This is a genomic window from Kitasatospora sp. NPDC059408 (assembly GCF_042751525.1).
Taxonomy (GTDB): Bacteria; Actinomycetota; Actinomycetes; order Streptomycetales; family Streptomycetaceae; genus Kitasatospora.
The window spans coordinates 1-57,671 of sequence record NZ_JBHYWI010000021.1; the positions used below are offsets into that span (position 1 = coordinate 1).

General features: G+C 72.3%; 44 protein-coding genes and 6 pseudogenes (1 of these 50 running past the window's edge). 27 read left to right on the forward strand and 23 right to left on the reverse strand.

The annotated features are described in order from the left end of the window. Window positions 1–368, reverse strand: a pseudogene (locus ACFXDE_RS16205) (sugar ABC transporter permease); the annotation flags it as partial. A 44-nt stretch (window positions 369–412) separates the two neighbouring features. Beyond that, a complete protein-coding gene (locus ACFXDE_RS16210; RefSeq protein WP_380494654.1) occupies window positions 413–1,672 on the reverse strand; it encodes an extracellular solute-binding protein in 1,260 nt (419 codons plus the stop codon). 317 nt (window positions 1,673–1,989) lie between these two features. Here ACFXDE_RS16210 and ACFXDE_RS16215 point away from each other — a divergent pair, with 317 nt between their 5' ends. The 6 genes from ACFXDE_RS16215 to ACFXDE_RS16240 all read left to right on the forward strand — a co-directional run bounded on the left by ACFXDE_RS16215 (window position 1,990) and on the right by ACFXDE_RS16240 (window position 9,371). Then, entirely contained in the window at window positions 1,990–3,981 is a 1,992-nt protein-coding gene (locus ACFXDE_RS16215; RefSeq protein WP_380494656.1) for a ricin-type beta-trefoil lectin domain protein, read from the forward strand. Window positions 3,982–4,186: 205 nt separating this feature from the next. Continuing rightward, the gene (locus ACFXDE_RS16220) at window positions 4,187–5,101 is read left to right on the forward strand and encodes an SIS domain-containing protein (RefSeq protein WP_380494658.1); all 915 of its coding nucleotides are present in this window, start codon (window positions 4,187–4,189) and stop codon (window positions 5,099–5,101) included. Next, a complete protein-coding gene (locus ACFXDE_RS16225) occupies window positions 5,098–6,027 on the forward strand; it encodes an ROK family protein (protein ID WP_380494661.1) in 930 nt (309 codons plus the stop codon). Before ACFXDE_RS16220 ends, ACFXDE_RS16225 begins: the two co-directional genes overlap by 4 nt. Beyond that, window positions 6,024–7,028 carry a 1-phosphofructokinase family hexose kinase gene (locus tag ACFXDE_RS16230; RefSeq protein WP_380494663.1) on the forward strand — a complete coding sequence of 335 codons (1,005 nt, stop codon included), beginning with the start codon at window positions 6,024–6,026 and terminating at the stop codon, window positions 7,026–7,028. The genes ACFXDE_RS16225 and ACFXDE_RS16230 overlap by 4 nt, the downstream gene beginning before the upstream one ends. Next, entirely contained in the window at window positions 7,019–7,879 is an 861-nt protein-coding gene (locus tag ACFXDE_RS16235; protein WP_380494666.1) for a ketose-bisphosphate aldolase, read from the forward strand. The genes ACFXDE_RS16230 and ACFXDE_RS16235 overlap by 10 nt, the downstream gene beginning before the upstream one ends. A gap of 232 nt (window positions 7,880–8,111) precedes the next feature. After that, entirely contained in the window at window positions 8,112–9,371 is a 1,260-nt protein-coding gene (locus ACFXDE_RS16240) for a family 1 glycosylhydrolase (RefSeq protein ID WP_380494668.1), read from the forward strand. Between the two features lie 52 nt (window positions 9,372–9,423). Here ACFXDE_RS16240 and ACFXDE_RS16245 read toward each other — a convergent pair whose 3' ends face one another. The 3 genes from ACFXDE_RS16245 to ACFXDE_RS16255 form a co-directional block, all read right to left on the reverse strand. Next, complete coding sequence (locus ACFXDE_RS16245) at window positions 9,424–11,532, reverse strand: SpoIIE family protein phosphatase (RefSeq protein WP_380494670.1); 2,109 nt, start codon at window positions 11,530–11,532, stop codon at window positions 9,424–9,426. Window positions 11,533–11,645: 113 nt separating this feature from the next. Continuing rightward, entirely contained in the window at window positions 11,646–12,254 is a 609-nt protein-coding gene (locus ACFXDE_RS16250) for a TetR family transcriptional regulator (RefSeq protein ID WP_380494672.1), read from the reverse strand. 154 nt (window positions 12,255–12,408) lie between these two features. Beyond that, window positions 12,409–13,206 carry an AraC family transcriptional regulator gene (locus ACFXDE_RS16255; RefSeq protein ID WP_380494675.1) on the reverse strand — a complete coding sequence of 266 codons (798 nt, stop codon included), beginning with the start codon at window positions 13,204–13,206 and terminating at the stop codon, window positions 12,409–12,411. Between the two features lie 73 nt (window positions 13,207–13,279). Between ACFXDE_RS16255 and ACFXDE_RS16260 the strand changes: the two genes are divergently transcribed. After that, window positions 13,280–14,497: an MFS transporter gene (locus ACFXDE_RS16260; RefSeq protein ID WP_380494677.1), complete on the forward strand. Its 1,218-nt coding sequence runs from the start codon at window positions 13,280–13,282 to the stop codon at window positions 14,495–14,497. Between the two features lie 66 nt (window positions 14,498–14,563). On the opposite strand, the gene ACFXDE_RS16265 is transcribed toward ACFXDE_RS16260, so the two are convergent. The 5 genes and pseudogenes from ACFXDE_RS16265 to ACFXDE_RS16285 all read right to left on the reverse strand — a co-directional run bounded on the left by ACFXDE_RS16265 (window position 14,564) and on the right by ACFXDE_RS16285 (window position 21,005). Beyond that, window positions 14,564–15,496 (reverse strand): hypothetical protein, encoded by a 933-nt coding sequence (locus ACFXDE_RS16265; RefSeq protein WP_380494679.1) that lies wholly within the window; start codon window positions 15,494–15,496, stop codon window positions 14,564–14,566. Between the two features lie 382 nt (window positions 15,497–15,878). Beyond that, window positions 15,879–16,835: an L-tyrosine/L-tryptophan isonitrile synthase family protein gene (locus tag ACFXDE_RS16270; RefSeq protein ID WP_380494681.1), complete on the reverse strand. Its 957-nt coding sequence runs from the start codon at window positions 16,833–16,835 to the stop codon at window positions 15,879–15,881. Between the two features lie 114 nt (window positions 16,836–16,949). Next, window positions 16,950–17,722: pseudogene (locus tag ACFXDE_RS16275) on the reverse strand (cytochrome P450). A gap of 34 nt (window positions 17,723–17,756) precedes the next feature. Beyond that, entirely contained in the window at window positions 17,757–19,589 is a 1,833-nt protein-coding gene (gene asnB, locus ACFXDE_RS16280) for an asparagine synthase (glutamine-hydrolyzing) (RefSeq protein WP_380494683.1), read from the reverse strand. A 45-nt stretch (window positions 19,590–19,634) separates the two neighbouring features. Then, the gene (locus tag ACFXDE_RS16285) at window positions 19,635–21,005 is read right to left on the reverse strand and encodes an MFS transporter (protein WP_380494685.1); all 1,371 of its coding nucleotides are present in this window, start codon (window positions 21,003–21,005) and stop codon (window positions 19,635–19,637) included. Between the two features lie 254 nt (window positions 21,006–21,259). Here ACFXDE_RS16285 and ACFXDE_RS16290 point away from each other — a divergent pair. Beyond that, a pseudogene (locus tag ACFXDE_RS16290) lies at window positions 21,260–21,379 on the forward strand (MHYT domain-containing protein); the annotation flags it as partial. A gap of 14 nt (window positions 21,380–21,393) precedes the next feature. On the opposite strand, the gene ACFXDE_RS16295 reads toward ACFXDE_RS16290, so the two are convergent. Then, window positions 21,394–21,771: a winged helix-turn-helix transcriptional regulator gene (locus ACFXDE_RS16295; protein WP_380440782.1), complete on the reverse strand. Its 378-nt coding sequence runs from the start codon at window positions 21,769–21,771 to the stop codon at window positions 21,394–21,396. Window positions 21,772–21,983: 212 nt separating this feature from the next. On the opposite strand from ACFXDE_RS16295, the gene ACFXDE_RS16300 reads away from it, so the two are divergent. Both ACFXDE_RS16300 and ACFXDE_RS16305 read left to right on the forward strand, forming a co-directional pair. Then, window positions 21,984–22,304 carry an NIPSNAP family protein gene (locus ACFXDE_RS16300; RefSeq protein WP_380494688.1) on the forward strand — a complete coding sequence of 107 codons (321 nt, stop codon included), beginning with the start codon at window positions 21,984–21,986 and terminating at the stop codon, window positions 22,302–22,304. Window positions 22,305–22,577: 273 nt separating this feature from the next. Then, window positions 22,578–26,687: an AAA family ATPase gene (locus tag ACFXDE_RS16305; RefSeq protein WP_380494690.1), complete on the forward strand. Its 4,110-nt coding sequence runs from the start codon at window positions 22,578–22,580 to the stop codon at window positions 26,685–26,687. Between the two features lie 390 nt (window positions 26,688–27,077). On the opposite strand, the gene ACFXDE_RS16310 is transcribed toward ACFXDE_RS16305, so the two are convergent. Next, on the reverse strand, window positions 27,078–27,251 hold the full coding sequence (locus tag ACFXDE_RS16310; protein WP_380494692.1) for a hypothetical protein: 174 nt from the start codon (window positions 27,249–27,251) through the stop codon (window positions 27,078–27,080). A 183-nt stretch (window positions 27,252–27,434) separates the two neighbouring features. Between ACFXDE_RS16310 and ACFXDE_RS16315 the strand changes: the two genes are divergently transcribed. Then, a complete protein-coding gene (locus ACFXDE_RS16315) occupies window positions 27,435–31,145 on the forward strand; it encodes a hypothetical protein (protein ID WP_380494694.1) in 3,711 nt (1,236 codons plus the stop codon). 359 nt (window positions 31,146–31,504) lie between these two features. Here ACFXDE_RS16315 and ACFXDE_RS16320 read toward each other — a convergent pair whose 3' ends face one another. Beyond that, window positions 31,505–31,864 carry a hypothetical protein gene (locus tag ACFXDE_RS16320; RefSeq protein ID WP_380494696.1) on the reverse strand — a complete coding sequence of 120 codons (360 nt, stop codon included), beginning with the start codon at window positions 31,862–31,864 and terminating at the stop codon, window positions 31,505–31,507. 241 nt (window positions 31,865–32,105) lie between these two features. Then, window positions 32,106–32,234: pseudogene (locus ACFXDE_RS16325) on the reverse strand (beta-L-arabinofuranosidase domain-containing protein); the annotation flags it as partial. Between the two features lie 553 nt (window positions 32,235–32,787). Here ACFXDE_RS16325 and ACFXDE_RS16330 point away from each other — a divergent pair. From ACFXDE_RS16330 to rbsD, 6 genes are all read left to right on the forward strand, one after another. After that, the gene (locus ACFXDE_RS16330; protein WP_380494698.1) at window positions 32,788–33,552 is read left to right on the forward strand and encodes a hypothetical protein; all 765 of its coding nucleotides are present in this window, start codon (window positions 32,788–32,790) and stop codon (window positions 33,550–33,552) included. A 354-nt stretch (window positions 33,553–33,906) separates the two neighbouring features. Beyond that, complete coding sequence (locus tag ACFXDE_RS16335) at window positions 33,907–34,992, forward strand: LacI family DNA-binding transcriptional regulator (RefSeq protein WP_380494700.1); 1,086 nt, start codon at window positions 33,907–33,909, stop codon at window positions 34,990–34,992. Beyond that, complete coding sequence (locus ACFXDE_RS16340) at window positions 34,989–36,509, forward strand: sugar ABC transporter ATP-binding protein (protein ID WP_380494702.1); 1,521 nt, start codon at window positions 34,989–34,991, stop codon at window positions 36,507–36,509. Before ACFXDE_RS16335 ends, ACFXDE_RS16340 begins: the two co-directional genes overlap by 4 nt. Next, a complete protein-coding gene (locus tag ACFXDE_RS16345; RefSeq protein WP_380494704.1) occupies window positions 36,499–38,445 on the forward strand; it encodes a substrate-binding domain-containing protein in 1,947 nt (648 codons plus the stop codon). Before ACFXDE_RS16340 ends, ACFXDE_RS16345 begins: the two co-directional genes overlap by 11 nt. 79 nt (window positions 38,446–38,524) lie before the next feature. Continuing rightward, window positions 38,525–39,430: a ribokinase gene (locus tag ACFXDE_RS16350; protein ID WP_380494706.1), complete on the forward strand. Its 906-nt coding sequence runs from the start codon at window positions 38,525–38,527 to the stop codon at window positions 39,428–39,430. Further along, window positions 39,427–39,816, forward strand: a complete 390-nt coding sequence (rbsD, locus tag ACFXDE_RS16355; protein ID WP_380448412.1) for a D-ribose pyranase — start codon at window positions 39,427–39,429, stop codon at window positions 39,814–39,816. The genes ACFXDE_RS16350 and rbsD overlap by 4 nt, the downstream gene beginning before the upstream one ends. A 21-nt stretch (window positions 39,817–39,837) precedes the next feature. Here rbsD and ACFXDE_RS16360 read toward each other — a convergent pair whose 3' ends face one another. The 3 genes from ACFXDE_RS16360 to ACFXDE_RS16370 all read right to left on the reverse strand — a co-directional run bounded on the left by ACFXDE_RS16360 (window position 39,838) and on the right by ACFXDE_RS16370 (window position 43,891). Then, complete coding sequence (locus tag ACFXDE_RS16360; RefSeq protein WP_380494708.1) at window positions 39,838–41,397, reverse strand: flavin-containing monooxygenase; 1,560 nt, start codon at window positions 41,395–41,397, stop codon at window positions 39,838–39,840. Window positions 41,398–41,486: 89 nt separating this feature from the next. Beyond that, window positions 41,487–42,161, reverse strand: a complete 675-nt coding sequence (locus tag ACFXDE_RS16365; RefSeq protein ID WP_380494710.1) for a class I SAM-dependent methyltransferase — start codon at window positions 42,159–42,161, stop codon at window positions 41,487–41,489. A gap of 176 nt (window positions 42,162–42,337) precedes the next feature. Then, complete coding sequence (locus tag ACFXDE_RS16370) at window positions 42,338–43,891, reverse strand: HD domain-containing phosphohydrolase (protein ID WP_380494712.1); 1,554 nt, start codon at window positions 43,889–43,891, stop codon at window positions 42,338–42,340. A 372-nt stretch (window positions 43,892–44,263) separates the two neighbouring features. Between ACFXDE_RS16370 and ACFXDE_RS16375 the strand changes: the two are divergent. Both ACFXDE_RS16375 and ACFXDE_RS16380 read left to right on the forward strand, forming a co-directional pair. After that, window positions 44,264–44,506 (forward strand): annotated as a pseudogene (locus ACFXDE_RS16375) (alpha/beta hydrolase); the annotation flags it as partial. 55 nt (window positions 44,507–44,561) lie between these two features. Beyond that, window positions 44,562–44,828, forward strand: a pseudogene (locus tag ACFXDE_RS16380) (nuclear transport factor 2 family protein); the annotation flags it as partial. Window positions 44,829–45,111: 283 nt separating this feature from the next. On the opposite strand, the gene ACFXDE_RS16385 reads toward ACFXDE_RS16380, so the two are convergent. After that, on the reverse strand, window positions 45,112–45,630 hold the full coding sequence (locus tag ACFXDE_RS16385) for a GNAT family N-acetyltransferase (protein WP_380494714.1): 519 nt from the start codon (window positions 45,628–45,630) through the stop codon (window positions 45,112–45,114). Then, window positions 45,627–46,889, reverse strand: a complete 1,263-nt coding sequence (locus tag ACFXDE_RS16390) for an XRE family transcriptional regulator (RefSeq protein ID WP_380494716.1) — start codon at window positions 46,887–46,889, stop codon at window positions 45,627–45,629. Before ACFXDE_RS16390 ends, ACFXDE_RS16385 begins: the two co-directional genes overlap by 4 nt. Window positions 46,890–47,128: 239 nt before the next feature. Here ACFXDE_RS16390 and ACFXDE_RS16395 point away from each other — a divergent pair, with 239 nt between their 5' ends. Genes ACFXDE_RS16395 through ACFXDE_RS16410 form a run of 4 tightly spaced genes read left to right on the forward strand, consistent with a single transcriptional unit; the run spans window position 47,129 to window position 49,171 of the window. Next, window positions 47,129–47,458: a hypothetical protein gene (locus ACFXDE_RS16395; RefSeq protein ID WP_380494719.1), complete on the forward strand. Its 330-nt coding sequence runs from the start codon at window positions 47,129–47,131 to the stop codon at window positions 47,456–47,458. After that, window positions 47,455–47,949 (forward strand): hypothetical protein, encoded by a 495-nt coding sequence (locus ACFXDE_RS16400; protein ID WP_380494830.1) that lies wholly within the window; start codon window positions 47,455–47,457, stop codon window positions 47,947–47,949. The genes ACFXDE_RS16395 and ACFXDE_RS16400 overlap by 4 nt, the downstream gene beginning before the upstream one ends. A 20-nt stretch (window positions 47,950–47,969) precedes the next feature. Continuing rightward, window positions 47,970–48,305, forward strand: a complete 336-nt coding sequence (locus ACFXDE_RS16405; protein ID WP_380494825.1) for a glycosyltransferase — start codon at window positions 47,970–47,972, stop codon at window positions 48,303–48,305. Beyond that, the gene (locus tag ACFXDE_RS16410) at window positions 48,305–49,171 is read left to right on the forward strand and encodes a 5'-3' exonuclease H3TH domain-containing protein (RefSeq protein ID WP_380494721.1); all 867 of its coding nucleotides are present in this window, start codon (window positions 48,305–48,307) and stop codon (window positions 49,169–49,171) included. The genes ACFXDE_RS16405 and ACFXDE_RS16410 overlap by 1 nt, the downstream gene beginning before the upstream one ends. Before the next feature lie 270 nt (window positions 49,172–49,441). Here the strand turns inward: ACFXDE_RS16410 and ACFXDE_RS16415 are convergent, their stop codons facing one another. Both ACFXDE_RS16415 and ACFXDE_RS16420 read right to left on the reverse strand, forming a co-directional pair. Further along, window positions 49,442–50,158 carry a flavodoxin family protein gene (locus ACFXDE_RS16415; RefSeq protein ID WP_380494723.1) on the reverse strand — a complete coding sequence of 239 codons (717 nt, stop codon included), beginning with the start codon at window positions 50,156–50,158 and terminating at the stop codon, window positions 49,442–49,444. Window positions 50,159–50,269: 111 nt separating this feature from the next. Then, entirely contained in the window at window positions 50,270–51,226 is a 957-nt protein-coding gene (locus ACFXDE_RS16420; protein ID WP_380494725.1) for a helix-turn-helix transcriptional regulator, read from the reverse strand. 232 nt (window positions 51,227–51,458) lie between these two features. Between ACFXDE_RS16420 and ACFXDE_RS16425 the strand changes: the two genes are divergently transcribed. Together ACFXDE_RS16425 and ACFXDE_RS16430 are read left to right on the forward strand one after the other, a co-directional pair. After that, window positions 51,459–51,986, forward strand: a complete 528-nt coding sequence (locus ACFXDE_RS16425; protein WP_380494727.1) for a hypothetical protein — start codon at window positions 51,459–51,461, stop codon at window positions 51,984–51,986. Between the two features lie 46 nt (window positions 51,987–52,032). After that, the gene (locus ACFXDE_RS16430) at window positions 52,033–52,434 is read left to right on the forward strand and encodes an SsgA family sporulation/cell division regulator (RefSeq protein WP_380494729.1); all 402 of its coding nucleotides are present in this window, start codon (window positions 52,033–52,035) and stop codon (window positions 52,432–52,434) included. A gap of 47 nt (window positions 52,435–52,481) precedes the next feature. Here ACFXDE_RS16430 and ACFXDE_RS16435 read toward each other — a convergent pair whose 3' ends face one another. Both ACFXDE_RS16435 and ACFXDE_RS16440 read right to left on the reverse strand, forming a co-directional pair. Then, window positions 52,482–52,790: a WhiB family transcriptional regulator gene (locus tag ACFXDE_RS16435; RefSeq protein WP_380494731.1), complete on the reverse strand. Its 309-nt coding sequence runs from the start codon at window positions 52,788–52,790 to the stop codon at window positions 52,482–52,484. 172 nt (window positions 52,791–52,962) lie between these two features. Continuing rightward, a complete protein-coding gene (locus tag ACFXDE_RS16440; RefSeq protein ID WP_380494733.1) occupies window positions 52,963–53,955 on the reverse strand; it encodes an Lrp/AsnC family transcriptional regulator in 993 nt (330 codons plus the stop codon). Between the two features lie 258 nt (window positions 53,956–54,213). Here ACFXDE_RS16440 and ACFXDE_RS16445 point away from each other — a divergent pair, with 258 nt between their 5' ends. Further along, window positions 54,214–55,785, forward strand: a complete 1,572-nt coding sequence (locus tag ACFXDE_RS16445; protein WP_380494827.1) for an MFS transporter — start codon at window positions 54,214–54,216, stop codon at window positions 55,783–55,785. Window positions 55,786–56,204: 419 nt separating this feature from the next. Next, on the forward strand, window positions 56,205–57,671 hold the 5' portion of the coding sequence (locus ACFXDE_RS16450) for a BTAD domain-containing putative transcriptional regulator (protein WP_380494735.1). It continues 1,554 nt past the right edge of the window; only the first 1,467 of its 3,021 coding nucleotides appear in the window; its start codon is at window positions 56,205–56,207; its stop codon lies off the right edge, out of view.

Here is a 57,671-nt window from a genome sequence, read left to right on the forward strand (position 1 = left end):
GTGATCCGTCGGCCGGGGAATTCCTGGTTGAAGAGCTGGGCGAGGGCGAGGGAGAGGAGCATGGTCAGGCCGACGACGGCGACCGTCCAGAGCACTGTCCAGCCGAGCACGTCGGGCAGGCGCGGGTCGGCGAACAGTTTGCGGTACTTGGCCAGGCCGGCCGCGCCGTGGTCGGTGCCGGTGGTGTCGATGCGCCGCAGCGAGGTGCGGACCATCTCCACCACCGGCCACACGACCACGGCGAGGATCAGCAGGACGGCGGGCGCGATCCACGGCAGCGGACCGAGGCGGTCCAGGAGGCGCAGGGGCCGGTGGGCCCGGCGGGCCGTGCGGCCCGCCGGGACGGCGGTGGTGGCGGGGCGGGACACGGGGGATTCCTGTCTGTGGCTCGGCCGACGACTCACTGACCGGCTCACTGACCGGCCTGCTGGGCGGCCTGCTGCAACGCGCCGAGCGTCTTCTTCGGGTCGCTGACGGCGGTGCCGATCTGGGTCTTGACCTGGGCGGAGACCGCGGGCCAGGTCGGGTCGCTCAGCGGGTAGAAGCTCGCGGTGGGCAGGGCCTGTAGGAACGGCAGCAGGTCCTTCTCGTCCGGGTCGCCCTGCAGGGCCGCCGACGCGGACCGGGTGACCGGCAGCAGGTTGTACTCCTTGGCGAACTTCACCACGTTGTCCTTGCCGTAGGCGAAGTCGAGGAACGCCTTGACCTGGTCCTTGTGGCCGCGCTTCTTGAAGGCCATCATCCAGTCGCCGACGCCGAGGGTGGCCTTGGTGGCGCCGTCCTTGCTCGGCATCGCCGTCCAGCCGACGTCCATGCCCTTCAGGTCCGCGAGCTGTCCCGGGAAGCCGTTGAGCATGCCGACCTTGCCGGAGGCGAAGTCCTTGGTGAGGTCGGTGCGGTTGACGGCCGCCGGGCTCTGCTCGGTCAGGCCCGCGTCGACCCAGGACTTCAGCTGCGCGAAGGTGTCGAGGTTGGCGGGCGAGTCGATGGCGTAGTGCCCGTCCTGCCCTTGGTAGCCGCCGTGGTTCTCCAGCATCCAGATGAACGACTCGCCCTGCGCCTCCTCCTTGCCGAGCGGCACGCCCAGCGGGATCTCGACGCCCGCCTTCTTGAGCGCGGTGGCGGCGGCGGTGACGTCCGCCCACGTCCTCGGGGGCTTGGCCGGGTCGAGGCCGGCCTTGCGGAAGAGCGCGTTGTTGACCAGGAACAGCCGCGTGCTGGCGACGAACGGGATGCCGTACTGGGTGCCGTCCTGCTCGCCCGCCCGGGCCATCGCGGGGACGAAGTCGATCGCGGTGTTCCCGGAGAGCACCTCCTGGGCGGGGTAGAGCAGGCCGTCCTTGGCGAAGTCCGCGTAGCCGCCGGTCTGCAGGAGGTCCGGCTGGTTGCCGTTCTGCACCATCGTCTTGACCTGGGCGTCCAGGTCGTTCCAGTTGATCACCTGCAGGTCGACCTGGATCTTCGGGTTCTGCTGCTCGAACGCCGAGATCACGCCCTGCCAGTACGCCTGGCTGGGGTTCTGTCCGTTGGAGCCGTAGTCCGCCGCGACGAACTTGATCGTCGTGGTGCCGTCGGCCGAGGGCCCGGAGCCGTCGGAGCCGGAGCCGCAGGCCGACAGCGTGAGCGCGGCGGCCAGACAGACGGCGGGGAGGACGAGGACGCGCGGGTTCATGGGGGACCGCCTTTGCGGGGAGGAGGGGGTCGCGAGCCGGCCATGCGCCGCCATGCTCATTGATGAGCGAAGCAGGCTGATATGCGCACGCTTGAACATTCTCGCGAGGAGAGTGTGCAACGCCGACACCCCCGCAGGCCAGTCGGCGTTACCGAAGTGTTGCCGGAAGATTCGGTCGGCAGGACTCCGCGCAGATGCCTTGACTCATGCGCACCGCAGCCTCGAAGCTGTCGCGCACACGCTCGAAAATGCCCACTCGACGTGGATTTAGAGCAACTTTGCTCATTCGACTCCAACCCGCCGTGGAAGGATTCCCCATGACCAGACGCCCCCTCCGGGCCGCGTCCGTCCTGCTGTGCACGACGCTGATCGTCACCGGCTCCGCCCTCACCGTGACCCCGGCCGCCGCCGACGACGGCGTGACCGCCCCGGTCGCCAACTACTCGGCCGCGGCCACCCCGCAAGGGCCGATCGCCGCCACCCCGCCGATGGGCTTCAACAACTGGGCCCGCGCCACCTGCACTCCCCAGGCGCCGCTCGACGGCTCGCCGCGGCTCGGCTACTCCTTCCAGCAGTACATGGAGGACAACGCCAAGGGCCTGTCCGACGCCGGCCTGATCGCCGCCGGGTACAAGACCGTCACGGTCGACGACTGCTGGATGTACCGCAACGGCTCCGGCTACCTGCACGGCGCGGCCAACTGGGGCTCGCGCACGGACGTTCGCGACACCACCCGGCAGCCCGGCTTCGACGACGAGCTGACCGCCTACGGCGACTACCTGCACGGCCTGGGAGCCAGGTTCGGCATCTACGAGACCTCCGGCACCCACACCTGCTCGACCGTCGCACCGACCTCGCCCAACCTGCCCAACGGCAGCGAGCACTACGAGCAGAACGACGCCGGCTCCTTCGTCTCCTGGGGAGTCGACACGCTCAAGTACGACAACTGCGGGCAGCAGGAGCCGATGCGGACGCTCGACAGCCGCATGGCGGGCGACCTCGCCGGCGCCGTCACCGCCGCCAACAACGCCGGCACCCCCACGCCGAACGTCACGTTCAACATCTCGGCCCCCGCCGCCTACGGCAACGGACCCACCAAGTCCGACGCCATGACCTGGGTGCGCGGCCTCGGCCAGCTCTGGCGGGTCGGCCCGGACATCTTCAACGACTACGACAACGGCGCCACCGACCCGTGGAACCAGCCGCTCGGCGTGCAGTCCTCGTACAACTTCGGCGCCTACCAGAGCTTCGACAACTCCCTGGAGCTCAGCCGCTACCAGGGACCCGGCGACTGGAACGACGCCGACATGCTGCTCATCGGCGACAACGGCATGACCACGGCCGAGGAGCGCAGCCAGATGTCGCTGTTCTCCGCGCTCGCCGCGCCGCTCGTCATCTCCACCGACGCCCGCAAGTTCTCCCCCTCGTACATCGCCGCGCACCCGGCGGAGGCGGCGCACCTCAACGCGTCGGTCGGCATCCTGGGCAACTCCGAGGTCATCGCCGTCGACCAGGACCCGCTGGGCGCCGGCGGCCAGCGGGTGGTCGGCGGCGGTGCCAACGCGGACGGCACCCCCGCCGCGAGCAGCGGCATCGACGTCGTGGTGAAGCCGCTCGCCGACGGCAGCCGCGCCGTGGTGGTGCTCAACAAGGGTGCTTCCGCCGCGAATTACACCCTCGACCTGCACGCGATCGGCTTCGACGCCACCGGCGGCTACACCGTCCGGGACCTGTGGGCGCACACCACCGCGACGTCGGCGGGCACCGTCGGCCTCACCGTGGCCCCGCACGACAGCGCCATGCTGAGGATCACCCCGCCGAGCGGCGGCGGCGCCACACCGCGCGGCCAGATCACCGCCTCCCGCGACAGCTGGGGCAAGTCCTCGCTCTGCCTGGACAACTACCAGTCCCGGACCGCCGACACCGCCGTCGACGTGTACCCGTGCTCCGGCACGTCCAACCAGCAGTGGCAGCGCGACACCGACGGCTCCGTCCGGCTGCTCCAGGCCGGCGGCGGCGACCTGTGCCTCACCGCGCAGAGTTCGACCGGTGCCGGGGTGGTCAACGGGCAGCAGGGCCAGTGGGTCGGCGTCGCCCCCTGCGGCTCCGCCCCGGGCTACCAGAGCTGGACGTACGACCGCGACGGGAACCTGAAGCTCGCCGGCACGAACCTGTGCCTGGACGTCTACCGCGGCACCACCACCACGGCGGGAACCCCGGTCGACGTCTACACCTGCGGCGCCGCACCCGGCGCGATCCAGACCAACCAGACCTGGGCCGCGCCCTTCGACACCCCGCCCGGCGCCTGACGTCGGGCTGAGCGGCCCGGGGCGGGTGGCGCGGCCTCGACATCGGCACCCCGTCCACCCCCGTGTCCATCCGCCCCGGGCCGCTTCCTCTGTTGCAATGTTCTGCGCACTGTTGCGCACTTCTGCTCATTCTCACTATCTTCAGAGCATCACCGCGCAGGCGTCGCCGCTCCGCCGCGCCTCTTCCCCTATGCAGGAGCCCTCCATGACCCACGTCTCCGACGAGATAGCCAGCCAGCCGAGCACCTGGCGCCGCGCCCTGGACCTCACCCCCGGCGGGCTGCCCGAGCCCGGCGAACGGGTCGCCGTCCTCGGCTGCGGCACCTCGCTGTACATCGCGCAGGCCTACGCCGCACTGCGCGAAGCCGCCGGACAGGGCGAGACCGACGCCTTCGCCGCCTCCGAGTTCCCGGCCGGCCGCCGCTACGACCGGGTGCTCGCCATCAGCCGCTCCGGCACCACGACCGAGGTGCTCGCCGCCCTGCGGCAGGCCGCCGGCACCGGCACGCCCACGGTCGCGATCACCGGCGACACCGCGACCGCGATCAGCGCGGCCGCCGGCACCGTGATCGACCTGGGCTTCGCCGACGAGAAGTCCGTCGTGCAGACCCGGTTCGCCACCACGGCCCTCGTCCTGCTGCGCGCCCACCTCGGCCTCGTCCCCAGCGACCTGCCCGAACAGGCCGAGCGCGCCCTCCTCACCCCGCTGCCCCAAGGGGCCGTGGCGGCGCGCCAGTTCACCTTCCTCGGCGCCGGCTGGACGGTCGGCCTGGCCAACGAGGCGGCGCTCAAGCTGCGCGAGGCCTCCGGGTCGTGGACGGAGTCCTACCCGGCGATGGAGTACCGGCACGGCCCGGTCAGTGTCACCGAACCCGGCAGCGTGGTGTGGTTCTTCGGCCCGCCGCCGGCCGGGCTGCTCGACGAGGTCCGGGCCATCGGCGCGCTCGCCTCCGTCTCCGACCTCGACCCGCTGGCCGACCTGATCCGCGCCCAGCGCCTCGCCGTCGAGCTGGCGCACGGCCGCGGCCTCGACCCCGACCAGCCGCGCAACCTCACCCGCTCCGTCGTCCTGACCGCCCCGGCCGGGCCGGGTGCCTCCGGGCCGGAGGGCACGGCATGACGGTCATCGCCCTCGACGTCGGCGGCACCCAGATCAAGGCCGGCGCCATGGCCGACGACGGCACCCTCGTCCACACCGAACGCCGTCCCACCCTCGCCGAACGCGGCCCGGACGCCGTCGTCGACAACGTCCTCGGGTTCGCCGCCGACCTCGCCCGCACGTTCGCGCCGTCCGCCGTCGGCATCGCGGTCCCGGGCATCGTCGACGAGACGACCGGCACGGCGGTGTTCGCGGGCAACCTCGGCTGGCAGCACGTCCCCGTCCGGAGCTGGCTCACGGAGGAACTCGGCCTCCCGGTGGCCTTCGGGCACGACGTCCGCGCCGGCGGGCTCGCCGAGGCCAGGCTCGGCGCCGGCCGGGGCTGCCGCTCCTTCCTGTTCGTCCCGGTCGGCACCGGCGTCGCCGCCGCCGTCATGCTCGACGGCCGGGCCCTGGCCGGCCGGCACAGCGGCGCCGGCGAACTCGGCCACCTGCGCGTGCGGCCCGACGGGGAGCCCTGTCCCTGCGGCGGCCGCGGCTGCCTGGAGACCGTCGCCTCGGCCGCCGCCATCGCCCGCCGCTACGGCCGGGCCACCGGGGAGACCGGCCTCGGCGCCAAGGAGGTCCAGCAACGGGCCGCCGACGGTGACGACGTCGCGGCCGGGATCTGGCAGGACGCCGTCGAGGCGCTCGCCGACGGCCTCGCCGCCGCCGTCACCCTGCTCGACCCCGAACGGATCGTCATCGGCGGTGGTCTGGCCCAGGCCGGAGCCTCGTACTTCGACCCGCTGCGCAGCGCGCTCGCCGACCGGCTGACCTTCCAGGGCATGCCGCGGATCGTCCCCGCGCGGCTCGGCCACCAGGCCGGGTGCCTGGGCGCCGCCCTGCTCGCCCGGGACCTCCCGGGCGTCCGGGTGCCGGCCCCGCTCCGGAGGGCCGACCGGTGATCCTGACCGTCACGCTCAACACCGCCCTCGACCTCACCTACCGCCTCGACCGGCTGCGGCCCCAGGCCGACAACCGGGTCCGCGAGGCGGCCGCCCGCGCCGGCGGCAAGGGCGTCAACGTCTCCCGCGTCCTGCACGCCCTCGGCCACGAGACGGTCGTCACCGGCCTGGCCGGCGGACCGGGCGGCGACGCCGTCCGCGCCGATCTCGCGGCGGCCGGGCTCACCGACGCACTCGTCCCGATCGCGGGCGAGACCCGCCGCACCGTCGCGGTCGTCGAGGACCACCTCGGCGACTCCACCATCCTGCTGGAGCCGGGCCCGGTGGTCACCGGCGCCGAGTGGAGCGCCTTCCTCGGCCGGTACGACCGCCTGCTCCCCCGCGCCCGTGCGGTCGTCCTCTCCGGCAGTCTCCCCGGCGGCCTGCCCGACGACGCCTACGCCGTGCTGATCCGCCTCGCCCACGGCCACGGCGTGCCCGCCGTCCTCGACGCGAGCGGCGACGCCCTGCACGCCGGCGTCGAGGCCGCACCCGCGATCGTCAAACCCAACGCCGCCGAACTCCGGGCCGCCAGCGGTACCGCCGACCCGCGCGCCGGTGCCGCGGCGCTACGGGCCGCCGGCGCCCGGGCGGTGGTGGCCTCGCTCGGCCCCGACGGCCTGATCGCCGTGACCCCACAAGGGAGTTGGCGGGCCAGGCCGCCGCGCGCACTCGCCGGCAACCCCACCGGTGCGGGCGACGCGGCCGTGGCCGCGCTGGCGCTCGGGCTGGTCTCGCACACGCCGTGGCCGCTGCGGCTGACCCGCGCGGTGGCCCTGTCCGCGGCCGCCGTCGCCGCGCCGCTGGCCGGGGACTTCGATCCCGCCGTCCACCGCCGCCTGCTGCAGGAGGTGACCGCCGAGCCGCTCACCGAAGCGGCAACTGCCGATCCTCCAGCGGCTGTTCAACCAGATTCCGCTCAAGCACCCACCACTCGCGAAGGAGAGTCCCGATGCCACTGACGGGTACCGGAGAGATCGTCACCGCCGCCGGCACCGGTCGCGGTGTCGGGGCGTTCAACGTCATCCAGCTCGAACACGCCCAGGCCATCGTCGCCGGCGCGGAGGCCGCCGGGTCGCCGGTGGTACTGCAGATCAGCGAGAACGCCGTCCGCTACCACGGCGGCCTGGCCCCGGTCGGCCGGGCCGTGCTGGCCGTCGCCGCGGCGGCCGCCGTGCCGACGGCGATCCACCTCGACCACGCGACCTCCGCCGAACTCGTCCGAGAGGCGGTCGAGTTGGGCTTCTCGTCGGTCATGTTCGACGCCTCCGCCCTGGACTACGCAAACAACGTGCGGGCCACCGCCGAGGTGGTCGCCCACTGCCACGCGGCGGGCGTCTGGGTCGAGGCGGAGCTCGGCGAGGTCGGCGGCAAGGACGGCGTGCACGCCCCCGGCGCGCGGACCGACCCCGCCGAGGCCGCCGCGTTCGTCACCGCGACCGGTGTGGACGCCCTGGCCGTCGCGGTCGGGACCTCGCACGCCATGCTCACCCGCGACGCGGCAGTGGACTTCGAGCTGATCTCCGCACTCCGGGAGGCCGTGCCCGTCCCCCTGGTCCTGCACGGTTCCTCCGGCGTGGCCGACGAGCACCTCGCCACCGCCGTGCGGCACGGCATGACCAAGATCAATATCGCCACCCACCTCAACCAGGTGTTCACCGCCGCCGTCCGCGAGGTGCTCGCCGCCGACGAGCGGCTGGTCGACACCCGGCGCTTCCTCGGAGCCGGCCGCTCCGCGATGGCCGAGGAGGTCACCCGCCTGCTGGGGGTCCTGAACGCGGCACCCCGGGGCCTGTCCGTGAGTTCGCTCTGAGGAGGTCCAGCCGAGCGAGGAGATCCACCCGAGCCCGCTCCGACCGTGACACGGCCCGGAGCGCGCTCCCCGGCCGGGCGATCGAAAACATTGCCTCGCTAGGTTTTTAGTTTTACCGTGGCAGGGACGCAGCGGCGCCCCCACCCGCTCGCCCCGCCGCCGACGCACCGTGTACGACTCCAGCCCGCCGCGCCGGCCGACGGACCCCTGCCCCCGTGAAGGACGTCCCGCCATGTTCGCCTGCGGCTCCGGTCTGCCCCTCCCGTCCGACTTCCTCTTCGGCGCCTCCACCTCGGCCCACCCGACCGAAGGCGGCAACACCGCCAGCGACTGGTGGCACCTGGAACACGGCGATGCCGCCCCGGTCCCCGAACCCAGCGGCGACGCCGCCGACAGCTACCACCGCTGGCCCGCCGACCTCGACCTGCTCGCCGAACTCGGCTTCACCGACTACCGGTTCGGCATCGAGTGGGCGCGCATCGAACCCGCCCCCGGCCACATCTCCCGCGCGGCCGTCGCCCACTACCGGCGCATCGTCGACGGAGCCCTCGACCGCGGCCTGCGCCCCATGGTCACGCTGCACCACTTCACCCTGCCGCGCTGGTTCGCCGACCGCGGCGGCTGGCGGGCCCCGGACGCCGTCGACCGCTTCGCCCGGTACGCCGCGGCCACCGCGCCGATCATCGGGGACGACGTCCGGCACGTCTGCACCCTGAGCGAACCGAACCTGGTCGCCGCGCTTCCGACCGCCGCCGCCGTTCCCTCCCCCCGCCCGCCGCTCCCCGATCAGGCGCCGACCGATCCGGCACTGACCGATCCGGCACTGGCCGATCCGGCGCTCACCGAGGTCCTTGTCCGGGCCCACGCGGCCGCGACAGCCGCCGTCAAGGAGGCCTCGCCCGCCGTCCGCACCGGGTGGTCCGTCGCCAGCCGGGCGTGCCAGGCCGTCCCCGGCGCCGAGGAGGCCATGGCCGCCTACCGCCACACCCGCGAGGACGTCTTCCTGGAGGCCGCCCGCGGCGACGACTGGATCGGCGTGCAGGCCGGCACCCGCACCCGGATCGGCCGCCAGGGCCCGCTTCCCGTGCCCGAAGGCGCCGAGGTCACCCTCGGGGGCTCGGAGTACTACCCCGCCGCACTGGGCGAGGCGCTGCGCCACACGGCGTCCGTGGTCGGCGACGTGCCCATCATCGTCACCGGGAACGGCATCGCCACCAACGACGACGGCCGCCGCATCACCTACACCCGCCGAGCCCTGGAAGACCTGGCCCTGGCCCTCTCCGACGGCCTCGACATCCGCGGCTACCTGCATGGGAGCGCCCTCGACGGCTACGAGTGGGGCTCCTACCGGCCGACGTCCGGCCTGATCGCCGTCGACCCGCACACCTTCCTGCGCGTCCCGAAGCCCTCCGCCCGCTGGCTCGGCCGGATCGCCCGCACCGGCATCCTGCCCTGGCCCGCCGGGTCCACGAGCGAGCGCTCCGCCGGGTGAACGGCCGGCCGCGCCGACGGACGAACGGCCGGCCGGCCGCGACGGGCCGGGGTCAGCCGGCCGCGCCCGCGATCGGCTGTTCGGCCCAGATCGTCTTGCCGCGCCGGCCGTAGCGGCAGCCCCAGCGGGTGCTGAGCTGGGCGATCAGGAACAGCCCCCGGCCGCCCTCGTCGGTGTTGCGGGCCCTGCGCAGCCTGGGCTGGGTGTTGCTCGGGTCGGTGACCTCGCAGAGCAGCACCCGGTCGCGGATCAGGCGCAGCCCGATCGGGGCGCCGCCGTACCGGACGGCGTTGGTGACCAGCTCGCTGACGATGAGTTCGGTGGTGAAGGCCAGGTCCTCCAGCCCCCAGGCCGCGAGTCGCCGGGCGACGGCCTCACGGGCGTCGCCGACCGCCGCCGGATCCGCCGGGAACTCCCAGTGCGCGGTGGCCCCCTCCGGGACGGCCCGGGTGCGGGCCAGCAGCAGCGCGATGTCGTCGCGGCGCGGGTGGGTGCCGAGTTCCGCGAGCAGGGCGTGCCCGGTCTCGGTGAGGCTCCGCCCCGGTCCGCAGAGTCCGGGGAGGAGGTCCGCCAGCCGCCGCAGTCCGGCGTCGGCGTCGTGGTCGTCGCCTTCGAGCAGGCCGTCCGTGCACAGGACGAGGACGCTCCCGGGCGCCAGGTCGATCGTGGTGGCCTCGTAGGGCGCGCCGCCCACCGCCAGCGGCGGGCCGGGAGCGACCGCCACCACGTGCGCGGTGCCGTCGGGGCGCACCACGACGGGCGGCGGGTGCCCCGCGCTGACGAACGTGCACCGGCAGGCGACCGGGTCGTAGACGGCGTACAGGCAGGTGGCGCCGACGGCGTCCTGGGTCCCGGGCGGCGCCTCCTCGGCGAGGCGCTGGACCAGGTCCTCGACGTGGGTGAAGAGGTCCTCGGGGTCCAGTTCCAGGTCGGCGAGGGTGCGGATCGCGGTGCGCAGCCGGCCCATGGTGGCGGCGGCGTGCAGGCCGTGGCCGATCACGTCGCCGACGACCAGGGCGACGCGGAGCGACGGCAGCGGGATCACGTCGTACCAGTCGCCGCCGATCTCGGCCCCGCCGCCGGCCGGGCGGTAGATCCCGGTGGTCTCGGTCGCCGCGGTGTCGGTGGTCTCCGGCGGGAGCAGCCGCCGCTGGAGCGCGACGGCCGCGCGGTGCTCGCGGGTGTAGCGGCGGGCGTTGTCGATGGCGAGCGCACCCCGTGAGGCGATCTCCCGCAGCACGCCGGCCTCCCGTGCGGTGAACGCCTCGGGGTTGTCCACCCGCCAGACGGACAGGCTGCCGAGCATCAGGCCGCGGGCGAGCAGCGGGGCCACGACCGTCGAGCTCCCGCCCTCGGGGAGGAGTAGTCCGGTCAGCCGCTCGTCGCCGCCGAGCAGGGCGGCGGCCTCGTCCCGGCCGAGGATCACCGCCCCGTCGCGGCGCACCCTGGTGACGACGTCGCGGTCGACGTACGGGAGGGCGGGGATCGCGTCGCCCAGCTGGACGTGCCCGGCCGGCCAGGTCCCGTCGGCCGAGGCGACGGCGACCTTGCGCATGTGGGGGTCGCCGCCGCCGATCCAGCGCGGTGGCTCGTCGCCGGCCAGTACGGCGTCGGCCAGGTCGACCGAGGCGAGCTGGCCGAGGGCGGGGACGACGACGTCGGCCAGTTCCTGCGCGGTGCGCTCCACGTCGAGCGATCCTCCGACGCGCAGGGCGGCCTGGTGGAGCACGTCGAGGTGCCGGAGGGTCCGCTGCTGTTCGACGGCGGCGTCGGCCCCCGTGGCGGCCGTGCGTGCGCCGGCTTCCGCGCGTTGGGCGCCCGGCCGCGCGCGGTGTGCCAGGACGAGGACGTCGGACGAGCCCTCCAGGGGCATCGTCCGGAAGGCGACGTCGACCGTGTGGCCGGAACGGTGCCGCAGGAGCGCCCGGCCGGCCGTCGGGACCGCGGCGGACTCGACGGACGCGGTACGGGACGGCATTTCCGGATCACGCGCGAGCAGGTCCCGGACGGGATGGCCGCAGACCTCGTCGGCCTCGCGCCCCACCAGTTCCGCCGCTGCCGCGGACCACCGCGTCACGGTGCCCCGGTCGTCGAGGACCGCGGCGGCGAGGGCGTCGAAGGGGAAGGACCGGTCGTCGGCGGAACCGCTGGGAACATCCATCTCGCTCCTCGTCGGTGGAAACACCCGTCCCAGGAGGACCATCCCATTATCGGCGCCCGGGCCCGGACCGGCCGTACGACGGCGGCGTCCCGCCGCCCGCCCGCCGCCCGCTGTCAGGCGTCGGGCTCGCCCGCTCCCAGCGAGTCGAGCAGGACGTCGCGCAGCCGGGCGATGTCGGCGGCCATGTCGATCGACGGATCCAGCAGCCACTGGATCTGGAGCCCGTCGGTCGCCGCCAGGAGGATCCGGGCCGCCCAGTCCGCGTCCGCCGTACCGGAAAGACTGGGTGGCGCGGTGGCCGGACGGCCCGCGCCGAGGGCGCGGACGATGCGCTCGTTGAGCACGCGGTAGCGCTCGGTGAAGAACTCGTGGGCGGGGTGCTCCGGTTCGGCGGCGGCCGCCGCCAGGTCGACGAACAGCTTGACCAGTCCGGGCGTCCGCGCCGCGTCCGCCACCATGTCGGCCCGCCAGAGCGCGTCCTCGTGCCCGAACTCCTCGGCCGCGGCGGCGTCGCGGGCTTCGAGCACGGCGGTGAGGAGGGCCTCCCGGCCGCCGAAGTGGTGCAGGACGCCCGCGTCCGTCAGGCCGACCCGCTCGGCGATGTCCCTGACCGACACCCCCCGGCTGCCGGCCTCGGCGTAGGCGGCCAGCGCGGCGTCGAGGATCATCTTCCGCTTGGCGGCGGTCTTGGCGTAGGGGCCGCGGGGTTTGCGCGTACTCACCGCAGCACTCTAGCCCCGGCCTGCGACGAAAACCTCGTGCTACTGACTTTTCACGCTTGTCGTGGCGCCAGGGCACGGGCCGTGGTCACGGCCGTGGTCGCCCTTGGCGCACTCCCGTGCGTCGCAAGTGCCGGACATCGGGGGCCTCGCCGCCTCACTCGCGAACACCCGATTCGCCCGCGCCACGGTAGAACGCACTCGGAGCCCGGCCGACGGCGCGGCGGAACATCGCGGTGAACGCACTCGGTGTCGCGTAGCCGAGCTCGGCGGAAACGCTCGTGACCGGAGCATCCCGCGCCAGCAGGGTCAGGGCGTGGACGAGCTTCGCCTGACGGACCCAGTGGGCGAGGGTCATTCCCGTCGCGGCGGAGAACCGGCGATGCAGGCTCCGCGTGCTGAGGTGGGCGCAGGCCGCCGCCGATTCGGCCGTCCAGCGGGCGCCCGGGCTCTCCCGGATCGCGGAGCACAGGCGGACGAGGGCGGGGTCGGCCGGGGCGGGGAGGTGCAGGGCCGGGACGGGTTCCGGTTCGAGTTCGAGCAGCAGCAGGTCCATCAGCTTGCCTTCGCGCCCGTCGAGCTCGTAGTCGATCGGCAGCCGGGTCGCCTCTTCGACGAGCTCGCGCAGGAGGGGGGACACCGAGACGACCAGCGGGCCGGTGAGCAGGCTCGGCGCCGCCGACGGCTCGACGTAGAGGGTCCGCATGCGCACGGCACCCGTGCAGGTCATCGCGTGGGTCACGCCGGCCGGGACCCAGACCGCACGCGTCGCGGGAACCACCCAGATCCCTTGGTCGGTGGTGACGGTGACGGCCCCGCTGGTGCCGTAGATCAGCTGTGCCCGGCGGTGGCTGTGCGGGGGGATGTGGTGCCCGTCCGGGAGGTCGCGGGCCATGGCCGCCACGGGCCTGGGGACGAGCTGGTAGTCGTCGCGGTCCTCGCTCTTGCCGTGCATTGGCACACTCTCGACAGTAGACGGCACATCGGCGACAGCTTGCCATGTCCTGCCCTCCCTAGCGTGTCCTCACGTGATCGAATCCGACAATCGACAGCACCGTGGCAAGCGTCCCGCTCAGCGGCGGCTGACCGCCTTGCTGGCCACCACCAGCGCGGTGACGGGCGCGAACGTCTACCTCTGCCAGCCCCTGCTGGGGGACGCGGCCGGATCGCTGCACGTCTCCGCCGGGGCGCTCGGCGCACTGCCCACCGTCACACAGGCGGGGTTCGCCGCGGGGATCGCGCTGATCGTCCCGGCCGGTGACGGTGTCGACCGGCGCCGGCTGATACTCGGTCTGTGCGCGGCCTCCTCGCTCGTTCTCGCCGCCTGTGCCGTCGCACCTACGGCCTTCTGGCTGGTGGCCTGCGGCCTGGTCCTCGGCGTGCTGTCCCCGGTCCCCCAACTCGTGGCGCCGGTGGCCGTCGCGCTGGCCGGCGGGGACCGGATCGGCCGGACGCTGGGAGTCGTCCAGGGCGGACTGCTCGTCGGAGTGCTGGCCTCCCGCGCCTATTCGGGCGTCCTCGCCTCGGCAGCCGGATGGCGCGCGGTCTTCTGGTGTTCGTGCGGGGCGACCGCGCTGCTGTCACTCGCCCTCCGGCGGGCCCTGCCCGCTCTGCCGCCCGCCGGACCCGTGGCCTACCGGAGCGCGCTGTCGTCCGTTCCGAAGGTGTTCGCCGCCGACCCGCTCATCCGCCGGGTCACGCTCTCAGGCGCGCTGGTCGGGATCTCCTTCGGCGCGTTCTGGACTCCGCTGACCTTCCTCCTGGAGGAGCGCTACCGCTACGGGTCCGCCGCGGTGGGCCTGTTCGGTCTGGTGGCCGCCGCGAGCGCCCTGGTGTCCCCCCTCGCCGGGCGTCTGGCCGACCGTCTGGGCCCGCGTCGCGCCCAGACGGTCGTGATCGGGACGGTCCTGGCCGGTTGGGCCGTCCTCCTGCCCGGCGGGACGAACCTCGGCCGGCTGATCGCCGGCTTGACGCTGCTCGACATCGGGACGTGGAGCAACCAAGTGGGCTGCCAGCGGATCCTGTTCGCACTGCGGCCCGCCATGCGCAGCCGGCTGAACGCGTGCTACTTCACCCTCCGGTTCCTCGGCATCGCCGTCGGCTCCTTCGCCGGCACCCTGGCATGGCGGTACGGCGGGTGGGGCGCGGTGGCCGCCGTCGGCGCCACCGCCTGCGCTTCGGCCCTGCTGCTGACCGCCGGCCGACCGCCCCGACCCCTCACGAACCACAGCCCAGCAGCTTCATGATCGAGGCCCTCGTGTCCTCCGTGCGAGCCCGGCCCGCACCGGGCCCACCACCCGCAGGCACCGTGGTCAGTGCTGTGGATGACCGGGGTTCAGGAGCGGTTCCACGTAGTTCGGCGTCACGCCGGGGTCGGTGTGGACGATGTCGGTATAGCGTCCACTCTCCTTCCCCCACTGATGGTGACCGCTCATCCAGTCCTCGTAGACGCCCAGGACGCGGCGGATGCGGTCCTGATGATCGACGGGGAGGCGGGAGGCTTCCAGGATGTGTTCCATCTGGCGGCGCCCCTGGACGTACCAGGCCGTGCGCGCGTCGGTCATGTCCCGCGCCCGGGCGGCGGCCTCGGGCAGGCTGCAGCCCACGCCGGCCTGGATCACCAGCACCACGTTGTGCACGTCGCGGCGGGCGAGCTCCTTGGGCAGCGAACGCAGATCGTTCTGCCAGCAGATGATGTCGCACGCCGCCAGCTCCAGGTCCTGGAACTCGCGCGAGTGGTAGAGGTCGGGTGGCACCTCGTGGTGGACGAGGGCTTCGGCGAGGTCGTAGACGATGTGCATCGCCCCGGAGTCACGGCGGTGGACCAGGTACTCGAAGATGGTCGGGACCTCGTGCCGGGCCCGGCGCTCGGCCTCCCCCTGGTAGGAGTCGAGGAAGTCACGGGTGTGCTTGTACAGGCGCTCCGTCCACGCCGCCGACATGCCGACGCAGGTCCGCTCCAACAGGTCCGCCAGGGCACGCGCGACAGGCGGCAGACGCCCGGGCTCGGCGACGTTTCCGCCGAGGACGTCGTCGAAGGGACGCATCGCCTCACGCCACCGACTCGGGAAACGACCGAGAGGGCCTTCGTCTCCCTGGTCGTCGATCATGAACATCCAGGTCTTCCAGTCGGCACCGAGCAGGAGCTCTTCCACACCGACCCGGGCGTAGACGTAGGCCGCGAGCCGCCCCGACCGAAGCCGGTCGAACCGCGCCGACGCCGCCTCCGAGGAGAGCAGTCCCATCCGCCTGGCCCACGCAAGGGTCGAAGCCTGTGCCTGATCGGCGTGCGGATGCACTCTCAGGGGGAACGGGACCGTCAGTTCCGGCACGGCGAAGTCGCCCGGGCCCGCTGACGCCATGAGATCACCTCGTCTCCCATCGGTGGGGAGGACCTCGTAGCCGGGGCGACCGTCAGTCATCTCCCGCATGGGCGGGCCTGTCCCCCACCCGGCCATGCCGGACTTCTACCCGGACGACGAGATCTCTACTGCACGATGTGGGGAACCGGGTGCCGGTGCGCCGGTCACAGGAGGAAGACGGCCACGCCCTCCGCCGCGCTCGTCCGCGCGCAGGATCGCCGAACCGCCCCCTCGCTCCCCATCGGGGCGAGGGGGCGGTCGTGTCTCAGTCGGAAAGCGGGCGGGACTCCTCGAAGTGGCTCGGCCTGCCGTCGCGCAGCACCAGGGTGCCGTGCTGCTCGGCGTCGGCGCGGCGCATCAACTGCCAGGTGCCGTCGGCGCGGTGCAGGACGGTGGAGTGCCAGGGGGTCGTCCAGGCGTCGGGGGCGTCGAGCAGGCGGATGCCGAACTTGGCGGCGCCGCGCGGCTGGGGGTGGATGGACAGGCGGACGGTGCGGGGGTGGTGCTCGGCGATGAGGTCCCCCCACGCGCGGCTGCGCTGGATGACGCCGTAGGCGCGCTGCCGGCACTCGCGCTGGAGGGCGGACCTGGTGCCGGTGAAGTCCACTGTGTCCTCGGTGAGGAAGCGGGTGATGCCCCGGTAGAGCGCGAGGGTGTGCTCGTCGCGCCGCACTTCGGCGCGCAGTTCCTCGACGGTGGGCGCGTACGCGGCGTGCACCCGGGCGCGCTTCTCGTCGTGCGGCAGGTCGCCGAGCACGTCGCGCAGGTCGACGACGGACAGCCGGGTCAGGCCCTCGCGGCGGATCAGGGCGGCGAGTTCGTCGGAGTAGGCGTCGATGTGCGGGTCCGGCACCCGGATCAGGTCGCCGAAGATGTGCCCGTCGGAGCAGATCTCCATCCGGGCGCCCGGCTCGTACACCTCGCCGACCGCCCGGCAGAGGTCGTCGAGGAAGGTGAGCGAGAGGCGTTCGCCCTCGTCGGGGAGGTGGCCGAGGACCTTCGCGGGGCTGGGCGACTTGCAGGGGAAACCCGGCAGGGTGAAGACGATCCGCTCCCCCGCCTCGACGAACTCGGCCAACTGCCGCAACTGTTCGGGGAAGTCGTCGACGGCGGCCGGGGTCGCGGTGTCGGTGGCGCGTCGATGTGGCAGCAGCAGTTCCAGGACGGCGGCGCAGGCCTGCCGAACGGGTCTGGACGTGCTCGTGATGGACTCGGTGGGCATTGCGGCTCCTCCATGAGGGCATGGCGGGATGACGGCCCGGCGCCGCTTGTCTCGGCAGGAGGCGGTGCCGGGCCGCCCTGGTCGGGCGGGATGGGTCAGGCGGGATGGGTCAGGTCAGGTGCGCTTGTCGTAGGCGACCGGGAGGTGGTTGACCCCACGGGCGAGCACGGCCGGGATCCAGGTGAGGTCGTCGAGGGAACCGGCGGGCCGCAGGCCGGGCAGGCGGGCGAGCAACGTGCCGATGGCCACCTGGAGTTCGGCGCGGGCGAGGGCGGCCCCGGGGCAGAAGTGGATGCCGTGGCCGAAGGCCAGGTGTGCGTTCGGGGTGCGTTCCAGGTCGAGCACGTCGGCGTCCGGGAACTGCGCCCCGTCCCGGTTGGCCGCGCACAGCGAGACGATGACGGAGTCGCCGGCCGGGACGCGGGTGCCGTGCAGGTCGCTGTCCTCGGCGAAGAAGCGCCAGGTGGTGAGCTCGAACGCACTGTCGTGGCGCAGGAGTTCCTCGATCGCCCGGGGCATCAGGGCGGGGTCGTCACGCAGCCGGTCCAGCTGGTCGGGGTGGCGCAGCAGGGTGATCAGCATGGTGGTGATCTGGTTGGTGACGGGCTCCTGATCGAGGCGAGGGCGCGCCAGTTGTCGTTGCCGAGGTCGTGGTTCTTGCCGAGGCGGGGGTCGTTGAGCGCCTGGTGGGCGGCGTCGTAGCCGGTGACCAGCCAGGCGGCGATGCCGGAGGGGAAGCGGACCCGGTGGACGGGCCCGGCGTCGCGCATCCGGCGGTAGAGGTCGTAGGGGTCGGTCTTGTAGGCGGAGCCGTGCAGCGGGATCGGTTCGCCGGCGGCGGCGCCGGTGACGGGGCAGCGGCCCTCGGGGCGGTCGGGGGTGGTCATGCCGGGTTCCTTCGGGGGTTGTGCGGAGGCGGGGTCACAGGGCCAGGGCGGGGCGGTGGTGGTCGAGCCACAGGGCGAGGTCGACGACGCGTTCCAGCCGGAGCCGGTGGCCCCACTGGAGCCCCTCGGCGGGGGTGTCGAGGGCGGTCTTGACGACCGTCTCGTCGGCGATGTCCCGTACGTGCGGCGCATCCAACGCCTCGCGGGCCAGGTGCTGGAGGCCGCGGTTGTACTCGGCGTGGTGGGTGGCCGGGTAGTGGTTCTTCGGACGCCAGAGGACCGAGTCGGGGGCGATGCCCCGGCCGACGTCGCGCAGCAGGCTCTTCTCGCGGCCGTCGTGGTTCTTCATCGCCCAGGGGGCGTTGAAGGCGTACTCGACGAGCCGGTGGTCGCAGTAGGGCACCCGGACCTCCAGGCCCTGGGCCATCGAGAGGCGGTCCTTGCGGTGCAGCAGCTGGCGCAGCCAGCGGGTCAGCGAGAGGTGCTGGAGTTCGCGCTGCCGGTGCTCCGCGGGCGTCTCGTCGTCGAGGTGCGGGACTGCGGCGAGCGCGCTGCGGTAGGTGTCGGCGCGGAACTCGGGGATGCGCAGCCGGGCAGCGAGCTCGGGGTTGAGCGGCATGGCGGCGGCGTCGCCGGTGACGAGCAGCCAGGGGAAAGCCTGCGCGGCGAGCGCCTCGGGGTTGTGGAACCAGGGGTAGCCGCCGAAGACCTCGTCGGCGGCCTCGCCGGACAGGGCGACCGTGGAGTGCCGGCGGATCTCGCCGAACAGCAGGTAGAGCGAGGTGTCCATGTCGCCGACGCCGATCGGCGAGTCGCGGGCGACGACGACGGCCCGGCGGTGGTCGGGGTCGAGCAGGGTGCGCGGGTCGAGGATCACGGTGGAGTGGTCGGTGCCGATGAAGGCGCCGGCCTCGGTGGCGAAGGGCGTGTCGTGCCCGGTGCGCAGGACGTCGCCGGTGAACTGCTCGGCCTGGTCGCTGTAGTCGACGGCGTAGGAGCGGAGCCTGGCCTGCGGGCCTTCCCTGAGCCGGAGTTCGTCGGCGACGAGGGCGGTGACGACGGTGGAGTCCAGGCCGCCGGAGAGCAGGCTGCACAGCGGCACGTCGGCCTCCAGCTGCGACCTGGCGGCGCGGTCGACGAGCTCGCGGACCCGCTCCTTGGTGGTCTCCGGGTCGTCGGTGTGCGGGTGTGCGGCCAGGTCCCAGTAGCGGCGCTCGCGGATGCCGTCGCGGTCGAGGACGAGCAGCCCGCCCGGGTGGACCTCGCGAACGCCGGCCCAGACGGTGGGGCCGGTGTTGAACAGCAGGCTGTAGGCCTCGCGCAGGCCGTCGGCGTCCACGGTGGGGGTGAGCTCGGGGTGGGCGAACAGGGCCTTGGGCTCGGAGCCGAAGGCCAGGCCGCCGTCGACCGCCGCCCAGAAGAGCGGCTTGACGCCGAGCCGGTCGCGGACGAGCAGCAGGCGCTCGCGCCGCTCGTCCCAGATGGCGAAGGCGTACATGCCCGCCAGGTGGTCGACCAGGGCGTCGCCCCACTCCAGGTAGGCGCGGAGCACCACTTCGGTGTCGCTGCGCGTCTCGAACCGGTGGCCGCTGCTTCTGAGCCGCTCGCGCAGCTCGTGGTGGTTGTAGACCTCGCCGCTGTAGGTGAGCACCACCTGCGGCTGCTCGGGGCGGTCGGCCATGGGCTGGGCGCCGCCCTCGATGTCGATCACGGCGAGCCGACGGTGACCGAGCGCGGCGTGGGCGCCGGTCCAGACGCCCCCGGCGTCTGGCCCGCGCAGGGCCATGGTCGCGGTCATCGCCTCGATGACGGGGGTGCTGCGCCGGAGGTCCTGGTGGAAGGACGCCCAGCCGGTGATTCCGCACATGCGTGTGCTCCAGGGGTGGAAACGTGACGGGGAGGTGACGAGGGCTCAGACCGCTCGCGCGGCGGTCGCGCGGCCGTGCCGTGCCAGCAGCGGGACGGCGAGGCACGCGCAGGCCGCGGCGAGACCGAGGCCGAGGTGCAGGCCGCCCGTCCCGGAGCCGCCGAGGCTCCACGTGGCGGTTGCGAGGGCCGGGCCGAGGGTGAAGCCGAGGCTGCGGGCGAGCTGGACGGTGGAGGCGGCGGTGGCCGTCGTCGCCGGGGTGGCCGAGGTCATGACCATCGCCTGGGTCGGGCCACCGTACAGGCCCATGCCGGCTCCGGCGAGGGCGAGGCGCCAGGCGATGTCCGGCAGGCTCCAGGTGTCGCCCAGCGGGACGAGGAGCAGGAAGCCGAGCGCGGTGAGCGTGGCCCCGCCGGTCGCGGTCGGCCGGGCGCCGAAGCGGTCCGCCAGCCGTCCGCCGAAGGGCCCGCCGATCCCCATGGCGAGCGGGAAGCACAGGATGGTCAGGCCGGTGGCGGTGGCGCTGGCGGCCTCGTCCCGTTGCAGGTGCAGGGCGAGCAGGTAGTGCATGACGGCGAAGGCCAGGGCGATGGCCAGCACCGCGGTGTTCAGGCCCGCCGTCCGGTTCGCCCGCAGTACGGATCTGACGGGCTGTCCGCCCGCGCGCCGCAGCCACAGCGCGGTCAGCGGTGCGGCCGGGGCCGCGAGCAGCAGCCAGGCCGGGGCGTCCGCCGTGAAGGTGAGCCCGAGGAGAACCACGCACACGGCGCCGCCGATGAGCGCCGCGTCGGTGAGCTCCGACCGGCCGGGCTTGACCAGGGCGCCGCTCCGGGGCAGGTGGCGGCGGGCGAGGAGCCAGGCCCCCAGGCAGACGGGCAGCTTGACGAGGAAGATCGCCCGCCAGCCCAGGTGGTCGAGCAGCATCCCGCCCAGGGCCGGGCCCGTGACCGCGCCGAGCGGCCCCAGCGTCGCCGGCACGCTCATCGCCCGGCCGCGCAGTTCGGGCCGCACCGACCGCATCGCCAGCACCGGCATCAGCACGAACAGCACCGCGCCGAAGGATCCTTGGACGACCCGGGCCGCGATCAGCGCCCCGGCCCAGGGCGCCGCGGCGGCAGCGGCGCTCCCCAGGGCGAACCCGGTGACGGCGGTGAGCAGCGCGGGGCGGGTGCCGACCGCGTCCAGCCAGCGTCCGGCCGGCAGGAGCAGTGCCACCAAGGGGAGTTGGTACCCCAGGACGGCCCACTGGGCGGTCGGCGCGGATATGTGGAAGCCCTTGCCGATGTCCGCGAGCGCGATGTTGACGATGTTCATGTCGAGCATCGCCACGAACGACAGCATCCCGGCGACCGCGACCAGGCTCCAGCGGTCCGTGCCGGCCGACGGCGCCGCCGCCTGGCCCGTCGTCGCGCTCACGCCGTACACCCTTTGCCGGCGGATCCCGGCCGATCCGACCAGCGCCTCATGGACCGCATGCTCCGTCCTCCTCCTGTGCCGGGCGCCGTCGGCGACGACACCCGGCCCATGAGTCGGACCGGAACCCCGAGAAGTTCCGAACACCTGCATGATTCTTCGCCGGACCGGCGAACCGCCCCTGAGCTGCCAGTCCTGCGTCCGGTCGGGCCGTACCACTACGGGAGCGGGGCGCGGGAACCAACTGATCGGACCACTGGGCCTTCTCGCACCCGGTGCGCAAGGTCTACTACAACCTCACCATCACCGGACTGTCCATCGCCGTCGCCTTCGTCGTCGGCGCCGTCGAGCTGGTCGGCGTCCTGCACGAGACGCTCGACCCGACACGGGCCTACGACGTGACCGGCTCGGCGCGGTAGGCGTGGTCGATGTTGTCCTCGACCCAGGAGCGCAGCGCGTTGAGCGGGATCGCGGCGCTGCGGCCGAGCGGGGTGAGGGAGTACTCGACGTGCAGCGGGACGGCGGGGTAGACGGTCCGGTCGAGGATGCCGAAGTCCTCCAGGCGGCGCAGTGTCTGGGTGAGGACCTTCGGGCTGACGCCCTGGAGCTTCCGCTGGAGTTCGCCGAAGCGCTGGGGGCCGTCTTCGAGGGCACCAATGGCGAGCGCCGACCACTTGTTGGCGAGCAGGTCGAGCAGGGCGCGGCAGGGGCACTGGGCGGCGTAGACGTCGTGGTGCACGTGCTGGCCGCTGGGGCAGGTGGTCGCCATGCTCACTCTTCCTCATCAGGTCACTTCCCAACGGGAAGTACTAGACCTTGATGGTAACCACCCCCACGGGGATAGCGTCGTCGACGTCGGAGGAGGGCCCGTCAACAGCCCTCCACGGAGCGCACTTGGGCCTCGCGCAGGCCGGCGCAGCCCACGTTCACCGACCGACCGTCACCGACTCTCCCTTCCAACAGCTACCTCGGAGGAACGCCGTGCATTACGAGATCCGCCGCTACCAGGCCCAGCCCGGACGACGCGACGAGTGGGTCCGTTACATGGAGGACGTGGTCATCCCGTTCCAGGCCGGACTGGGCATGGACGTGATCGCCTCCTTCGTCGACGACCGGGACGAGGACGGCTACGTCTGGATCCGCCGCTTCGAGGACGACGCGCAGAGCGAGGCCCTCCACGCGGCGGTCTACGGCCACGACCGCTGGAAGAACGAGATCGGCCCCGTGGTCTACGGCCTGCTGATCCCCGAGAAGTCCGTCGTCACCCGTGTGACCCCCACACCTGCCTCACCGCTGCGGTAACAACGCACTTCTCGGTGCCCACGCCGCGTACGGCGCGAAGCACAGGTGGTCGGCGGTGACCGTCCTGCAGAGCACGCCGACGTCCCGTCCAAGGCAACCCCCGCGAGCGGGGACTTCGAGGTTCCGGAGCCCCCGCGGCGCGCAGGCTCCGGAACCCTACGCTTCCACAACGAATGTGGCATTCCGCACCCGACGTGCGTGCACGCTCTGGTAGGCAAGTGGCGGCTGCAGGCGGGCGGCCGCGCAGTGCGACGCCCGCGGGAGGGGAAGCACATGAGCACGTCATCGAGGTCGGCCGTCATCGCCACCGAACAGCGGGCGGTCGACCGCGCGTACGCCTGTTACGAAGCCAAGCTCGCCGAACTGTCCGGCGACGCGACGGCCCGGGCGGCAGCCAGCGGGAAGGACGGCATCGCGGCCCGGGCGGAGTCCTCGGCCAGGGCGGAGGTGTTCCGTCTGGAGGGCGAGAACCTCGTCACGATGCGGGTGGACACCCGGTCGGACGAGTCGGGCGAGCCGGAGGTCTTCTACGTCGGGCGGCGGACGGTGCACGACGCCGAGACCCGCGACACCGTCGTCATCTCCTGGACCAACGCGCTCGCCACCGCGTGGCGCCTGGCCACGCCGGACGCTCCCGGAGAGGTCCGGTTGCGGCGGCGCCTGGACTGCGACCAGCGGACGGTCCGGGACTACCGCGACGAGATTGCTCCGCCGGTCCCGGCCTCCGTCGGCCCGGGCACGGATGTGCCGTCCCCCGGAGACGTCTTCGGCCCCGTCTCCGGGGGACGGCAACCGGTGGTGGACGATCTGCTCCTCCGGGACCTCGACCGCGCACGCCGCAGCCGCATGCGCGACATCGTCGAAACCATCCAGCCCGACCAGATGGCGCTGGTGGCCGGCCCGTCCACGGGTGTCCTGGTCGTCCAGGGCGGTCCGGGCACCGGGAAGTCGGCCGTCGGCCTCCACCGGGTCACCTGGCTCGTCGACAACAAGCGCTTCCAGGCGCAGGACATCCTGGTGGTCGGCCCGCACCGGAGGTTCCTGGAGTACGTCGGCCGGGTCCTGCCCACCCTGGGCACGCGCAACGTCACCGCCGTCGAGCTCTCCTTCCTCTGGACGGGGAGCGTGCGAGCCGAGGACACCCCGTCCGTGCGCCGCATCAAGTCGGACGAGCGCATGGCCGAAGTGCTGCGGCGCCGGGTCGAGGGCAACTGCCGGCCGGCCGCCGTCGACGCCGCCGTCACCCCCGCCGCGGACGAGCACGGCGAGCCGATGTTCACCATCGTCCTGGGCAGCGCACCCCTGAGGGTTCCGGCCTCCGAGGTCCGCCGCGTCTTCGAGGCCGCCCGCACCGGACCGGGCCACTACCGGGCCCGTCGGGACCGCTTCCGCGACGTGCTCGTCGACCTCCTGCTGGCCGCACTGCGGCAGGGTTTCCCCCAGCGTGCTCGTGACCGGACCGTTCGGCAGAGCATCGAGCGCCATCGCCAGGTGGCCGCGCTCGTCGAACGCGCGTGGCCTCCCCTCAGCCCGGAGGAGGCCCTGCGGAGCCTGCTGAACTCGCCCGGCAGACTCGCCGAGTACGCCGCCGAGGTGTTCGACGCGGCGGAGCAGGCACTGCTGTCGCGCCCGGCCGCCGAACGTGCCGAGGACGAGCCGTGGACCCTGGACGACCTGGTGTGCCTCGAAGAGCTACGGACCCTCATCTCGGGTGAGACGCCGCAGCGTTACCCGCACATCGTCGTGGACGAGGCCCAGGACCTGACTCCCATGCAGGCCAGGTCGCTGCGCCGCCGCAATCCGAAGGGGTCGATGACGGTCCTCGGCGACCTCGCGCAGGCCACCGGACCGCACGACTACCCGAGTTGGGAGCGGATCGGCCGGGTCCTGGCGGGTGAGGGCGGCTGGCACCTAGAAGAGCTCACCACCAGCTACCGGGTGCCTGCCCAGATCATGGAGTTCGTCGCCCCGCTCGCCCGAGCGGTGGCCCCGTCCGTTCCCTTCCCGGCCGCGGTGAAGGAGGCGGACGGCGAGCCGGTGCGGATCGTCGAGACGACGCCTTGGCAGCTCCTCGCCGAGGCGGTCGGGCACGCGGCACGGCTGGCCGGATCGGACGGTCACACCCAGCGCTCGATCGCCCTGGTCGTCCCCGACGACTCGGACTGGCTCCAGCAGGTCCGGCTCCTGGTCGACTCCACGGAGGCGATGACCGACGAGGTCCGGGAGGCGGTGACCGTCCTGACCGCCGGCGAGGCGAAGGGCATGGAGTTCGACCACGTCCTCGTCCTGGAGCCCGCGACCATCACCGCCCGCGGGGCCGAGGGCCCGCGGCAGCTGTACGTGGCCCTGACCCGGAGCACACAGACGCTGACGGTGCTGCACACCTCGCCCTTGCCTGCGGTCATGCTGCCCGCCGTCGGCCCGTCGCCCTCCGCCGGACCGGACGATCCCGAACCGGACGGCCCCGCACCGGACGATCCCGCACCGGAGCCGCCGTCCGGCTCGGCGCAGGATCGCGTCTGCTCACGCTTCCACCTGGACGGCGAGCGCTGCGAGCTGCCCGCGCAGAACGCCGACGGCTGGTGCCGTGACAGCTCGTGCGGCGGCTTCCGGACGAGCTCGGTGCCGGAGCGCCCGACACCTCGCAACCTGCCCAGGGTGCCTGCCGACGCCGACCTCGGGACCGGGCTGGAGGCGTCGGAGGCCTTCCTCGGCAGGCTCCGGGTGACCAGGGCCGCCGTCCGCGCCTTCGTGACCGCGCACGGCGGCAGTGACCAGGAGGCCGAGGCCGAGATCCGTGACGTGATCGCCACGTTCCTGACCGACGGGCGCCAGGCCCAGCAGACGGACGGCTACCGCCTCGTCGACCTCCATGGCTACCGGTTCGTCCTGAGCCACGACGGGACGGCCCTGACCGGCTACCGGAGCGTGCACGGCGAGCGGAGCCCCGCGCAGTACCTGGCCGGGGTCCCGTCCCGGTACCGGGTCTCCTGGCCCGCCGTCGCCGACCGTGGCCCGGCGCTCCAGGACGCGGCCGCGGTGCGCGCCCTGACGGTCGAGCAGATCCAGGTGAGCGCCGAGGCCCGGGCCGCGTACGCCGACCTCGCCTCGGACCGGTCGGATCAGTCGGACGCCTTCCTGGGCCGGCTCCGCAGCGCGCTGGCAGCGGACCTGTCCGGCGGCCACGTCGAGACCCAGCCGCGGGGCAATCACCTCGTCCTCGGTGCGTCGCGCACCTGGAACCTCTCGCCGGACGGCGGTTCGGTGCTCTTCGTCCGCAGGCCCACCCCGTTGGACGCGGAGATCCTGGCGGCCACCGGCCTGGACGCGGCGGACGAACTCACACCCGGTACCGAACTGCGGGTACGCGCCCTCGCCCACGGTGACCAGCTCCACTGGAGGGTCACCCCCGTGCCGGAGGACCGGAAGCGGCGGTACGTCCTGAAGCTGAGGCCCACCGAGCGGGCGCCCGGGGCCGGGCAGGAGCTGGACGTCTGGGTCGTGCAACGCCGCTCCGGCGTGTACGTCGTGTCGGCGAACGACTTCGGGCGCCACGAGATCTCCGGGCGCGCGACCGAGCGGTACAGGAGCGCGCTGGCGGTCCTCACCACCGTCGGTGAGGACGACGTCCCGGTCGAACTCCCCCAGACCGGCCTCCTCGGGCTCGACGCTCTGGTCGGCGGCTGCCTCCGCCGCGACCAGGCCGACTGGCTCTCCGTCTGGCGACTCCTGGGATCGCCGTCCTCCGCCGACCTGACGGTGCTGCGGGACCTCTCGCGCGGCCTTCCGGAAGCCGTGCGGTCGGCGGACACAGCCGAGTTGGCGCGGCTCGGCGAGGTCCTGCGGAGCAGCGGCTGGCGGGACCGGGCGGTCGCGGCCCTGGCGAAGCTCGCAGGCGAGAAGTCTGCTGAGGAGTCCGGCAAGGTGGCCGCAGAGGTGTCCGCCGTGGCCGCGCCGGCCGACGTCCTGACGGCCGAGCTCGCGGCCGCGGCCCAGGCCGACCGGACGTGCCTCCAGCACGAGGCGGTGCGCCACCGGCTCATGGCCGACCTCTTCGCGGCGGGCCACAAGCCGCGGGACTCGTCGATCGTCGACGTCGTCCGGCCCGGAGAGCGGGGTCCGATCGTCTGCGAGGTCCTTCCCGCCGGCCACACCTCGTACCACGCCGTGCGGGCCGGCGCCGTCCGGGTCCGGGAGATCGGGCAGGTGACCGACGAGACCCCCGAGCGACTGCACGTCGTCCTCACGTCGCCGCCCGACGAGCCGTGGATCCCCGACCTCGTGGAGCGGGTCCTCGACGTCTCCGTCCTCTGGCCCTCGGCCACCGGCTGGCAGGGCCCGGGCAGCTCCTCCGCGACCGGCACCGAGCAACCGGGCAGCTGACCGTCCGACACGTGTGCCCGACGGCGGAGTTCCACCGTCGGGCACACGTCGACCCGGATGACCCGTTGGCGACCTCCACCGGCGGCGGAGTGGTCCGGGCGCCCGGCGCCGGCATCCGTGACATCAGCCAACCGCATACCGCCCAGTCGGAGCGGACCCTGCCGACAGCCCTTCTGCGCGGCCCACCCCGCCGGCCTCGGAGGAGGCGCCGACGCTCGGGTGCCGTCGGCGAACGTGTCACGAGTCGCAGATGCCAGTGATCGTTATTGCTTTTCGGCGCTGTTGACCCGAGATTTCCGGCAGTATGCGCGTCTGTGGGGCCAACCATTGGCAGGGACGGATGAGCCGGTCGAACGCTGCTCGTTACGCGGTGGCGAAGCCGACGAGCCATCACCTGCGGCTGCCGCGCACGGCACGAATCACCTCCGCGACAGCCTTCAGCACGGTGGCGCGGTCCTTCGAGGCGGTGCCCTTCACCGCGACGATGACGATCAGAACGGCTGCGGAAGCAGCCATGAACGCGACGGAGATGGGCACCAGGGGGGCCCAGGCAGCGATGTTCACGGCGTTCCCTCTCTTCCTGCGACCATCGGGCGGGCCGCACGAAGGACATCACAGCCGACCGTCCCGCAGTACTGAAGCTTTGTCGGATCCGATGGACAGCATCTTTGAAAGCCCAGGTCACAGGGGTGTCGAGCCAGCCGTCGGATGGATCCGACGGATCCGATGGATCCGGGAAGGCGTGCGGTGAGCAAGAGGAAGGCGGACCTCGGCGACGGACGGGAGATCCTGGGCAAGGCGCTGCGCGAGTTGGCGGACTACGCGCTCCGGGGCCGGGACCGCAAGGAGGCCATCCGCTTAGCCGCAGCCGAGCTCCCTGGGGACCTCCTGCCCACCACCGTCCACGAGTGGTTCGCAAACGGCACTCCGGCCAAGGACTTCGAAACCCTGTGGGCCCTGGTCAGGCAGCTGCTGAAATGGGCCGATGAAGCTCGACCCGGCACCCCCGACGAAGCGAACGGCGACAGACCGAACAGGTGGTGGGACGACAGGAGGAACCTGTGGCGGACACGGTGGGAAGCGGCCAGGGCGTCCCGCCCCGTCACCCCGGGAACGCGCGCCACACCGCCACGTGACCGTGACGCCCCGGAGCCGGGCTGGTGGCGTTCCGGGTCGTCCTACCTGTACGGAATGGTGCGCGGGCTCGCACCCGCCGAGCTGATCGGCCGGGAGGACGAGCTCGCCCTGCTGCACCGCTTCTGCGTCGGGGACGGCCGGTTCATGCAGTGGCGCGGCGACTTGTGGTCCGGCAAGACGGCCCTGCTCGCGACGCTCGTGATGCATCCACCACCCGGGACCGAGATCGTCGGGTTCTTCGTCAACTCGCGGATGCCGGGGCATCACGACATCCGGGCGTTCTCCCGCTGGACGCTCGAACAGCTCTGGGCACTGCTCGGGCGCCCGGGAAGCCCGCCGGTCGGCGAACACGCAGACCCCTTGGTACTCCCCCGCATCCTCAGCGAGGCGAACGCACTCGTCACCGGGCACGGCCGCCGACTGGTCCTGGTCGTGGACGGTCTCGACGAGGACCTCGGCCCCGTCGTCGGCTGGCCGAGGCAGCGGAGCATCGCGAGCCTGCTGACCGACCTCGCCGATGAAGGAACGGCGGTGATCTGCGCCGTGCGGAGCACCGTGGAGCTGCCCCCCGACATCGCCGATCGCGGACACGCCTTCTGGCGGGCCGGGTCCACCGAGCTGCAAGCATCGCCGCACGTGCGGGACTTGCAAGCCCGGGCCCAGGCCGAGATCGAACAGATCGTGCCGATCGACGAGGACGCGCCCGAGCAGATTCGCCGGAGCCGTGAAGTGCTCGGGTACCTCACCGCGGCGGGCGGGGGCCTGACCACGCACGACCTCGAATACCTGACGGGGAAGGCGAACGCCGTCCTCCGCACCGCGCTCCGCGGTCTGGCCGGCAGGGTCCTGACCTCGTCCGACCTGGACGGCAGGACGACCCACTTCTTCCGCCACGAACTGCTGCGCCGCAGTGCCCTCACGAGCTTCGGCCTGGCACTCGGCCCGTACCGCGACTCGATCCACACCTGGGCGAGCCTGCTGGCCCGCAGCACCCCGCCGTGGCCGGAGGAGACGCCGACCTACCTCCGCTTCGGCTATTCCGAACTGCTGATTTCCGATCAGGACCGTGACCGGCTCACCCGGTTGGCGGCCGACCCGGCCCGCCAACGGCTCCTGCTGGGCACCCTTGGCGGCGACGCGGCCAGCCGCGCGGAGGTGACCGCCGCCCTGGAGATGCACACGTCGACGTGCGACCCGGAGTCGGCGGCCGAACCCGACCTCGCAGTGCTGTTCCGCCTGGCCCAACGACGCGACTTCCTCGACGGGCAAACCGCCGAGTTGCCCCTGTCACTGCCGGCGGCGTGGGCGGCGCTCGCCGAGCGGGCACGGGGCGAGGCTCTGGCCGCCAGCTTCGAGGACGGCTGGCGCCGTGCCGAGGCACAACGTGAACTCGAGGAGGGCTTCCGCCTGCCGCCACCGCGTCTGCGGACGTCGCAGGACCCGGTCCGTCAGGCAGTTGTCGACAGCGGGCTGCTGCCCCGGCGCCACCCGCTGCCCGGCGGTCGGTCCGCCGCCCTGCGCATCACCGATCCGCGGCGTCGGCTGGGGGCGCTCGCCGCACTGAGCCTGGCAGCGGCGGATCAGGGCCGGGCCGCCGAAGCCCTCGACCTCGCCCGCTCGGCGGAGGACCTGATCACCTGGATCACCCGGTACGAACTGGTCGACGCGCTGGTCGACGTCCTCGACGCCCTGGCTCAAGCCGGTGAACGAGAACGGGCCGTGGCGCTGGGACGGCGCTGGACCGCTCGTGTCACGCACGCGGAGGACATCGACCGCTTCCTGCCGGTACTCCTGCGCACCGAACCCGCAGAAGAGGTGCTCCGGCGCACGCACCGGGCCGAGGACTCCGCGGAGGACGACGGGGACGCGCGCCGGTACCGGCGTCGTGCGTTGTGGGGCATCGTGCGGTGGTCGTTGTTCACCGGCCAGTTCGCCGCGGCCTGGGACGCCGCGTCGGCGATCCGGTACGAGTTCTCCACCTGGCGGGCCCTCGACGCCGTCGCCCACGCGGTCGTGCGGGCCGGGCCGACGGCAGGCGACATCGAACACCTCGTCGCCGGAGCGAGATCACCGGACTGGGAGCGGATCGCCGTCTCCCTCCTCGCGGCGGGGCGGCTCGGCGACGCCGAAAACACGATCCGAGCACGTCTCACGTGGACCGAGACGCGCGCCCGGGCACTGACCGGCCTCGCCGTAGCCGTGGGCGCCACCGATCCGGAGCGGGGTAAGGACCTGCTGAACGAGGTGCACAAGCTCTGCCGGCCTGGAAACCCTCTCGCGGACGTCACAGCGTGCCGGGTCCGAACCCTGATCGCCGTGGGGGAACGTCACCGGGCCGAGGCCGTCGCCGCAGGAACCGTCGATCCGGATCAGGCCTCCCTCCTGCTTGCCGAGGTGGCGGAGTCCTGGGCGGAGACGGGGAACCCGGAGGAAGCCGAACGGATCGCCCGCACGATCGGTCCACTGGAGGTACGGGCCCGCACATTCGCCGCCATGGCCGTCCGGTCGCCGAAGCACGCGAGCCGGTGGCACACTGCCGCCTTCCACACGGCCGACGAACTCTCGACGCCGCCTCCGTTCGCCGTTCGGGCACAGCTTGCACGGGCGGCGATCGCGGCCCGCGACTTCGACGCCGTCGCCGGCATGCTTCGTGCGGTCGAGAAGGGCGACGTGTCCGACTTCACGACCCTCCTCCAGCTCCTGGCGGAGCCGTTGGCGGCTGCCGGGGCCGAGCACGTCCTGCGGCCGTGGTTCGAATCGGAATGGCTCGTCCTGCACGGCCCCGTCCGGTGCCTGGCAGCGGCAGCCAAGGGCGCCGCGAGCCGAGGTGATCTCGCGGCGGCCGCCGCATACGTCACGAGAGCAGCCGATGTCTGGAGCGAGCAACTCATTGCCGACGCCCTGGTCCGTGCGGAGTTCGATCCCGAGGACACCTTCTCCTCGGTACTGTTCGACCGCGACGGGGACCTGTGCGCCCTCGCCGAGGCGTTGACGGCCGCGGGCGACTTGGCCGACGCGGAGGAACTCCTCGACGACCGGATCGACCCGATCCACGCGTACGCAGCCCTGACCGGCCTGGCCTGTGCCTACCTGGCAGCCGACCGGACCGAACGGGCCATGGCCGTCGTGGAGAAGGCCCATGCACCGCAACGCCCGGCGATGCTGGCCGCGCTGGCCCGTCGGGCAGCCGCCCTCGACCGGATCGGACTGGCTCGACGGATGGTGGGTCGGGCGCTGCTGAGCGGCAAGGCGATCGTCCTGCTGGAGGAGATCGCCAGGATCGCACCGGACGTGGCCCGCGACCTGACCGACGAGCTCTGATCGACACGACCGCCGATGAATGCGACATGCGACATCCCGCGGGGCCCTTCGAGGACCGGACACTCCACGGGCACTTCCGGCGCTGGTCTGCGTGCCAGGGACGCGAACACCTCGGCCACGAACGGGCCGAGGTGTTCGCGTGGCTTCTCCACCTCACCGAGATCCACCGGCCGCAGCAGGCGCCTCCTCGGCACCCGAGATCAAGTCAACCTGGCGAAGGGCTGCCGGCCAAGCGGCACAACCATCCCTCGAACACGTCGAGTTATCGGGCAGCGATCGCCCGCCGCCGGCAGCCCTTCCTGCCGATGCTGCCACCGTCCGGCATCGCCGGCAACGGTGGCCCGAACGACGGCTGCCCGTCAGTACGAAGCGCTGGTGGCGCACCGGCCGAGGTCGGTGTTGCACACGATGACGCACGAGGTGATTCCGGAGTCCTGGAGTTGGTAGGTGTAGTGCTCATCGCCCCGGACGTTGCTGTAGGCGCTGGACCAGTTGCCGTTCGACTGCTGCAGGTTCACCGTGCAGTAGTTGCCCATGGTGGAGATCACGTAGCCCTGCACCCAGTCGTGCCCGTTGTAGTACTGATCGATCATGCCCCCGGCACAGCCGGGGACGTTGGCGGTGAAGGTGGCGTCGGCCGACGCCACCCCAGTGCTCAGGCCCAGGCTGCCTGCTGCGACGGCAGTCACGGCGGCGAGGCGGACAGCAGCGGTGCGCAACCCAATCATCTTTTCCCCCTGTGGAGTTGACGGCTGGTTACTGCGACGACCCATGCTGCCATCGAACCCCCCTGAAGGCACGTCTCCCGTACAAATCCGCACACCCCTCGGAGTCGCCGATCAGGGCGGTGCAGCGGCTCCGGCGCTTTGTCCTAGGTGTGGGAGTGGTCGTGGTCCTGCTGGAGCTCGTATTCGTCCCACACCGGGAACGGGTCATCGAACGACGTCCAGACGTGCTGTACGAGGCCCGGTCCGGGCTCAGCTGCCACAGCTCCCGGGTCAGCTTGAGCATGTTGTAGGAGTTGCAGAGCTCGCAGGTGTCGTCGGTGAGGTAGCCGGAGATCGCGTTCGCGGCCCGGAAGTGCTCCGCTCACAAATAGCGTGTCAATGCTTTCGACGGGCAGTACCGGCAACGTCGCTGCGGCCCAACTGTCCTGCATCCCCGCCGTCCGAGCTTTCCCGCCCCCACCAACCTCGGGAATCTCTTCACCCGTCACGTCGGCACCTGCCCCGGCACCTTCCGCCGCATCCGCCAGGGCCAGCAGCGGTTCCGTGAACGCCAATTGACGGGTGCGGCGATGCTGTCGAAAGCGATTCGACAGTCCTTCGAGGGTGATTCGACACTCGGCAGGTAAAAGAAGTGTGTCCTCCTGCACAGAGCCTTGCTGTACTGAGTCCCCGTCATTATTACTGTCCACAGACGCAAGCGCTTCGACGCTTCGCACTTGCGCCTGTCGAGCCCGGTGCTTGCGAGCAAGGGGACCGAGCACCGTTCCCGCAGTTCTTGAGCGCGCCACCTCGGACGGGGCTGAGCCGCGCCCGTCCCGAGCCCGGACCCGCCGGCGAGCGACACCTCGCCGCGCCGGACCCCGCCACCAGACCGGGAAGTCCGGAACAACCCATCGCCGTCCTTGGAGGGACACATGAGATGGCACACACGTAAATCCGTCAGCAGCAAGTCGGCCGGGTCCGGTCGGCTGGTCCTTGTCGTCGCCGTGATCGCCGGGTTCCTGAGCTTCGCGTCTCCGGCTCAGGCCCAGGTGTACTCCACCTGCGACAAGGGGGGTCAGTACACCCAGGGAAGCTGGACGATCTACAACAACATCTGGGGCCAGAACGCCGGTTGGCAGTGCCAGACCGTCAACAGCATCAAGTCCTGGTACGTCGACGCCGGCCACTCCGGCGGCGGGATCAAGTCCTACCCGAACACCTCGGTCCGACCCCGGACGCCGCTGTCGCAGTTGAACTCGGCGGGGTTCTGGTTCAACACGTCGTCGGCCCCCGTCTCCGGCAGTGACTGGTGGAACTGGACGAGCGACTTCTGGTCGACCGGCAACCAGGACGAGATCATGGTCTTCACCAGCTGGTCCGGGACGGCAGGCGGCTGGGGACGGCAGATCGCGTCCAACGTGACCATCGGCGGCATCCAGTACGCGTCGGTCTGGCAGGCCGATCCCGGCTGGAACGTCCTGCAGCTCATCCCCGCCCAGCAGACCAACACCGGCACCATCGACGCCTCGGCGGTCTGGCGATGGGCCGCGTCGCAGAACCTCCTGCGCAACACCGACTTCGACACGATGCAGTTCGGCATCGAGATCACCTCGACCAGCGGCGCGCAGAAGCGGTACTCGCTGAACGCCTACAGCGCCTGGTGGAACAACACCTCCGGCGGCGGATCGAACATCTAGCCGCACGACGCGCGACGGGCGGCTAGATACGCCGCACGTCCGCGTGGCAGAGGCTGACGGCCTTGGCCACGTGGGCGCCAGATCATGAGCAAAGCCCCAGGCCAGAGGCCTGGGGCTGGCCTTTTGCATGCCCGGTTCCCACTGCGGGTGGCCGATCGGCGGGTCCGGCTCCCCCGCACACGCCGGAACGGGACCGGCCGGACCGTCACGCACGGTGACGGCGGCGACATCGGCGCGTCGTTCATCACGATCAGGTTTCAGCCACCGGCTCAAGGCTTGCCCTGCGGGCGTGTAATCGATTCCAATCGTGGGAACGCGTTGATGTAATCGATTCCACGAGGAGGTGGGACGGCTGTGACGAGCATCAAGGACGTCGCCGCCGAGGCTGGCGTGTCCGTCGCCACTGTCTCGCGTGTCCTGAATGAGCACCCTTCGGTGAGCGAGGACGCGAGGGCGCGGGTGCTGGCCGCCGTCGCGTCGCTCGGGTACCGGCCCAACGCCGTGGCGCGGTCGCTGCGCACCGATCAGACCCGCACCCTGGGCCTCGTGATCAGCGACGTGCTGAATCCGTACTTCACCGAGCTCGCACGGTCCGTCGAGGAAGAGGCGCGGGCGCTGGGGTACAGCGTGATCATCGGGAACGCCGACGAGCGGCCGGAACTGCAGGACCACCACGTACGGACGCTCCTGGACCGCCGTATCGACGGGCTGTTGGTCTCGCCCACCGACGGCGGGTCGCCGCTCATGCTCGACGCCGCCCGGGCCGGGACACCGATGGTGTTCGTGGACCGGTGGATCCCCGGCGTCGACGTGCCGGTGGTGCGGGCGGACGGGCGGGGTGCCGTACGGGATCTCGTCCTGCACCTGCACCGGCTGGGGCACCGGCGGCTGGCGATCATCGCCGGGCCGGCGGCCACCACGACCGGGCGGGAGCGTGTGGAGGCGTTCCGCGAGGCGATGGAGGAGTGCGGCCTCGACCTGCCGGACCGGTACATCGGCCACGGTGACTTCCAGGCCGACAGCGGCCGGCGGGCGACCGAGCGGTTCCTCGACCTCGCCGAGCCCCCGCAGGTCGTGTTCGCGGCGGACAACCTGATGGCGCTGGGCGCCCTGGACGCCGTACGCGCCCGTGGTCTGCGGGTGCCGGACGACATCGCGCTCGCCGCGTTCGACGACATCCGCTGGTTCGTGCACACGGACCCGCCGATCACCGCGATCGCCCAGCCCACGGGCGAACTGGGCCGGGCCGCCGTGCGCGCGCTCGTGGACCGCATCGAGGGGCGGGAGCCGCGATCCGTGACGCTCCCCGCCCGTCTCGTCGTTCGCCGCTCGTGCGGCGAGAACCCCGCAGCGAACGAGAACCCCGCAACGAACGAGAACCCCGCAACAAACAAAAACGCAACGAACGAGAGCCCCGCAACGAACAGGAGCCAGTCGTGAGCAACGCGGACGAGTTGCTGCGCATCGAGGGCATACGGAAGACCTTCCCCGGGGTGGTCGCACTGGACCGCGTCGACTTCGACCTGCGGCGGGGCGAGGTCCACGTGCTGCTCGGTGAGAACGGCGCGGGAAAGAGCACCCTCATCAAGATGCTCTCCGGTGCCCACGCACCCGACGAGGGCCGCATCCTGGTCGGTGGTGAGGAGGTCCGCATCCATGGGGCGCAGGACTCCGAGCGACTCGGGATCGCGACCATCTACCAGGAGTTCAACCTCGTCCCCGATCTGACGGTCGCCGAGAACATCTTCCTGGGGCGCCAGCCGCGCCGGTTCGGGATGATCGACCGGAAGCAGATGGAGGCGGACGCCTCGGAGCTTCTGGAGCGCGTCGGCGTCAGCGTGTCGCCCCGTGCGCGGGTGCGCGAACTCGGCATCGCACGCCTGCAGATGGTCGAGATCGCGAAGGCGCTGAGCCTGGACGCGCGGGTTCTGATCATGGACGAGCCGACGGCCGTGCTGACCTCCGAGGAGGTCGAGAAGCTGTTCGTGATCGTGCGCACGCTGCGCGAGGACGGCGTCGGGATCGTCTTCATCACGCACCACCTGGAGGAGATCGCCGCCCTCGGGGACCGGGTCACGGTCATCCGGGACGGCAAGTCGGTCGGACAGGTGCCCGCCTCCACGCCGGAGGAGGAGCTCGTCCGGCTGATGGTGGGCCGGTCCATCGAGCAGCAGTACCCGCGCGAGCGGGCCGTGCCGGGCACCGCGCTGCTGTCCGTGGAGGGGCTGTCCCGGGACGGTGTCTTCCACGACGTCAGCTTCGAGGTGCGGGCCGGCGAGGTCGTCGGCGTCGCGGGGCTGGTCGGGGCGGGTCGTACCGAGGTGGTCCGGGCCGTCTTCGGGGCCGACCCGTACGACCGCGGTACGGTCCGCGTCTGCGGGGCTTCCCTGAAGCGGCACGACATCGGCGCCGCCATGACCGCGGGGATCGGGCTGGTGCCCGAGGACCGCAAGGGTCAGGGGCTCGTGCTCGACCAGTCGGTCGAGGAGAACCTCGGACTCGTCACTCTCAAGTCCGCGACCAGAGCAGGAATCGTCGACCTCAAGGGTCAGCACGACTCCGCCGCGCGGATCGCCGGGCAACTCCGCGTACGGATGGCCGGGCTCGGTCAGCAGGTGCGCACGCTGTCCGGCGGCAACCAGCAGAAGGTCGTCATCGGCAAGTGGCTCCTGGCCGACACCAAGGTGCTGATCCTCGACGAGCCCACGCGCGGCATCGACGTCGGTGCCAAGGTCGAGATCTACCAGCTCGTCAACGAACTGACGGCGGCCGGGGCCGCCGTACTCATGATCTCCAGCGATCTGCCCGAGGTGCTCGGGATGAGCGACCGGGTGCTGGTGATGGCCCAGGGCCGGATCGCGGGCGAGCTGTCCGCCGACGAGGCCACGCAGGACGCGGTCATGTCGCTGGCCGTGAGCAACCCCACTACCGAACTGGAGGCCTCCCGTGGCCGCTGAAACGCTCACGAGCGGTACGGGCGCCGGTGGCGCCGCGGCGTTGCGCCGTCTGCTGCTCGACAACGGCGCGCTGACCGCGCTGATCGTCCTCGTCATCGCCATGTCGGCGCTGTCGGGCGACTTCCTCACCACCGACAACCTGCTCAACGTCGGCGTCCAGGCGGCCGTGACCGCCGTCCTCGCCTTCGGCGTCACCTTCGTGATCGTTTCGGCGGGAATCGACCTGTCGGTCGGTTCGGTGGCCGCGCTGTCGGCGACCGTGCTGGCGTGGAGCGCCACGGCGCACGGAGTGCCGGTGGTCGTCGCGGTGCTGCTGGCGCTGGCCACGGGTGTGGCCGCCGGCCTGGTGAACGGCTTCCTGATCTCGTACGGCAAGCTGCCGCCGTTCATCGCGACGCTCGCGATGCTGTCGGTGGGGCGTGGTCTGGCGCTGGTGATCTCGGACGGATCGCCGATCGCGTTCCCGGGCTCGGTCTCCCACCTGGGTGACACGCTCGGCGGGTGGTTGCCGGTGCCGGTGCTCGTCATGGTGGTCATGGGGCTCATCGCGGCGTTCGTCCTCGGCCGTACGTACATCGGCCGCTCGATGTACGCCATCGGCGGCAACGAGGAAGCCGCCCGGCTCTCGGGTCTGCGGGTGCCCAGGCAGAAGCTCGCGATCTACGCGCTGTCCGGTGTGTTCGCCGCGGTCGCCGGTGTCGTCCTGGCCTCCCGGCTCTCCTCCGCGCAGCCGCAGGCCGCCACCGGGTACGAGCTGGACGCCATCGCCTCCGTCGTCATCGGCGGCGCCTCCCTCGCCGGGGGCACGGGCAAGGCCTCGGGGACGCTGATCGGCGCGCTCATCCTCGCGGTGCTGCGCAACGGGCTGAACCTGCTGAACGTCTCCGCGTTCTGGCAGCAGGTCGTCATCGGCGTCGTCATCGCCCTGGCGGTGCTGCTCGACACGGTGCGGCGCAAGGCCGGGGCCGCTCCCACGGCGATCGGGGCGCCCGGCGGCGGAAGGGGCAAGCAGGTCGCCACCTACGGGCTCGCGGCCGTCGTGGCGGTGGCGATCGTGGGTGCGACGTCGTTCCTGCACAACGGTCCGAAGTCCGGCACTCGGAAGATCGGCCTCTCGCTCTCCACGCTCAACAACCCGTTCTTCGTGCAGATCCGGTCGGGTGCGCAGGCCGAGGCGAAGAAGCTGGGGGTGGACCTGACGGTCACCGACGCGCAGAACGACGCCTCGCAGCAGGCCAACCAGCTGCAGAACTTCACCGGTTCGAAGCTCGGGGCGATCGTCGTCAACCCGGTGGACTCCGACGCCGCGAGCAACCCCGTGGCGGCCGCGGGCAAGGCGAAGATCCCGGTCATCGCCGTCGACCGCGGCGTCAACAACGCCGACGTGAACGCGCTGGTCGCCTCCGACAACGTCGCCGGCGGTGAGCAGGCGGCGAAGAGCATCGCCGAGAAGCTCGGTGGCAGCGGGAAGATCGTGATCCTCCAGGGGCTGGCCGGTACCTCCGCCGCGCGCGAACGGGCCGAGGGCTTCGCCAAGGGACTCCAGGCGTACCCGGGGATCGAGGTCGTCGCGCAGCAGCCGGCCGACTTCGACCGGACCAAGGGACTCGACGTCATGTCGAACCTGCTCCAGGCGCACCCGGACGTCCAGGGCGTCATCGCCGCGAACGACGAGATGGCGCTCGGCGCGGTGAAGGCGCTCGGGTCCAAGGCCGGCGATTCCGTGCAGGTCGTCGGCTTCGACGGAACCCCCGACGGGCTGAAGGCGGTGGAGCAGGGGACGCTGTACGCGTCCGTGGCCCAGCAGCCGTCGCAGCTCGGGAAGATCGCCGTGGACAACGCGGTCAAGGCGATCAAGGGTGAGAAGGTCGAGGAGACCATCAAGGTGCCGGTGAAGGTGGTCACGAAGGAGACCGTGGCCGGGTTCACCGGCTGAGACGGGGAAGGGGTGGCCGGAGTGCCCGCGGAAGCGGGGCTCCGGCTGCCCTGTTTCGGATTTCTGATTGGGGAGTTACATGTACGACTACGACGTGTTGGTCGTCGGGTCGGCCAACGTCGACCTCGTGATCGGTGTCGAGCGCAGGCCCGGGGCCGGGGAGACGGTGCTCGGCTCGGACCTCGCCGTCCATCCCGGCGGCAAGGGGGCCAACCAGGCGGTCGCCGCCGCGCGGCTCGGGGCGCGCACGGCGCTGCTCGCGCGCGTCGGGGATGACGCGAACGGGCGGCTGCTGCTGGAGTCGCAGCGGAACGCGGGGGTCGACACCGAGGGCGTCCTGGTGGGCGGGGCCCCGACCGGCGTCGCGCTGATCACCGTCGACCCGTCGGGCGACAACAGCATCGTGGTGTCACCCGGTGCGAACGGGCGGCTCACGCCGGAGGACGTCCGGGCCGCCGCGCCCCTGTTCCACGCCTCGCGGGTGGTCTCGGCGCAGTTGGAGATCCCGTTGGAGTCGGTCGTGGAGGTCGTGCGGCAACTGCCGTCCGGCACCAGGTTCGTGCTGAACCCCTCTCCGCCGCGGGCGCTGCCGGCCGAGGTCCTGGCGGCCTGCGACCCGCTGATCGTCAACGAGCACGAGGCCCGGGTGATCCTGGGCGGCGAGGCCACCGGCGACGATCCCGCCGCATGGGTACGGGAGTTGCTCGCGAGCGGGCCCACGTCGGTTGTAGTGACGCTTGGTTCGGACGGTGCGTTGGTCGCGTCCTCCGACGAGAAGGTCGTACGGGTGGCGTCGGTGAAGGTCGACGCCGTCGACACGACGGGCGCCGGTGATTCCTTCACGGCCGCGCTGGCCTGGAAGTTGGGTGCGGGGGCCTCGCTCGCGGAGGCAGCCGCGTACGCCGCCCGGGTGGGCGCCGTCGCCGTGACCCGGCGGGGGGCCCAGGAGTCGTTCCCCACCGCCGCGGAGGTCGAGGCGCTGTGAAGAAGGGCGGGATTCTGAATCGCCATCTCGCCGGAGCCATCGCCGAATTGGGGCACGGTGACCGGGTGCTCGTGTGTGACGCGGGGATGCCGATTCCGGACGGGCCCCGGGTGGTCGACCTCGCCTTCCGGGCGGGGATCCCGTCGTTCGAGGACGTACTGGCCGGGCTCCTCGACGAGTTGGTGATCGAGGGGGCGCACGCGGCGCAGGAGGTCCGGGAGGCGAACCCCGCCGCGGACGGGTTGCTGACCGGCTCCTTCGCCGGGCTGGAGTACGTGCCGCACGACAAGCTGAAGGAGCTGAGTGCGGGGGCGCGCCTGGTGGTGCGGACCGGGGAAGCCCGGCCGTACGCGAACGTGCTGCTGCGGTGCGGAGTGTTCTTCTGACCGACGCCGGGGCGCGGCTCGTCACCCAGGCCGTCCAGTCTGCGCTGCCGTAGCAGGCGACGGTACGGGCCCGGGTACGTCGCAGGTGTAGGCGGCCGGGTCGAAGCGGCTCAGCTGTCGGATGAGCCGCCCGGTGGACCAGGGCCAGGCGAAGGTGTTTCGCCCGCTCGGGCTGAAGTAGTAGCTGGTGCAGCCACCGGAGTTGTACACGGTGGTCCGTAACGCCTCCTGCACCGCCGCATTGTGTGCGGCCTGCGTGGCGGCCCGGACCTCCAGGACCCGCCGGCCGTCGCGGTCGAGGTGGGCCAGGGCGTCGGTGAGGTAGGTCAGTTGGGCTTCCAGGACGGTGATCGCGGAGGTGGAGCCCCCGAGCAGGTTGGGGCCCAGCAGCAGGAAGAGGTTGGGGAAGCCGCTGACGGTGGTCCCCAGGTACGCCTGCGGTTCGCCGTCCCAGGCCTCGTGCAGCGTCCGGCCGCCGCTGCCGTACAGGCTCCGGGCGAGCGGCGGCTCGCCCATGCGGAAGCCGGTGGCCGTGACGAGGACGTCCGACCGGGCGGTCGTGCCGTCGGCACCGACGACCTCGTTGCCGCGCACGGCTGCCACGGCCGTAGGGTGCAGGTGGACGTGTGGCTGGGCGAGGGCCCGGTAGAAGGTGCTGGAGGTCAGCAGACGCTTGCAGCCCAGTCGGTAGGTGGGCGTGAGCGCCTCGCGCAGCAACCGGTCACGGACCGCGAGCCGCAGGTGTGCACGCGCGCCGATCTCCAGCAGGCGGGCGAGGCGCGGGTGGCGGAAGGCGTAGCCGAAGCCCTCCTGCAGCACGTACTGCCCGGCGCGCAGTGCGTTGCGGGATCGGGGCAGGTGGTCCAGCAGCCGGTTGGCCGCTGCGGGCACCGGTAGGTCGGGCTTGGGAAGCACCCACTGGGCGGTTCGCTGGAAGAGGTGCACGGCGGCCGCTCGGGAGGCGATGGCCGGGACGAGCTGCACGGCGGAGGCGCCGGTGCCCACCACGCTCACCCGACGCCCCGTCAGGTCGATGCTCTGGTCCCACTGGGCGGTATGGAGCACCGGCCCGCCGAACTCCTCGACCCCGGGGACGTCGAGGTGGCGCGGGATGTGCCACGGTCCGGTGGCCAGGACCAGCACCTCGGCACTATGCGGCCCCTTGCTGGTCTCCAGCAGCCAGCGCCCGGCCACCGGATCCCACCGGGCTCCGCGCACCTGGACGCCGAAGCGCAGCACCTCGCCGAGCCCGTGCCGCTCGGCCGTCGCCCGCAGATAGGCGTGGATCTCCTGTTGCCCGGCGAACAGCCGGCTCCAGGCGGTGTCCGGAGTGAACGAGTAGCTGTAGAGCGTCGAGGGCACATCGCAGGCGCAGCCCGGGTAGGTGTTCTCCCGCCAGGTGCCCCCGAGTTGCGCCGCCTTCTCCAGCACGAGGAGATCGCGCAGCCCCGCCTGGCGCAGCCGGATGGCGGCGCCGATGCCCGAGAACCCCGCGCCGACCACGAGGACGCGCACATCTCTCCTGGGCCGGGTGTCCTGAGTCGGGATGACGGCACTGGTTCGCAGGCCGGTCACGTTCATGGGTGCCTTCCGACTTCCGCAGCAACAGGACGAACCGGCGTGGAAAACACCGGAGTTGTTCCTGGAGAACGGAAGAGTAGGCCGGGAGGTCACGCGGCCTTCCCCGGCACGGCCGTGGCGGTGTCGCGTCCGGACGGGGTCGCCGCCGGGAGCCTGGCGCTGCCCAGCACGGCCGGACCGACGAAGGACGGACTCGCGGGGAAGACCTGGCGCTCGACGTGGTCGACGACGAATCCGGCTGCCCGGATCGAGTCGAGCGTCGGACGGTTGCACTCACAGCAGACCACCAGCCGGTTCAGCCAGTTCATCCGGTCCTGGTGGCGGGCCACCTTCGGGTCCTCCGAGCGCATGTGCTCCAGGAAGAGCAGCCGCCCGCCGGGGCGCAGCACCCGGCCGAGCTGGCGCAGTGCCCGCTGCTGGTCGCTCACCCCGCAGAGCACCAGCGTCGACACGACGACGTCGAAGCTGTCGTCCTCGAACGGAAGGTCTTCGGCCGGCGCCCGCAGGACCGTGGTGCGCGGAGCCCGCTCCGCGACGTGCCGCTCCAGCCGGCGGACCATCGCCGGCTCGGGCTCGGTGACTGTGAGCGACTCGACTCCCTCGCCGTAGAGGGCGAGGTTGGCCCCGGTGCCGCCGCCGATCTCGAGCACCCGGCCGCCGGCCTCGGCGATCAACCGGCGACGCAGGTCGCTCAGGCCCTGCCGCTCGGCCTTGGCCATCATCCGGTCGTAGGTCACCGCGAACAGTGTGCTTCTGACACCCATGACTGCCTCGATTCACGGTCCGACGTTCTGCCTCGACGCTAGGCCCGTGCCGTACCCGACACATGGGGCGGATGCCTCATCTTCGGCATCTTCGGCGCCGTCGTCCCGTGTCGTCGTCCCGTGTCGTCGTCCCGTGTCGTCGTCCCGTGTCGTCCTCCCCGGAGCCGGCCCCGCTCTCAGATCAGACCGTTCTGCACCGCGAAGAGGCAGGCCGAGGCCCGGGTCGAGGTCCCGATCTTGGCGTAGATGTGCTCGATGTGGTTGCGCGCGGTCTTGGGCGAGATCACCAGCCGTGCGGCGATCTCCCTGCTGGAGCAGCCGCGGGCCAGCAGCCGCAGCACGTCGATCTCGCGGGCGGTCAGGCCCGCGGGCCCGGTGCCGCGCCGCGGCGTGCGGTGCCCGGCGGCCGCGAGGACCGCGGCGACCGCCTCACCGTCCAGGCGTCCGGCGGCGACCTCGCCGTGCAGCTGCGCGGCGGCCTCCACCGCTTGGAGTGCCGCCCGGTGCGGGCGCGGCTCGATCATCGACTGGTACGCGTCCGCGACGCCCAGGATCCGGCTCGGCCGGGAGATCGCGCCGCCCGCGAGCCCGCGCGGGTAGCCGGAGCCGTCCAGCCGTTCGCGGTACTGCACGGCGACCTCGCCCAGGGGGGCGAGCGCCGGGGACTGCCGGAGCATCCGCTCCGTCAGATAGGGCTGCAGCCGCACCCGTTCCCACTCCCCCGCGCCCAACGGTCCCGGTTTGTCCCAGATCGCGTTGGAGACGCCGAGGCGGCCCAGGCCGTGCACCAGGCCGGCCCGGCGCAGCGTCGTCACCTCGGCCGGATCCATCCGCAGCCCGAGCGCCGCCGCCTCGGCCAGCGCCGCCACGGCACGGCCGTGGCCCAGCGTGTACGGGGACTTGAGATCCACGAAGTCGGCGACCGCGAGTAGCGCCGCGTCGAACTCCTCCTCGCCGAGACGCACGCCGAGCGCGGGCTCGGCCCCGATCACCGCCTCCCAGGTACGGACCGTGTCCAGTCCGCCCACGATCTCCTCGGGCTCCCGGCAGAACTCGACCGCGAGTCCGGGATCGAACTGCGTCCCCGCCCGACGCCTGGCCAGCGCCGTGGCCGCGCCGGTCCCGCCGATCCGGTGCGCCACCTCGACGTACTCGGACAGCTGCGCGAGCCGGGAGGGCAGCGGCACGGCCTCGCCCTTGAGCTCCCCCGGCCAGCCGCGCCCGTCCCACTGCTCGTACGAACAGGCCACCGCCTCCTGCACGGCGTCCGGCAGACCGAGCCGCCGGGCGAGCTCGCGGGCCAGCGCCGAGTGCGAGCTGATCATCCCGTTCATATCGCGGAACCCGCCGAGCGTGAACTCCAGGCCGACCCGGAACCGGTGCAGCGGCGGGTTGCCCGATCCGATCAACCGCAGCGTCGCCGCCGCGCCCGCCAGACTGCGCTGCTCGTAGGCGTACTTGCCGGACTTCAGCGTGATGTCGTCGCCGAACCACTTCGCCTGCTCGTGCGCGTCCGAGTGGCAGCCGACGTTGACCAGCAACGCGGTGTAGTAGACGACCAACCGGGCGTCGTCGTCCAGGCCGAGCCGCTCGGCCAGTCGCAACGCGATCAGGCACTGGCGCAGCACGTGCTCCATCGGCTGGCCGAAGCCGAGGTCCACGCCCAGCGAGAGCGCGGCCACCAGCTCCGCCAGACGCACCCCCGCTCCGCTCTCCGCGCGGCTCGTCACCCTCACCACGCTACGCCCCCACGCGCCGCTGATCTCGATCCGCGGAGGTCTTGGGCCGAGCCTGGCAGGTCCAACACTCTGTTCACGTTGCACCCGATGCAGTACCGCGCATTGGACCGGCGGACTGTCGATATTCCAACCATGCCGTGTTCCCTGGCATCGTCCGTTGGATGGCCGAGTGGCAGTTCGCCTATGGGAGGTCGGCTCTCCTGACTTGGTTCGCGAGTAGCGACAGCGCCCTCTACCGGCCGCCGTCACCCGTGGGCACCGGGGGTTCGTTGGGGACCGGTCCGGTGTGGAAGACCGGCCAGCAGATCTCGGTGCGCCACGCGGCGGTCGATTCGCGAGGCCGGCAACCTCGGCCAGGCCGCCATGGCGGCCCTGGTCCCCCCGGTCACCGGGATCAAGACCGCCACCTACTTCGCCACGGCGCCCGACGGCGCCCGGATCGAACTGCGCTGGTACACCACCGGCGAGACCACGGCGCCCGGCCCGGCCGTGCTCTATGCCCACGGCGGCGGCATGATCCTGGGCGACCTGGACGCCTACGACACCCTGCTCTCCTGGTACGTCGCGCACAGTCGGGTGCCGTTCCTGTCCGTCGGCTACCGCCTGGCCCCCGAGACGACCGGCACCATGCTCGCCGAGGGCGTCCAGGGGCGTCGCCCCGGCGCGCAAGCTGTTCGACGACACCTTCGCCGACTTCGAGTCCTGCAACGTCGAGATCCGAGAACTGGACGCGAAGGTCAACGGGGACATGGGCATCGTCTGCACGGTGCAGAGCACGAACATCGTGCTCAAGAACGGCTCCACCAAGCACGTCATGGCCCGGCAGACCGACTGCTTCGAGCGGCGTGAGAACGGCTGGGAGCCGATCCACCAGCACGCCTCCGTCCCGGCCGGCGGCGAGTGGGACGGCAAGATCACCACCGTGTAGGGCCTGATCTGCGACGCGACCGGCCTCCGTACCAAGCGGAACCCCCTGGACCACTGCAGCGCCCGCGCGGCAGACTCACCCAGCCTCGCCGCAGGCAGCAGCCGAGCCCCCTCCCCCCTTCACCACCTCCCGGGCCAACAGATCCCGCCGGTCGCGGCGCCACCCGGGCTCGCCGATTGCCACCGCCCGAGGAGCCCGCGCCCCGGTGGCCGAGTTGCCGGCGCTCGCACCGGATGAACGGCGCCCGGCCACTCCGGGCAGGAGTGGCGGGGCATCGGGTGCATTACGGGAGGTCTCGCAGCATCACCGAGTAGCGGGGTGAGTCCGGGAACGGCCGGCGGTCACCGACCTTGCGGTAGCCCCACGACTCGTACAGCGTGGCAACCTTCGGGTGGTCCGGATCGACCAGCAGTACGGCCAAGGCCTCGTCGCGACCCGCCATCAGTGCGGAGTGCAAGAGCTCGGCGGCTCCGGTCTTGCGCCACCGGGGACGCACCATCAGCTCGGAGAAGGAGAACGTCGAATCCCGCTCCGGTGCGGGATCGATGTGCTCCCGCCACCATTCCCGCCCGGTCTTCGCCGGTGCGCCGTAGGCGAATCCGACCGGCTCCTCGCCGTCGAACCCCACCACGCACGTGAAGCCTTCCAGCGCCGACCAGTGATCCACGAACCACGGGAACCGCTGAGTGAACGGATCGTCCATCTCGGCTGCGTAGGCATCGGCGTGCACGTCTATGAGCAACTGACGGAACCCGTTCGGCAGTTCGCCGCGCTGGTAGTACCGAAGTTCGAGTTCGGTCATGATCGGCTCCATTCGGCGCGGAAGCGGTCCGCCCACTCTCGCGCACTGGGGGTGGTCACGGAAAGGGTCAGCAGCTCGCGGTGGAAGTCACCGAGGGCGGTCCGGATCCGGCTCGACGGCGGAACACCGTTCATCAGGTCGACGACGCTCACGGCAGTGGCCGTTGCGAGTTCCGCGTCCCCTTGGCGCACCTGCGCCAGTGCCAGGCGGGCCGTAGCGAGCGCTCGGTTTCGACGGAACTGTTCGGGCAAGGCACTGAGCGCTCGGTGCGACGCGCCCTCGGCCCGCTCGGGTTCGTCAAGCCGCTCATGCACGATGGCCGTGAGTACGTGCAACTCCGCAAGCCCGTAGAACGCCATCCACGTCGGCCGAGGCTGTTCGATCGAATGCCCCAGCGCCTCACCGGCGAGCCCGATCGACCGCAGGGCGGCCTGACGGTCCCGAAGGTTGGCGAGCGCCACCGCGACGCGCGCATGGGCCATGGAGGCGAACAGCGGGTCACGGCGGGTGATCCGCGTGGCCTGCGCGGCTCGCGTAGCAGCCAGCGCATCGCCGTACCGGTTCTGACTGTTGGCCAGAATCGCAATCGAGTTCCACACCCGGAGTTGGGCGGTCGAGTCCCGCGCGAGACCGGCAAGCGTTGCGCAGCGGTCCAGGTGTCGCTGTGCCTGGTCGAACAGGCGACTGTCGATGCACGACCAGGCGGCGAGAGCCGTGTAGGCAGCCGCGACGCCGAACAGGCGTTGACGCACGCGTTCGCCGGCCGTGCCGTTCTGCTGCAAGTCGATGGCCTGCTGGGCGCCGGCGACTGCGGCACGTTCGAGGGTGGTGTGTCCGCCCTGGTGGTCGTCCAAGGCGTCCAGGGTCTGGAGCCTGGCGCTGGCACGCTCAACGTCGGCGTGTCCGACCGTGCTGCGACTTGCGAGCATCGGAACGGCAAGCGCGGCGACGGCGGACGGTCCGGATGTGAGGAAGGTTCTACGTCGCACAGGTCCCTCCGGCGGCGACACGGGGCGCCGGCCCCGAGGGGTGAAGCCAAGTGCTTCGGCGGAGCAGTCGAATACTGCCTCCAGCCCAGCGCGCTGCTTCGCGTTCGGCCACCCGGTCCGCCCGGACACCCAGTTGTGGACGGTCCGCTCCGTGACGGTCCCCAACCGGCCCGACACGGATTCCGTGTGCTGGTTGATCCGCCGGGCCAACTCGGAGTGACGCAGGCCCAGTTCTGCGATGGCCCGGCGAAGTACGACGTTGTCTCCCACGCGCTCACCGTAGCCCTGCAGTCACCCTCTGTGCAGGCTGTCGAGTAAAGGGAATCTCAAGACTTCCGGTGGCCGACGCGTAGGAAGCGGCGGGATTTCCTTACAGTCCCAGCTCAGCAACCGTTCACTGGACAGCAGCGCCAGGCGGCGGATCGGCCTGGCGCTCGCCGTTCGACAACCAAGCAGCCCACTCCCAAGCCGATGTGGTGGGAAGCCAGTGCGCAAGGAGGTGTTGCACCGTGGCTGAGTCCCTGCTCTCCCGCCTCACAGCGGAGATGCGGGCGCAGGCCGAGGAGGCGTGCGCCGAGCTTCGGAACGCGACCGAGGCGGCAGGATGCCCGTTGCCCTCGCTGACGGTCGATACCCCGTCGATCGTGACGGGACGAGTCCTGGTCCACCTCGGCGGCGCGCTGCCCGAGGTGATCAGCCGGCTCGCCGAGGTACTGCGGGCCGGGGCCGATGCCTTGGCGGCCAAAGACCCGAGCGCCCGGGAAACCGACTCGGACGACCCGGCGTTCTGTACGGCCCACCTGAGCCCCGAGCTGCCGCCGACGGGGGCCGCGAAGTGATCCCCCGCATCACCACTGCTGCCGAGCGGCAGCGCGCTGCTCAGCACTGGCTCGCCTGCGCCGCCCCGGTACCCCGCCTCGTCTACCGCGACTGGAAGAACGACGGGCTGGCCCTGCTGCCTGCGGGTGTCCTGTTCGCCGTCGTGGCGCTCTCGGCGGCCGAGGTCCACGCAGCCGCAAGAACCGACCAGCCCACGCGGGTGAACCGCTACCTCAGCCGCGTTCTCGGCGGCCCGGTGTTCTGCTACGACTCGTTCGAGGCCTACTTCGCGATGGTGCCGGCCGGCACGGCACGCGGCTGGAACCTCTCCGACGTGCCATGTCTGGGCCTGGGACAGACCGTCGCCGTTCCACGGCCGGGTCTGACCCGCGAAGACGGAACGCGCGCCTTCTGGGCCGTACAAATGGACTCGCCCGCCCTGCTCTGCGAGCCCAACCTCGTCGCCCACCTCATCCTGACGGGACGACGCCGGGGAGCGACCTGTGGCTAGGCCCCCGATCGAAATCGACGCTGCCGCCATCCTGCGCGCGATGGACCAGGCCGACACCCTCGCGGCGCGGACCCTCGTCGGCGACCTTCAGCCTGGTGCCCCTGGAGGCCATAGGTGTCGGCACTCCGGTCGTCGCCTACCGGATCGGCAGCCTGCCCGCTCTGATCGAGCCGACCGGCCACGGTGAGCACCTGATCGTCGCCCGCGACGACGGCCCCGCCGCCCTTCACAAGACGGCACGGACCCTCCTGGAGGGTGACATACTGTACGGCGCGACTACACAGACTGTGTATCGGAGAGCGGCCGAGTTCCAGCCGTGCCGAATCGCTGACTTCTTCTCGAAGGCGGTGTCGTGATGCCCGAAAATCCCGCAACCCCTACGCCGTTGCTGCTCGTCGACGGATTCAACCTGCTGTGGGCCGGCACTTTCGGTTTCCCCGCACCGATCTTCTCCCGTGACAAATCCCGTGAACTGACCGGCCTGTTCGCCTTCTTCGCCCTGCTGCGCGCCACGATCCGCGACGACCTCGACGTCGCACAGCCCGAGGTCCTGGTCGTCTTCGACGGCGAACACGGTACCGCCGGCCGCGTGGCCGCCGACCTGGAGTACAAGGCGAACCGGGAGGCGACGCCGGAGGCGCTCAAGCCGCTGCGGTTCCTCGCCCCGGTGAAGGACGGCCTGGACGCGTACGGGATCCGGTGGGTCAAGGTCGACGACGCCGAGGCCGACGACGTCATCGCCACCCTCGCCACCCGGGCCGCCGCCTCCCGGCCGGTCCTGGTCATGTCGCGGGACATGGACTTCTACCAGCTCCTGAACGACGACGTGCGGATCCTCAACCGCTCCCGCAAGGCCGCCCAGCGCATCATCACCGCCGACGAGGTCCTCGCGCGCTACGGCGTCACGCCCGACCAGCGGCCGGCGTTCCGTGCCCTGACCGGCGACAAGTCCGACAACATCGCCGGTATCCGGGGCATCGGTCCGAAGGTCGCCGCCACGCTGCTGCGTGACGGTATGCGGCTGCGCGACCTGCCCGGCTCGGGACGGCTGACCGGTGCCAGGGGCGCGGCGATCACCACCGCCTGGACGAACGTACTCCGCTGGGAGACGGTGATCACTGTGAACCGCGACGTGGACATTCCCGGCGGCGCCCTCACCGGCCAGGCGAGCCCCCAGCTGCCGAAGCCCGCCGACGTCGTCGAGGGGCTGGGGCTCTGGTAACCGACTCCGTGCCGGCTCGGTCCCGGCCGTCTTCGGGCCAACAGGTGCCGGGCGTCGTCCTCGTTGAGCCCGAGGGCCCCGGCGGCCTGTTCGAGACTCGCCTCGTGCCGGGCGTCGTGGGCGGGCAAGTACGCGACCCGCTCGGCAGCCACTTCGAGTTGACGAGCCGCCCGCACGGCCGCGAGCGGCCCCCGTGACGGTCCATGCAAGACACGCCGTTGCTGCCGGACAGCAGCCCCTGGTGACGCGGTTCTTCAAAGCAGCGGCAGCTCAGCGGTGTTCGGGGTTCTCGAAGTCGAAGCGGCAGCCGGCGTCCCACTCGGAGCGCTGGTTGCCGTGGGCCGGGATGCCGCCGGCGTCCTTGAGCATGCGGGCCAGGTGGAGCTGGTTCCACGTCATGAACGTCGTGTTGCGGTTGGTGAAGTCGTTCTGCGGGCCGCCCGAGCCCGGGTCCAGGTAGGACGGACCCGGGCCCGCCTCGCCGACCCAGCCGGCGTCGGCCTGCGGGGGGATGACGTAGCCCAGGTGCTGGAGACTGTAGAGGACGTTCATCGCGCAGTGCTTCGCGCCGTCCTCGTTCCCGGTGATCAGGCAGCCGCCCACGCGGCCGTAGTAGGCGTACTGGCCCTCGGAGTTGAGGATCGACGAGCATGCGTAGAGGCGCTCGATGACCTTCTTCATCACCGAGGAGTTGTCGCCCAGCCAGATCGGGCCGGCCAGTGTCAGGATGTCGGCGGACATCACCTTGGAGTAGATGACCGGCCACTCGTCCGTCTCCCAGCCGTGTTCGGTCATGTCCGGCCAGACGCCTGTCGCGATGTCGATGTCGACGGCGCGCAGGACCTCGACCTCGACGCCCTGGCGTTCCAGGATGCCGGTGCTGACGTCGATCAGGCCCTGGGTGTGGCTGCGTTCCGGGGAGCGCTTGAGCGTGCAGTTGATCACCAGGGCGCGCAGGTCGGCGTAGGACGTCGTCGGGTCCGGCACGGGGTCCTCCCTCGGGGTGGCGGGGAGGCCGGTTCGGGTCGCGGACTCCCCGCACAGCTCACCAGGCCGGGTGCACGACCGCGCGCGGGGCTGGGCCGGTTGACTGAAGGCTCAGAGGTGCAGGCGCAGGGTGTCGCTCGGGGGGCGCCGGTAGGCGTCGCGGTAGAGGCCGGCGAAGTGGCCGGGGTGGGCGAAGCCCCAGCGCATCGCGACCTCCGTCACCGTCGTGGTGCCCGGGTCGGCGGCCAGGAGGTCGCGGTGGGCCGCGTCGAGGCGGACGCGGCGCAGGTAGGCGAGCGGGGTGGTGTCCAGGTGGCGGCGGAAGGCGTACTGGAGGGCCCTCGGGGTGACGAAGGCGGCCGCGGCGATGTCGGCGAGGGTGATCTCCCGCTCGGCGTTCGTCTCGATGTACGCGATCGCCTTGCGCAGCGTGGTGGATGTGGCGTCGGTCCGGTCGGCGGGGGCCGAGTCGGTGCGGGCGGTGTGCGGCAGGGCGGCCAGGGTCGCGGCCGCCAGGTGCTGGGCGGCGGTGGCGACGAGCAGGTCGTTCGCGCAGGCGGCCGGATTGTCGAGCACGTGGTCGCGGACGTAGGCGACGGCGGCGCCCAGTTGCCGGTCGGCCGCCTCGTCGACGGCGCGGAGCCCGGTGAGGCGCACCGGGCCGCGTCCGTTGGCGCCGGTGGGGGCGAAGGCGTCCAGCAGGCTGCTGTCGAACATGGCGATCGTGTAGCGGGCCGAGTGGACCTCTCCCCGGTAGGGGGCGTCCGGCGGGGCGACCAGGAACGTCTCGCCGGGGCCGAACACCGTCTCGCGGCCGCCGGTCCGGTCGGCGAGCGTGCCGGTGTGCATGCTGAGCAGGCACACCCGGCCGAGGCTGTCGGCGTCGTAGGTGAGGTCGTAGCCGAAGGAGATCCGGTCCACGGTGAGCCCGTTCACCGCCCGGCGGCTGATGCTCGCCCGGGCGTCCGCCACCGACTTGGCGATGCGCATCGGCGTGTAGGCCGTGGAGAGGAACTCCTGCGTGGCGTCCACGCTCGCGCTCTCGAAGGACAACGTCTCGACCATCATCACCATCCGCCCCCGTCGGCGCGGCGGCCTCGTCCCCGCACCCCGGCGCCGAGGCTACGCGTCCAGGGGTGTTACGGAAAACCCGGCCGGTCCTGACAAGGCCTGTTTCGTTCCGGCGGCTGCGCGGGCGCGGGGTACTTCGTTCCCGGAGCTGTGGGCGGTCGCCGTGGTGTACCAGCGTTGGACGTGCACCCGTCCCGGGGTGTCCGTTGCTCCACGGGGAGGGACCGCTTTGACCGCGCACGCAGCCCCGCCGGATCGTCCCCCGCGTTCCGGCGCGGAGCTGTGTGCGCAGGTCGCGGAGCTCGCCGAGGAGGCCGAACGGCAGTCCCGGGACGGGGTGTCGGAATCGGCCCCGGTGGAATCGGCCCGGGCGGACGCGGCACTGGCCGGGAAGATCGCCGACGACCTCGCGGCGGCGGTGGGCCCGGCCGCCGAGCAGGAGCGGCTCCCGGTCGTCGACCGCCTGGAGCGCCTGCGCGAGGCCCTCGCCGCCCTCGCCCTCGGGATCGCGCGCTCGCACGGCCGCCTGGCGTGGTTCCTGGCCCGGGCCGGCATCGTCCTCGCGCCCGTCCTGCAGTGGCGCGCCCCGGGCCCGGATCAGATGCAGGCCTCCGGCGGCATCGTGCTGCCGACGCCCGACGAGATCTCCGACGCCGAGGACGCCGTGCGCCGCCTGCACTCCGCGCTCACCCGCACGAGCACGGCCGCCGTCGGCCCGCAGGCCGGTCCGCCACCGGGGCCGACGGCCGTCACCTGAGCATCACCGGCCCGCTGCTGTTCGACCGCATGGAGAGCCCCACCGCATGACCTCCGCCACCTGCTGGTCCACCTCCGTGACCCTGCCCGAAGGCGCGTTCCCGCACGTCGCCCTGGAGGCGCAGCTGCGCTTCGACTCCTCGCTGCCGTACGCGGTGTGCCTGGCCTTCCCGGCGCTCGGCGACGGCGAGGAGCGCCGGTGGTTCTTCGCACGGGACCTGCTGAACGAGGGACGCCACGGTCACGTCGGCCGGGGGGACGTCACCGTCGCGCCCGGGCCCGAGGGGCGGGTCCTGGTGACCTTGTGCGGCCACGACCGGCGGGCGGTGATCAGCATTCCCTCCGACGTCGTGACGGCGTTCCTGCTCGACTCGTTCAACCTGGTGCCGGCCGGCGGCGAGTCCGGTCACCTCGACATCGACGCCGCGGTGGCCAGGCTGCTCGCGTGAGCGGTCGCGCCCTCACCCCCGATGGACACCACAGGACGCGACGCCCGTCACGCCGCCCTGGGCCCGGAGTCGCTGGTGAACAACGAGCGGCGTTCCTCCTCCGCCAGCCCGCCCCACACGCCGTGCGGCTCCCGTGCGGCGAGCGCGTGCCGCCGGCACTCCACCCGGACCTCGCAGCCCGCGCAGACGGCCTTCGCCGCCTCCTCCCGATCCTTGGCGGCAACTCCGTGCTCCTGGGCGGGGCGGTCGAAGATGCCGCGGTCGGCGGTCCGGCAGGCTCCGTCCTCCTCGCGGCTCCAGTGGTGCTCGGGCGTGTCGGGCAGGCGGGATTCGGGCAGGCGGGCGGCGTCGGCCACGGCGGTCCTTCCAGTCGGGGCGATCGGTTGTCCCACTCGTCTAACCCCGTCCCGCGCGTTCATGCCTACCGATTCGTCCGGGTTCGGATTCCGGGCGGAGCTACGCTGCCCAAAGCCGTGCGGCTCAGCAATGGCGGCCCGCTGAGTACGCGGGCCCGTGCCCATCGAGCCCTCACGCGAGCGCCGGGTGGATCAGGCGGCCGTGGTGGATGAGGGAGGCGGCCTGCTTGAGGCGGCGGACGCGGACGCTGATCTCGTAGCCCTTGACGCCCTCGACGTGGGCGAGCCGGGTGCTGAGGTAGCGGTAGAAGTCCGCGGTGTCCTTGCAGATGACGATGGCCATGATGTTGTGCTTACCGCTGGTGGCCGCGGCGAAGGCGCATTCGTCGTGCCGGCTGAGCTCCTCGCCGATGGCGTGGAGGCGGGGCGGGTCGACCTGGAGCCAGAGGGCGGCGTTGAGTTCGTAGCCGAGGCGTTCGGGCAGGGTGTCGACGTCGTAGGTGAGGGAGCCACTGGTTTCGAGGGCCTCCAGCCGGCGGGCGACGCGGGGTTTGGACCAGCCGGTGACCTCGGCGAGGCGGGTGTGGGAGACGCGGCCGTCCTCCGCCAGGGCTTCGAGGAGCGGCAGGTCCTCGTCGGTCGGCGGGAGCGGGGGCCCGACGGGGACGGGGCGTTCCGCGATCAGCTCGCGCGCCTGGTCGGCGGTGAGGGAGCCTTCCCCTCCCGTCCAGCCCGTCGGGCCGGGGACTCCGAAGGCGTGCATGATCAGGTCGACGCTCATGTCGAGGACCGACGCGGCCCTGGGGAGCTGTCGGAGGAGGACGTCGTCGCGGGTGGTGCCGGCGGGTGAGCGGATGATGCAGATGATCTCCGAGCCGCCGGAGGCGAGGCTGGCGTAGGCCACCTCGGGCCTGCGGGCGAGGGAGTCGGCGAGGGGGCCGACGGCGTCCGGTCGGCAGCGCAGGCGGGCGATCCACTCGGCCTGGCCGTGGGCGGCGGGGCTGCTCAGACCGACGACGCGGACGAGCCCGCCCCGGCGCAGGGCGTTGTAGCGGCGGGCCACGGTCTGTTCGGACACGCCGACGACCTCGCTGAGCCGCCGGAACGAGACGCGCGGGGCGCAGTGGAGTCCGTGGATGATTTTACGGTCCAGGTCGTCGGCCATGGGGGAATCGTCACACATTCGGAAGCCCCTACGGAGGTTCCATCACGGTTCATGGGTTGGGTTGGGGATTCCTCGCACCCGGGCGCGAAGCTGATCGGCGGCTCCCCCGGTGCGACCGGTCCGGGAGCCGGGCGCGCGCCGGACGGCGGCGCCCCCACCGCAGCCGGTGCCCGTGCGGCACCTCCGCAGTCGAAGGATCGTCTCGTGAATTCCGCAACGGTGCAGGGCCCCACGGCCGGACGGGGCGTCACGCTCGTCATGGCCTGCCTGGGCGTCTTCGTCGCCTACCTCCCCGTGACCACCGTGTCGGTGAGCCTGCCCGCGATCCAGCGGGCGCTGGGCGCCTCCACGTCCCAGCTGTCCTGGGTGTCGGACGCGTTCGTGCTGCCGATGGCCGCGCTGATCCTCACCACGGGCGTGTGGGGCGACGTCCACGGCCGCAAGCGGGTGTTCCAGGCGGGCATGGCCTTCTGCGCGCTCGGTGCGGCCGTGTCGCTCTCGTCCGACTCGGTGGGGTCGGTGTGGGTCGGGCAGGCGGCCTCCGGGCTGGGGGCGGCGGCGCTGTTGCCCACCACGCTGGCGATGATCAGCCACGCGGTGCCCGACCACCGGGAGCGCGGGAGGTTCATCGGCCTGTGGGCGACGTCCCTGCTGGCGTCGCTCGCCGTGGGCCCGCTGATCGCCGGGGTGCTGCTGGAGCACGTCGCGTGGCGCTGGATCTTCCTCCTGCCCGTCCCGGTGTCCCTGATCGTGCTGGTCGTCGCGGCGTTCGTGCTGCCGGACTCGCGCGCGCCGCACGGCCGCCGGCTCGACTGGCCGGGCCAGATCAGCGCGGCGGTCGCGGTCACCGCGGTCGTCTACGGCGTGATCGAGGGCGGCGCGAACGGCTTCGGCGAGCCCGCCGTGGTGGCGGCCCTGGTGCTGGGCGCGGTGAGCGCGGCCGCGTTCGTGGCCGTGGAGCGGCGCAGCACGAGCCCGATGCTCGACCCGGCGCTGTTCCGCAGCCCGGCCTTCACCGCCACCGCCCTGGTGGCGATGATCAGCTTCCTGGGCCTGATCGGCTTCTTCTTCGTGCTGAGCCTGTACTTCGGTCTGGTGCAGCACCTGACGACGATCCAGGCGGCGCTGCGGATGGTGCTGGTGACCGGGGCGGCCATCGTCGCCGGCGGGCCGGTCGGCCGGCTGATGCACCGGGTGTCCGCCCGGGTCCTGATCACCACGGGCCTGGTGGTGACGGCGGGTTCGCTGCTGTCGCTGACCACGCTGGACGCCCACACCTCCTTCGGCTCGATCGCCTGGCGGCTGGTCCTGCTCGGCCTGGGCCTGGGCGCCGTCCTCACTCCGATGACCGCCTCGGCCGTCGCCTCCGTCCCGCACCACCTGGCCGGCATGGCCGCGGCCGGGAACAACGCCTTCCGTCAGGTCGGCGGCGCGCTCGGCCCCGCCGTGCTCGGCACCCTGCTCACCACCCGGGCCCTGCACACCCTTCCCGCACACCTCGCCGACACGGGTGTGCCCGCCGAGACCGTCGACCGCGTCCTCGCCACCGCGCACGGCCAGGGGCTCGGCGCCGTGGCCGCACTCCACCTGGACGCCGCCACCGGACCGGCCCTGACCGCCCTGAGCGGCTCGTTCCTCGACGGCCTCCGGCTGTGCCTGGTCGTGTCGGCCTCGCTCGCCCTGCTGGCCGCGCTCACGTGTGCCGTGCTCCTGCGTCCGGCCGCGCGTGCGGGCCGCGGCGCGCGTGCGGACCGCACCGCGCCGGTCGCCGACGGCCGGGGCGCCGCCGCTGAGGGCACGTCCGACCGGGAGCCGGCACACACCTCGTGACGCGGCCAGGACCAAAACCGCCCTGGTGACACCGTCCTCGTGACGCCGCCCGGACCGACGCCGCCCCGGTGGGACCGCCCTCCCGCCGGGGCGGTGTGCGGATCCGGTCGCCGCGAGATTCAAGCCTTGGTCAAATTTCCCGCGGAGCAACCCGATCCGGTTTTCCCACTGCGCCTTTCCGGCCCGATCGGCGCGCATTCCGGGAGGCCTGCGGCAGCGCGGCCATCGATCGTGAACGAACGCTGACGCCGCGTCAAGGGTCACGATCACCGAGATGCGGTGCCATGACAAAGGTGTGCTAGTAATACGAATAATGACGCCCCTCGGGGAGGCGGGGAACCCGGGACCACACATCGGACATGGCGGCCACGGGCCCTCACCGGGACGCCTGGGCGTCACGCACGAGGGGACCGCAGTCCATGATCCATCCCGTCCGGTTCTTCCTGCTGGGCACGATGCGGGCACAGTACGGGGACGAGGGGCTACCGGTCGGATCGCCGCTGCAGCAGGCGATGCTGGCCGCACTGTTGTTGCGCGACGGCCGGGCGGCCGGCGCCGCGGAACTCATCGAGGCCCTGTGGGGCGACGAGGCGCCCGCCAGCGCGTCCGCCATGCTGCGCACCTACGCCTGGCGGTGGCGCAAGGTCCTGGAGCACGACAGCGACGCACCGGTGATCCTCACCTCGGTGGGCGACGGCTACCGCACCGTCGTGCCGGCCGGGGCCGTGGACGCGCTGCACATGGAGAAGCTCGCCGCCGCCGCGATGGGCGCGGCGCGCGGCGGTGAAGAACCCGCGCAGGTGCGGCGGCTGTTCGCCGAGGCGCTGGAGCTGTGGGGCGGCGAGCCGCTCACCGGGGTGCCGGGACCGTTCGCCGAGCAGCAGCGCACCCGGCTCGGGGAGCTGCGGACCAGCCTGCTGGAGGAGCGCTGCGGCCTGGACCTTGAGCTGGGCGACACCGCCCTCGCCATCCCGGTGCTGCGCGACCTCACCGCCGAACACCCGCTGCGCGAGCGGCCGTACGCGCTCCTGATGCGGGCGCTCTACCAGAGCGGCTGCCAGGCCGACGCGCTCGCCCTCTACGACCGGGCCCGCCGGCTGCTCGCCGAGGAGCTGGGCGTCGACCCGGGCCCGGAGCTGCGCGAGATCCACCAGCGGATCCTGCGCAACGACCCCACCCTGCTCGGTACGGCCGCCACGCGTCCGGCACCGGCCGTGCAGCCCGGCCCGGTGCCGGCCCAACTCCCGGCCGACATCGCCGACTTCACCGGCCGGGAGGCCGAACTCGAGGCGCTGCACACCGCGCTGACCGCAGCCGTGCGCGAGCCGGCCGGGGATTCCGCACTGCCCATCGCGGCGGTCTCCGGGATGGGCGGGGTGGGCAAGACGGCGCTGGCCCTGCGGGTCGCCCACCGGCTGCGCGCCGGCTTCCCCGACGGCCAGCTGTACGCGGACCTGCGCGGCGACCAGGACACGCCGGCCGACCCGAACGTCCTGCTGGCCAGCTTCCTGACCGCCCTCGGCATCGCGCCGGGCGCCGTCCCGGAGGCACTGGAGGACCGGGCCCGGCTCTTCCGCTCGCTGCTCGACGTCCGCCGGGTGCTGGTCGTGCTCGACAACGCCAGGGACGCCGCCCAGGTCCGCCCGCTGCTGCCCGGCTCGGCCCGCTGCGCCGTCCTCGTGACCGGCCGCGCCCGGCTGTTCGGCCTGGCCACCGCCGTCCAGGTCGACCTGGACGTGTTCAGCGTCGCCGAGGCGCGCAGACTGCTGGCCCGCACGGCCGGCGCCGAGCGGGTCGCCGCCGACCCGACGGCCGTCGGCGAGCTGATCCGCCACTGCGGGCGGCTCCCGCTGGCGGTGCGGATCGTGGCGGCCCGGCTGGCCTCG

Bases quoted from the DNA above. Each gene is read 5' to 3' on its own strand.
- ACFXDE_RS16295 (WP_380440782.1), bottom strand. From the start codon at position 21,771: ATGGCGACCACCTGCCCCAGCGGCCAGCACGTGCACCACGACGTCTAC.
- ACFXDE_RS16410 (WP_380494721.1), top strand. From the start codon at position 48,305: ATGCCCGAAAATCCCGCAACCCCTACGCCGTTGCTGCTCGTCGACGGA.
- ACFXDE_RS16420 (WP_380494725.1), bottom strand. From the start codon at position 51,226: ATGATGGTCGAGACGTTGTCCTTCGAGAGCGCGAGCGTGGACGCCACG.
- ACFXDE_RS16430 (WP_380494729.1), top strand. From the start codon at position 52,033: ATGACCTCCGCCACCTGCTGGTCCACCTCCGTGACCCTGCCCGAAGGC.
- ACFXDE_RS16225 (WP_380494661.1), top strand. From the start codon at position 5,098: ATGACGGTCATCGCCCTCGACGTCGGCGGCACCCAGATCAAGGCCGGC.
- ACFXDE_RS16240 (WP_380494668.1), top strand. From the start codon at position 8,112: ATGTTCGCCTGCGGCTCCGGTCTGCCCCTCCCGTCCGACTTCCTCTTC.
- asnB (WP_380494683.1), bottom strand. From the start codon at position 19,589: ATGTGCGGAATCACCGGCTGGGCGTCCTTCCACCAGGACCTCCGGCGC.
- ACFXDE_RS16215 (WP_380494656.1), top strand. From the start codon at position 1,990: ATGACCAGACGCCCCCTCCGGGCCGCGTCCGTCCTGCTGTGCACGACG.
- ACFXDE_RS16245 (WP_380494670.1), bottom strand. From the start codon at position 11,532: ATGGATGTTCCCAGCGGTTCCGCCGACGACCGGTCCTTCCCCTTCGAC.
- ACFXDE_RS16235 (WP_380494666.1), top strand. From the start codon at position 7,019: ATGCCACTGACGGGTACCGGAGAGATCGTCACCGCCGCCGGCACCGGT.
- ACFXDE_RS16220 (WP_380494658.1), top strand. From the start codon at position 4,187: ATGACCCACGTCTCCGACGAGATAGCCAGCCAGCCGAGCACCTGGCGC.
- ACFXDE_RS16305 (WP_380494690.1), top strand. From the start codon at position 22,578: ATGAGCACGTCATCGAGGTCGGCCGTCATCGCCACCGAACAGCGGGCG.
- ACFXDE_RS16360 (WP_380494708.1), bottom strand. From the start codon at position 41,397: ATGAACGTGACCGGCCTGCGAACCAGTGCCGTCATCCCGACTCAGGAC.
- ACFXDE_RS16265 (WP_380494679.1), bottom strand. From the start codon at position 15,496: ATGGGACTGCTCTCCTCGGAGGCGGCGTCGGCGCGGTTCGACCGGCTT.
- ACFXDE_RS16255 (WP_380494675.1), bottom strand. From the start codon at position 13,206: ATGCACGGCAAGAGCGAGGACCGCGACGACTACCAGCTCGTCCCCAGG.
- ACFXDE_RS16330 (WP_380494698.1), top strand. From the start codon at position 32,788: ATGAGATGGCACACACGTAAATCCGTCAGCAGCAAGTCGGCCGGGTCC.
- ACFXDE_RS16210 (WP_380494654.1), bottom strand. From the start codon at position 1,672: ATGAACCCGCGCGTCCTCGTCCTCCCCGCCGTCTGTCTGGCCGCCGCG.
- ACFXDE_RS16445 (WP_380494827.1), top strand. From the start codon at position 54,214: ATGGCCTGCCTGGGCGTCTTCGTCGCCTACCTCCCCGTGACCACCGTG.
- ACFXDE_RS16440 (WP_380494733.1), bottom strand. From the start codon at position 53,955: ATGGCCGACGACCTGGACCGTAAAATCATCCACGGACTCCACTGCGCC.
- ACFXDE_RS16270 (WP_380494681.1), bottom strand. From the start codon at position 16,835: ATGCCCACCGAGTCCATCACGAGCACGTCCAGACCCGTTCGGCAGGCC.
- ACFXDE_RS16385 (WP_380494714.1), bottom strand. From the start codon at position 45,630: ATGACCGAACTCGAACTTCGGTACTACCAGCGCGGCGAACTGCCGAAC.
- ACFXDE_RS16365 (WP_380494710.1), bottom strand. From the start codon at position 42,161: ATGGGTGTCAGAAGCACACTGTTCGCGGTGACCTACGACCGGATGATG.
- ACFXDE_RS16350 (WP_380494706.1), top strand. From the start codon at position 38,525: ATGTACGACTACGACGTGTTGGTCGTCGGGTCGGCCAACGTCGACCTC.